This window comes from Mobilisporobacter senegalensis (assembly GCF_003752155.1).
GTDB classification, from domain to species: Bacteria; Bacillota; Clostridia; order Lachnospirales; family Lachnospiraceae; genus Mobilisporobacter; species Mobilisporobacter senegalensis.
Genome location: NZ_RJVG01000005.1, coordinates 115,344 through 173,014, shown reverse-complemented (window position 1 = coordinate 173,014; position 57,671 = coordinate 115,344). Strand labels below are relative to the sequence as shown.

Genomic DNA, 57,671 nt, shown 5'->3' with positions numbered 1-57,671 from the left:
AAATTGAAGCATTGAAGGAAACAAAAGAGGATATTCGAACACTCGATTTGGATCGGCTGGTAGAAAGACATAGACTTAAGTGGACAGAGAAATGGAGGGCTGCAGATATTGTTATTACTGGCGATAATCATGCCCAGCTAGCTATTCGAATGGCTATTTACCATTTAATAAGAGCAGATAATGAAGATGATCCCAGGGTAGCTATTTGTGCCAAGGGTCATGCTGGGGAAGGGTACTGTGGTAGATACTTCTGGGATACAGAGATTAACATATTACCATTTTTCATCCATACAAATCCCAAGGCAGCAAGAAATCTGGTGAAGTTCCGTTATATGACTCTTTCTGGTGCAAAGGAAAATGCAAAAAACTATGGTTACAAAGGTGCCAGGTATGCCTGGGAGTCTTCTGTAACAGGTATAGAGGAATGTGCTAACTGGCAGTATGCTGATCATGAAATTCACGTAACAGCGGATATTATATACGCTATGGAACATTATGTAAAGGCTACAAAAGATGTGGGTTTTATTGAAGAATGTGGTTTGGAAATGATGAAGGAAACAGCAGAGTACTGGGCTGAACGTGTGGATGAGATAGACGGGCAATACCAGCTTTTAGGGGTAATGGGACCGGATGAATATCTACCAATGACCAGAAACAATGCATTTACGAATCGAATGGTAAAGTTCTCTTTGGAAAAGACTGTTCAGTATTTAAGTGAGACTAATCAAGGCCAAAAAGATCAGCTTAAAAAGTGGGAAACAATTAAAGAGCGGCTAAGACTTCCTTATAAAGAAACAGATGAACTTATTATGCAGTCTGATGATTTTGCTTCTTATGCAGATGTAAATTTTGATGAAATTTGGAAAGATCGTTCTAGATACTTTGGAGAATTTATTTCTCAGGAAAAAAACTACCGCTCAAAGGCATTGAAACAGGCTGATGTACTAGAGATGATGTTGTTGTTTCCAGAGGAATTTACAGAGAAGCAGTTAATAGCAAATTATGATTATTATGAACCGATTACCACTCATGACTCGTCTCTTTCCGCAGCAGTTCATGGTATTCTGGCAGCTCGTATGGGGAGAGTGAAGGAAGCAGAAAGATTTCTAGATAAAGTAATAGACATTGATATGTGTCCAGACAAGTGTGGAGCTGAAGAGGGCATTCATATTGCAAATTGTGGTGGTCTATGGCAGTTAATTGTCTATGGTTTTGCAGGATTAAAAAGTGCTATGTGGGAAGATAATATAGTGCTTAATCCATGCTTACCAAGAGAATGGCAACAAGTGGAGATTCCTATTATGTGGCACGGAGAAAGAAAGAGGGTTGTAGTGACACATGAGGGATACAATATAAATTAAAGGAGAAAGGTATTTATGAGAAAAAAATTGTTGTTATTTATGCTAATGGTAGCAATGGTAATTACCACGCTACCTCCACAGGCAGCACAGGCAGAAGTGGCAAGTCAGTATCGTAATCCTCTTATGAGGGGTGCAGATCCGACAATCGCAAGAGATGCAGATGGTTTCTACTATTGCGGCTTTGCTACAGATAATGATATTTATCTGAAGAGAGCAGAGACGGTACTAGGCATATCTACTGCAAAGAGTAGACTTGTATGGAAGAAGCCGGAGAACTTTGGCTATGTATGGGGGCCATACATCTATCGCATGGAAGGTAAGTGGTATATCTATTTTGCATCTGGTCCGGAGACAGACTTCGGTTATGGTCATCCAAGTACATATGTATTAGAAAATGAATCACCGGATCCATTTGAAGGCACTTGGGAGCTAAAGGGCAGCTGGTCAAATAGGGATGAAAATGGGGAAGCTACAGAAAAGGCTGGCCTTATGAATGCAGAGGGCTATGGACTTCCTTGTGGTGTAGTCACCATTGGAGGAGAAAGATACTATTCCTATACCAAATATTTCTACTATGAGGATCAGTATTTGGGAGTAGCCAGTGGATCGGCTATTGATTATACCAGAACCAAATTTGATGAGTGCCCTACCATCGTAAAGATGTTGAATCCGTGGACTCTGGACAATGGAACAGTAGAAGGCTCTACAGGAACAGAATGTACCCTGGCAAGACCGATTTATGACTGGGAAAAGCATGGAGACAATATTGATGAGGGTTGTGCGGTAGTAGAAAAAGACGGCAAGGTGTACTTTGCTTACTCTGCAAGTAGCTTTATGAATGATAACTACTGTGTAGGTGTATCCTATGCAGACTTAAATTCAGATTTATTAGATCCAAATTCCTGGGAGAAACTTCCTGTACCACTGATGTCGAAGTCACCTGAGAACAGTGCCTTTGGACCAGGGTCACCTCTTTTTGTAAAGTCTGAAGACGGTACAGAGGATTGGCTGATTCATCATGCAGGCCCGGTTGGTGGGCAAACTGGAGCCAATCGTTGGGTCAGAGCAACTCCGGTTAGCTGGACCGATAATAGTTTTGTTAATGTAGGTGTACCTTCTAACCCGGGAACTGTTTTTGACAGACCTTCCGGTGAGGAAAAGAGTGAAGTACTGGAAGCAGAAGATGCTGCCTGTGTTGGTGTAGAGAAGAGAATTATCAGTAACAGTGCCAGAAGTTCAGGCTCCGGTAATGTGAAGTTTAATGAAGCCGGCGGATATGTTGAGTTTGACGTAGAAGCCGAAAGCGCTGGTATGTATTCTCTGGATTTCCGTTACAACAATGCCGTTACCGGTTCGGCGATTACCATGGAGTTATCTGTAAATGACAGTCAGCAAAGAATGTTGAGCTTTGTGTCGAATGGAGAATATACTGCAAATCTTGATGTTTTGAAGGTATATAATATTATTTTGCAGGAAGGAATTAATAAGATCCGCATGACTGCTCCGGCTTCCTGTGAACTTATTCTGGATGCCCTTACCATTAAGAAAACTACACTTTATGAGGCAGAAGAGGCAGCCTTGTCTGGTGGTGCTAAGACTAGTACAGAGCATACAGGATACAGTGGTAGTGGTTACGTAGATAATCTTTATACGAATGGAACCGGTGTTGCATTTACGGTAGATGCTCCTTATACAGGGAACTATTCCGTTGATCTTCGTTACTGCAATGGATTCTATGGTGAAAAAATCAATAAATCTCTTGCTATTTATGTGAATGGAGTAAGAGTAAAGACTGCTGATTGTTTCTATGGAACCAGCTGGTCAGATTGGCAGGATCGTTACGATAACTTAAATCTAAAGCAGGGCGTGAATACTATTGAATATAGGTATGACGATGCTTCTTTGGGCAATGTAAATATTGACTATATTACAGTAACAGAAGCAGTTACTATGACATACGAAGCAGAACAGGCAGAACTGTCCGGTGGTGCAAGTTTTGCACAGGATCATGCAGGATATACCGGTACTGGCTTTGTAGGTGGTCTGTGGCAGGATGGAGCATTAGAATTCCATATAGATGTGGAAACAGCTGCTATATATGATGTATCTATTAAGTATGCCCTTGGCTTTATCGGCGAAACAAGAAACATGAACCTGTATATCAATGGTGAGTCCAAAGGAACGATTAACTTTTCAGATAGTACCGGATGGGATAACTGGAGCGAAAAGGTCGTTGCAATGGAACTGACGGAAGGAATCAATACCATCAAACTGACCAGAGAAGGAGCCGGTCAAGGAGACATTAACTTGGACAACATTCATCTGCAGAGGAGAATTCCATGGGCATATCAGGCAGAAAATGCTACCATGTTAGGTGGAGCCCATAAATCCGAAGATCATCTTTGGTATGAAGGAACCGGATTTGCAGGTGGATTTGAAAGTGCCGACGGTACAGAGGGTATTGAATTTACAGTAAATGTACCATACACAGGTACCCATACAGCAACATTGAGATATTCCGGTGCACATGAAAACAATATTACCATGAGTTTGTATGTAAATGGAGTGAGAATCAAACAGATTGAACTCCCACCTACAAAGACCTGGGATGACTGGAATGAAGCAACCTATGATGTAGACTTGAAGGCAGGAGACAATACCATAAAGCTTGTGCGTGAGATTACTGACTCTGGATGTTTTAACATAGACAGCCTGACAATTGACAAGTATAGCAGCGCTAAGTCTTCTCTTAAAAATCCAGGTTTGGTATCAGGTACGGTATATGTAATGAAGTCAAAGACAAGTGGCAAGGCTGCGGATGTTGCAGGTTATTCCAGAGATGCTGGTGCCCTTGTAAATCAGTGGAACTATTTAGGTAATATTAATCAATTATGGGAACTGTTAGATCAGGGAAATGGATACTGGAAGCTTATGAGTTCCTATAGTGGGCACATGCTGGATGTTGCAGATACTTCGAACTACTTTACCTGCCAGCAGATAAATGATCCAAATTCTATTTCTCAACAATGGAAGATTGAGCAACTAGGAGATTTCTACAAGTTGACCAATCGACAGTATGATATGGTTCTGGAAGTAGTGGATGGTTTGACCAGTAATGGTACTATGATTCGTCTTGCAGCATATGAAGAAGGCGCAGATCGTCAGCTTTGGAACATTGCAGATGGATTTGATGCCACTGGTATTAAAGCAGAACAGCCAGGTGAAGAGGAAGAACCAGGAGGAGAAACACCAGGAGGAGAAACGCCAGGAGGAGAAACGCCAGGAGGAGAAACACCAGGAGGAAATACACCAGGAGGAAATACACCAGGAGGAAATACATCAGGTGGAGATACAAGCGGGGGAACATATAATCCAACTAAACCATCTGTTCCTGAACAACCGGATAAAGAAAAAGAACCTGAAGTAAAGCCTCAGACTGAAGTAACAGGTAAAATAAAAGTAGGCAAGACAAACAATGTACTATCTTGGGAAAAGGTAGAAGGAGCAACAAAATATATTGTTTACGCATGTAAGACAGGAAGCAGTAAGTATACTAAGATTGCTACAATTAATGCTGGGAAAAAACTTTCCTTTACCCATAAGAATGTAAAAGGAAAGAGCTATAAGTACTATATCCAGGCATATGGAAAGAATGATGCTGGTAAGACAGTAAAACTTATGCAATCAGATACAATGCAGACAATAAGCTCAAAGGATAAAAAGACTTTTTATATGACAACCAATATGAAAGTAGCCAAAATTAATAGCACTGGTGAAATTATTGTTGTAGGTTCTGGAGATTGTACAATATATGTTTATATGCCAAAAGGAAAGATCAAAAAAATTGATATTAACATTAAAAAATAATGATTAGAGAAAAGGCGGTTGCAAAATTAATTGCAACCGTTTTTTGATTCGCCCAGCATGGGTGAACTCTTGCGGGTGAAAGTCCCGAATGTGCCTTTGTAGTAGGAAACACATAACTGAGTGCAAGGGTGTCCATTGCGAGGTGGAAACAAACTGAAGTCCAAATGGTAAACGTAAACCAAAGTTGTAAATCGAGAAGTTGTGGAATGAAACGATCTATATATTTAGTTGCTTTATTTATTTTATTCAATATGATATTATGATTTAATAATTTACATAAAAATCTGAATTTGTGAGGAAAGCATTTATGGAAGATAATATTGTGATTGTAGAAACAGAGCGGTTGATTTTAAGAAGATATAAGAAAAGCGATATAACAGATTTGTATGAATATTTATCCGATTCAGATGTTGTTAAATATGAACCATATAAACCAATGACTATGAGTGAAGTAGAAAGCAATCTTGACTGGAGAATTTCAACAGATGAAATGATTGCTGTTGAATTAAAAAGCAATCATAAAATGATAGGAAATGTGTATTTAGGAAAAAGCGATTTTGAATCACTTGAAATGGGGTATGTATTCAATAAAGATTATTGGGGTAAAGGATATGCGAAAGAAAGCTGTGAGGAGTTAATGGCATTAGCATTTTCTGGTGGAATTCATAGAATTTTTGCAAATTGTGACCCACAAAATATTAATTCATGGAATTTATTGGAGAGACTAGGATTTGAGAAAGAGGCGCATTTGAAGAAAAACGTATACTTTTGGAAAGACGATGAAAATAAGCCTATTTGGAAAGATACATACATTTATGCAAAATTAAACTATTAAACTCCATTTTATAGCATAAATTCGAAATAATAACAGAATAACGAAGTAAGATTATTATTAAACGATACGAGGACAAAAAAATGATTTTTAAAGAAACAGAAAATAAAGAATTTCCAACAATAATTCTGTTACATGGGGGTGGACTATCTTGGTGGTCATTAAAACCTATTATTGAACTGCTGAAAAATAATTTTCATGTTGTAACTCCAATTATTGACGGACATGGGGAAGCTGCCAAGGAAACTTTTGTCAGCATTGAAAATTCCGCTCTTAAGTTGATAGAATATATTGATGATCAGTATAATGGGAAAGTTTTTGCGATTGGAGGACTATCTATAGGTGCACAAATTGTGACAGAAGTATTATCATTAAGAAACAATATTACGGAGAATGCAATAATCGAAAGTGCATTGGTTTATCCAATGAAAGGCGCGGCTTCTATGACTATTCCTACATACAAATTATTTTATGGATTGATTAAAAAGAGGTGGTTTTCAAAATTGCAATCGAAAACATTATGTGTCCCAGACAAGATGTTTGAGCAGTATTATGATGACAGTCTGAAAATAACCAAGGAATCACTCATAAACATTACATTAAGCAATGGGAATTATCATTTGAAAAACTCTATTTCTGATACAAAATCAAGAGTTTTGGTCATTGTAGGTGAAAAAGAACTTAGAATCATGAAAAAATCAGGTATAAGATTGCATGAAGCAATTGCTGATAGTGAATTGTATATTGCTCCCAATATGAGACATGGGGGGATTAGTCTGCTATACCCAGAACAGTATGTAACTTTAATCGCAAATTTCTTTAACAAGAAAAAATAATATAATGAGGATTACCTGGACATGGTTTGATAACAATGGTAAATATACCAAGGAATTTGCCATTAGCGAAAATTGGTGGAAATCATATAAAGCAATTGAAAACTTGTGTTTTCTTAAAAACTTTGGCTATATCGAGATATAAAACCTATTTATATATACACTGGAATTTCAATACAAATTATTAATAGCAGGCAGGTATATTTTATGAGGACTGAGAAAGAAATGTTTGATTTAATATTAAGTGTTGCAAAGAAAGATTCACGTATACGCGCAGTATACATGAATGGTTCCCGAACTAACCCAAACGCACCGAAGGATGTTTATCAGGATTATGATATTGTTTATGTGGTTGATGATTTTGAGACATTTACCGTTGACAACAGCTGGATAGATATTTTTGGTGATAGGCTTATATTACAAATGCCTGAAGCAATGCGGTATCCGAGTGGTGAAGGACATTTTAATTGGATGATGTTATTTACTGATGGTAATCGTCTTGATTTGACTCTTATTCCAATTCAAAAGCTTGAGCTTATTGGTAAGGATAGTTTGAGTATAGCTTTGCTGGATAAGGATGGTATTTTGCCATCATTTCCAACAGCATGCGATAAGGACTATCTCATAAAGCCGCCATCTAAACTGTTTTATTTGTCCTGTTGCAATAATTTTTGGTGGTGCTTACAAAATGTTGCAAAAGGTATTACTCGTAATGAATTACCTTATGCGATGTTGATGTATCACAATGTTGTACGGGAGGAATTACACGATATGATTTCGTGGTATATTGGCATTATCACTGATTTTAATGTTTCTGCCGGTAAAATGGGAAAATATTTCAAAAGGTATCTGCCACCAGAAATTTATGAACAATACTTATTAACTTATTCCGACAGCGATTGCAACAACATGTGGAAAGCGATAATGAATGCCTGTGATATTTTCAGCTCTCTTGCTATAGATGTTGCTGAACATTTTAGTTATAAATACAATAAGCAAGATGAGGAGAATATGAGAATATATATTAACAATGTTAAGAACAATGTTTACCAAAGAAATTAGTCATAATACAAAATCTAAAAATTTTAATTCATAGCCTCGGCTATAAGTTAATTTGTAGGTAGCTTTTAAAAATAGAATATGTGTGTTATCATGTGTACATAAATTAGAAGTGGATAAAATCCCTTTCTTTTCAACATTTGTAGAATAGGATTTGGTTCGAATACCGTCTGGTGCTCATAAAAACCCTTGATTTTCAAGGGTTTTTTGTTGTATATATATTGCACCATTTTTTCTTGCACTTTTTAGAATGTTATTCATAATATTCAAGTTCTATTGCTATGTATTCAGATTGTCAATATATCCAAGTTGTATATACGTTAAGATGGTGTACTCAATTTAAATGGAAATTTTAGTTTATTATCCATATTTCTTATGCTATAATAGTTTGAATTGGTAAATAATGTTGTTTTTTATTATAATTTATGTTTTATATACCCATGAGAGTAGGTTTACATTCTATGTCAAAACAAAGTAAAAAAACCAATTTTATAAAACAGGCAGGAATACTTGCCATAGCAGGTATTATTTGCAGAATCATTGGAATTATATACAGACGTCCATTAACTGAACTTCTTGGTACAGAAGGCCTTGGTTATTATAGTATTGCTTACAATATTTATGCAATCATTCTTTTGGTATCTTCTTATAGTATCCCATCGGCAATTTCAAAAGAGATGGCTAAAAAGTTGATTTTCAAAGAATATAAGAATGCTCAAAGAATTTTCCAGTGTGCTATCATTTACGTTTTTATAATAGGGGGACTAGCGAGTATCATTACCTTCTTTGGTGCAGGTTTGCTGGTAGAAAAGAATTCTGTTATTGTCCTTAAAGTCTGTGCCCCTACTATTTTTCTATCAGGTCTTTTAGGCGTATTTAGAGGATATTTTCAGGCACATAACACTATGCTTCAGACTTCTATCTCCCAGGTTTTTGAACAAATTTTCAATGCAGTAGTAAGCATATCAGCTGCATATCTTTTTATAAAGGCAGTTAAACAGTCAGACTCCACCTCTCAAGCAATATACGGTGCAATTGGAAGTGCAGTTGGAACTGGAGCAGGTGTACTGATTGCACTTTTATTTATGTTGATAATATATTTTCTTAATAAAGGTTTTATCCAAAAACGAATTCAAAAGGATTTAGATAATCAGACGGAATCATATAAAGAGGTTTTAAGAAGAATTTTTTACACAATAACCCCCATTATATTAAGTACATTTATTTATAATTTAAGTACTACTTTAAATCAAACAATTTATACAAAGATACTAATTTATTTAAAAGATTTTCAGGAAAAGGTGGTTGCATCTCAATATGGTATTTTTGCGGGAGAAGCCGTTGTTATTACTAATATTCCAATAGCTCTTGCATCTGCTATCTCAGCTTCAATGCTACCGAATATTTCAGGAACTTATTCCCTTGGAAATATAAAAGATACGAATCATAAAGTTGATGTGGCTATTCGAACAACAATGCTGATTTCTATACCTTCTGCAGTTGGTTTCGCCGTTCTCTCAAGACCAATAGTTCAAATCCTGTTTCCACAAAAGGATACGTTAATACAAGCATCTGAATTACTTCGCTTCCTTAGTATTACTGTTATTTTTTATTCGCTGTCTACAGTAACGAATACCGTTCTCCAAGGGATTGATAAAGTAAATCTCCCGGCTATAAATGCTCTGGTTTCACTTATAATTCAGACAGTTGTACTTGTTGTAATATTATTATTTACCGGTTGGAACTTATATGCCCTTATTATAGCCGCAATACTCTATTCATTTCTTATGTGTGTTCTTAATGGATTTTCAATACGAAAAAATTTAGGATACAGATTGAATATACGAAAAAATATTATTATACCCCTTGCAGCTTCAGCTATTATGGGAGTAATAGCGAGATTATCATATATATTTCTCTATGTCATATGTAAAAGCAATGCAATCTCGATTTTTTTAGCTATAATTGTTGCAATAATTCTTTATTGCATAATTGTTATAAAATTAGGTGGTATAAGCGAAAGTGAACTTATTATTTTACCAAAAGGAAGAATGATAGTAGGGTTTGCAAAAAAAATGAAATTATTATAATACATGAGAAATTCTGTAAAGAAAATGATAAAGAACTGATAGATGGGCTTACGGTTTTATACCAAAAAATAAAATGATAAAACTTGACATACATTGATAATTAAATATTGATAATTGGAATAATATGTATTAATATAGCAGAAGGAAATAATATAATGTAGGAGGAAAAATGAAAAATAAAAGGGTGGTTATATTTGTAACGATTATACTAATGATATCGGGTATGATTATTACTGACAGAGTAAGATTTAATAATAAAAAAACTCCGATATTTGCTGTAAGTATTATACGGGCTTACGATGTTGATATATATACTGGGTTTGGTTATTCTATTATATACGGACATAAAGGTGATGTACTGGTTTCTGAATGGAACTGGGGTTATTTATTTTAGCAACAATTTATGAATATATTTTTAGATTGGAAGAATACCATGTTGAAAAATGAGATTTATGATTTTTATAATGCAGGTGTAGAAATAGCTAGATTGGAGAAAGGGTTAGGGAAAATTGAATTCTTTCGAACGAAGGAAATTTTATCACAATATATACAAGGGAATAATGTAATATATGATATTGGAGGAGGAATCGGTACTTATTCAGCTTGGTTGGCAAAACAAGGAAATGACATCCATTTATTAGATCTGGCTGATACTGCGATAACTTACGCAAAAGAACATATGATGAATGATTGCCATTTTATAGCTGAAGTAGCAGATGCTAGACATGTTAATAGACCTGATAGAAGCGCAGATGTTGTATTATTGATGGGTCCTCTATATCATATGCAGGATATAAATGATAGAAAGCAGACATTGAAAGAAGTATATCGCGTGCTAAAAGATGGTGCCTTATTGATAGTGGCTGGAATATCAAAATTTAGTTCAACAACATGGGCATTGTCAACATATGGTGTTAATAATAACTTCATAGATGATGAGATTTTCTTTGAAATGCTAAAAGGAGAATTAACAACAGGAATTCATAACAGACCCAAGGAATATCCATCACCTAATCGCTGAATCTTTCTTTTCAACACCTAAATCTTTTGGAACCGAATTAAAAGAAGCAGGTTTCTCAATAGTTGATAAACATGCGGTGGAAGGATGTATTTGGTTTACCCCTTGTCTGGATGAAAAATGGAGTAATGATTCAAGTAGAAAACAACTTCTTGAAATCATACATATGACTGAGCATGAAGACGAAATTATAGGTATGAGTCCCCATTTTTTACTTATCGGAAAGAAATAATACTAACAAACAATTTATAGTGGATATTATTGAATTTTATGAGGTGACAGTAATGGAAAGCTTACGAAAAGCTACGCTTAATGACAAAGAACAAATATATGGATTACTTGTAGCGTTAGAGGAGACAAGCATTGATATCAAGCGATTCTCAGATATTTTTGATGCTAATATATCAAACCCTTCTGTTTTCTATTATGTTTATGAAAAAGAATATGTAATCTTAGGTTTTATTAGCATACATGTGCAAAAATTATTACATCATACTGCTAATATTGCTGAAATTCAAGAACTTATAGTTGATGAAACAGTAAGATATCAAGGAATTGGGAAACGCTTATTTCAAAAAGCAAAAGAAGTTGGTACAGATAATGATTGTAAGCAATTAGAAGTATGTTGTAATCAAAAAAGAGTATTCAGTCATAAATTCTATCAATCGCAAGGAATGACAAATAGCCACTACAAGTTTTGTTTAACTTTATAATTATTAAGGACAAATCCATGCAAGTTTTATCAAGAATTTTTCTAACTGATCGATTAATATATGGTTACAGGGAGGTGAGAATGTGGATTGGATTAAGATAACTCAAAATGCAATTGATGAAATCGAAAACAGAATTGGTGAAAATATTAATGCTGATATTTTAGCTGCAAGCCAATTTGTTTCATCTTTTTATTTCCAAAAGATGTTTTCAATATTATGTGACTGTACCGTGAGTGAATATATTAGAAACCGGCGTATGTCATTAGCTGGCTATGAAATTTCAAATACGAAAATTTCTGTATTGGATATAGCATTAAAATATGGCTATGACTCAAATGAAAGTTTTACAAAAGCATTTACAAGATTTCATGGTATAACGCCGTCCGTTGCCAGAAAAAACAAATCAAATTTGAAAGCATTCTCAAAAGTATCCCCTATATCAAATTTAACAGGAGGAAAAATTATTATGGGTAGTTTAGGAGAAAGAGGTTATATTGTAAAGGAAACAGGAGCAGTGTATTACACTGAAGATATGGACAAGACACTTAATTGGTTTAAAGATGTGCTTGGTTGGTATGGACAGATTGAAGAACGTGACGAAAATAACCTTGGGCTTTACGGGTGTGTAAATAACATTCCTACTGAAATTGAAGTATTGCATATTGCTCCATTTACTGGTATTCACATGTTTAAAGGTGAACCTATCAAAAGAATTATAGGATTTATGCTTGTTCAGGGTGTTGAGCAATTATACGGCTATGCTAAAAGCCGCGGATGGAATGATATTTCAGAAGTTGTTGAAGAACCTTGGGGAGGAAAGACATGTGAAATAACTACAATAGACGGAAGTATATTAAAGTTCTTTGAGTAACTACATAAGAATAACATAAAGCTAACCAAGGGGTGAGTCTTCTTCTTTGTCACATCTCAAAAATCATCCAGGCAATATTTGCATTCGTGTGATGGAAAACGATTGCCTGGATATGGTATGATATTGTGAATACGACTGGAAAGGGAAAACACTATATGAAGATAAAGAAAAGCCTGGTAGTTTGCCTTGCAATTATTTTAGTATTATTGATTGCTGTGGCATCATATATGTTGCAAGTCTGGAAAAATAATAAATATCGGATTGTGGCTGGTGATCATTTATATTTAACATCTCAGAACAAATCATTATTATGGTTTGACATTGTGCATTCTAATAATCCACATGACATCATGTTTAATGATATAGAAATAAAATTTGTAGAATTTTCTCCTGATTTAGTTTTGGTTGAAGGGGGATATAATAGTTTTGAGGGTAACAGGGATACTGCAATAGCAAACGGAGAATCCGCATTTGCTGCTTTTCTTGCAAAACAAAATGAAATAGCAGTCGATGATATAGAACCACCATTTTCAAAGCAAATAGAATATTTGCAGACCAAATACCCACCCGATGAAATTTTGGCAATGTATTTGATCCGACAAATTGGTTCAATGGAATTGATGGAAGAAGATATTGACTTTGACTTAGATACATTTTTATTGAATGAAACAAGGTTTTTCATAGAAAATGGTTTGAACTACTCTGCTACAGACTTGAACAGTATTCTTAAAACTGTGAACATGTATTTGCCGCAGAGAATTAGCAAAGATAATTGGAGGAATCTGAAAGTTTATAGGGTTTATGGGAAGGAGAATGGTATTCTTTATTCAGTCTATAATGACACTGTTAATTACCGAAATACATATTTGGTTGAATATATAAAGGAAAAAATGGAACAGTACGACAAAATATTTATTATTATGGGTGGGCAGCACTTACTTGATACGAAACAGCAATTAGAAGAACTATATTTTCAGTGATAATATAATAATTACCTTTTGATTTCAAGAAATAACTGCTTATTTACTTTTTAAATCCCTTGGCTTTTTAAGGAATTTTTTGTGTTGGTTATACACAAGTAAGGTGTATCATGTCTCTGAATTATTTAAACAAGGGTATGCCATAAAGTTTAAGTTGGTATAAAATGGTATAAATTTTCTATGAAGTATAGTATAATACCGTTATAAAAAGGGGCTGATTATTCGGAAGAGAAGCCAAAGGGAGGAAGTAAATTATGATACAAATATTAGGCGCTTTCTTGTTTGCAATAGTAGCTGTTATGACTGCTCTTGTATCTTGCGGCATGCCTTTAGGTGAATTCACAATGGGTGGGAGATATAAAGTTTTACCCAAACAGCTTAGAATTATGGGTGTAATTTCATTTGTCATTCAAATATTTGCAATCATTATTATTTTGCAGGCAGGAGGAATTTTCACTCTGTGGTTTTCTGAAAAAATTACAAAGTATATCTGTATATTTTTTGCAGTGTATTTGTCCTTAAATACAGTTATGAATTTTTTATCAAACAGCAGGAAGGAAAAATATTTTGCAACACCTCTTTCCATTGTAGCAGCAATATGCTTTTGGATTACCGTCTTCAATATGTAGATAAATCTTCTGTGGAGGTAATGAGATGTAAATCAAAGATAATTTGGATTATTTATATTTGGGGAAGGAGCACATTATGAAAAGGTCAATGATGCAAGCTTATGTGAAAGGCAGCAAAGAAGCAGTAGAGCTTTATTTGCAAGCTTTTGATGCTACGCTGGGTTTTAACGTAAAAGACACGGATAATACATTTTATCATGCAGAACTTGATATTTGTGGTCATATCTTAGCAGTATCTGAGGCGAAGGATGGCACAGATAAAAGAATTACAGGTAATACAATGCAGTTTTGCTTACATTATGGTGAAGGAAACGAGGATATGGTTAAAAACGCTTATGAGATTTTAAAAGAGGATAGTGAAATCCGCTTTCCATTAGGTCCATGTGATTTTAGTCCATTGTGTGCTGACTTTATTGATAAATTTGGGATTAGATGGTGTCTTTTTGTATAATGGTAATATGGATTAAATATAATGAAACAGCCATTCATCAGATAAAAATGTGAGGTTAGTAATGAAAATAGCAGTATTAAGCGATATACATAGTAATCATTTAGCACTTGAATCTTGCATCAGGTATATTGACGATAAGAATATTAGAAACATTCTATTTTTAGGTGACTATGTAAGCGACTGTGCATATCCACAAAAAACCATGAATATTATATATGATTTGAAAAAACGTAAGACATGTTGGTTTATAAAAGGGAATAGAGAAGAGTATTTATTAAAACATCTTCAAGGTGAAGCGGACGGATGGACATCCCCTTCAACAGCAAGTGGAAGTCTTTGTTATACTTACGAAAATCTAAGGGAAAAGGATTTTAACTTTTTTAAGGATTTAGATATAAAAGGACATATGATAATAGAGGGATATCCTGAGTTTGAATTTTGTCATGGTTCGTTAGTAAACGCCCGGGGAGATTTATTATTTGGTAGTGATGAGGCTAAAATGGCGTTATCAACAATAGCAACAGATTTGATAGTTTGTGGACATACTCATCAGCAAGGCGTTTTCGAATATGGAGGCAAGAAAATAGTAAATGCGGGTTCGGTAGGAATTCCCTGGGGACATGATGCAAAATCTCAATTTGCGATATTACATAGTAATGGCAGCGCTTGGGAAGAGGAATTCATACAATTAGATTATAATAGGGAAAAAGCAGTTACAGAATTATATGAAAGTGGCTTGAGTATTCAAGGGAATATATGGATAAAGCTGGTTGAGGAAACATTAAGAAAAGGAATTGACCGCTCCATAGATTGCGTAGATCTTGCAATAAAAATCAGTATGAGTAAATGTGGTAATGGAGATTGGAATAGTTTAGACGAAGAATATTGGGAAGAAGCAGCAAAGAAGATAGGGATTATATAACAAAGAGATATTAGGTGTTTACGATTTTAGTCCATTATGTGCAAATTTTATCTTTATATAAGCAGACGATATTAATAGAATAAATTATCAGAGATAGTTTTAAGATGGTACTTTAGGAACCGGAGGATTTAATTTATGGATAATGTTGTTATAAAAACTGCAAGAACGATTATGAAGTTTCCACTAGGACTTGTTTCGGCAGAAGAAATTATTAATGCCATTTCTGATAGAGAAACTCTAAGATATATGGATAGTGCACCATATGATTATACTATTGAAAGTGCTAATAATTTTATAGATTTTTTAGAGTATGCTCGTAGTTCAAAGAAGCATCTTGAACTTGGTGTTTTTGACAATAAGACGAATATATATATTGGAATGATGACATTGGGTGATATAAATTTAGAAAACAATACTTGTGAATTAGGTTATTGGATTAGTAAACCTTATACTGGAAAAGGTATTGCAACAGAATGTGCGAGCGAGTTGCTAAATTATGCGAATAATGTTTTGGGAATGAAAACTATAAATGCATATGTTATTACCGGTCACAGTAAATCTATTGCATTATTAGAAAAATTGGGATTCCAGAGAAAGGATTTATTAAAAAATAATACTAAAAATAAAGGAGTATTAGTAGATAGATATTGGTATATAAAAAATATGTGAATAAATCAGGAGTGGGGAAAATTCTTATTTAAGATTATTTTGAATAACAAATGCCAAGTTCTTAGATGATATATGAGAACTTGGCATTTACTAATTTATTAGTAAAGTGATATTAATTTATGGATTGCATATCTTGCAAGGCTCATACCCTTTTTTAATAAATTCCTGCCTTTTCTTAAGGATTATTTGATTTTTCTTATCAGGGAGACCGGAGCAGGAGGGAAGATGAAATTTGTGAGTTTTCGAATTTCCAATGTAATGATCACTGACTGTAATAGTATCTGTAATAGAAGATTCATTCTTTGTTTCAGATGTATTAGTAGAACCAGAAGACCAATTACTGGTAGGGTCAGTATTCCAAGTAATTTTTTTACCATCACTGCTTGCAATGATGGTTCCCTGAATGTCTGTGCGAAACAGTTTTATATCTCTTGTTTTTAATCTATCCAGAACCTCTTTGGCAGGATGCCCATAACTATTATTCCCCACACTAATAACAGCATAAGTAGGATTGACAGCTTTAAGGAGAGCAGCGGAACTGGAACTATCACTTCCATGATGACTGGTAAGATACACATCTGCAGAGATATCTTCTTTCACAGAAAGTATATCCGTTTCACTTTCAGATTCAGCATCGCCCAAAATCAGAAAGCTATTGGAACCATACTCAAGTTTTATTCCAATAGAATTATTGTTTGCTTCAAGATAATCGTAGTTAACAGGTGCTACAATTGTAAAAGAAGCATTTCCAAGATGATACGTATTACCTATAGCAGGGTGTTTCGCTTGATAGTCCTTTTTATCCATCGTATCCAGATAGGATTTATATACATTCGTATCTGCCACATAATCTGGGGATAGAATAGTCTTAACATCCAATACATTTAGTACACCGACAATACCATTTAAATGATCAGCATCGTAATGAGAGATGATAACGTAATCTAATTCTTTGACGCCTTGTTTCTTTAAATAGCTGACAACATAAGAAGAATATTCCCGGTCCCCACCGTCTATAAGCATATAATGTCCATCTGATTCAGCAAGCAGGGCGTTCCCCTGACCAACATCAAGGAAGTGAACCGACAGGGAGGAAGACTCTGCCCCGGGAATATCAGCATCAACTTCCTTACTTATATTGCTATGGGGGTTTACTTGATCATTATCATTAACATTAATAGTAGTGGAACAACCTAGGAGTAACATACTGCTTATGAATAAAAGCAGTAAAAGATTCTGATATTTTCTAAAAAATTTCATGTCATTATATCCTTATTCAGTCAAAATTTAACTTTCTATAATATATTAAGCTTATCACAGCCTTATCAACGGTAAAAAGATATTATATATCATGAACTAAAAAATAGAAAGATTTAGATTTTGGAAGATAAATGTAATTAATAATACAACATAATTTTATAGTAAAAAAGTGGTTACAGTTCAGCCATAAGCTCGATTTTGCTTTGCTGCATCTCGCTTAGGCAGAGCGCACTATAGAAAGTAATGTAGAAATTGCCCTTAGTGTGCAAGCACCCACGTGCATTTTTTATACTATTTTCTCCATGACTGAACTGTAATAAAAAATTGTGATCAAAATCACAAAAAGTTATTGACAAAGAACTGGGAAGCAATTATAATGTATAAAAATCATATAAAACATATAGGAATACTAAGAAATATCCTGTAAGAGGTGAGTATATGGAGGATAGGAAGAAAACCAATAGTAAAAAGAATGTTGTATACGAAAAAGACATTCAAAAAGTTATTGAATTCATTGAAACAATTCAGTTTGGTTCAATAACTCTTATAATACAGGATGGAAGAATCGTGCAGATCGAAAAGAATGAAAAAGTTAGAATGAAGTAAATGAAATCATTGGTGATCAGAAAACTGAAGCCGAACAGATGTAGATAAAAGTCTATGTCCGTTCGGCTTTTTTGCGTAAAGCATGTTTCTTCCGGTTGTATTTGAAAAGATAGGAGGCAGTATATGAATTCAACTTTTGTAGAACAAGAGAAAGAAAGGCTAGAATATATTTCTAACAGACATCCGTGCTTTGGTGGAGGCCCTAATATGAACAAAGGAAGAGTACATCTTCCGGTAAGTCCAACCTGTAATATTCAATGTGCCTTTTGCAAAAGGAGTATGAATAAGCTGGAACAAAGGCCTGGTGTTACTAATAAATTATTAGAGCCTGCCAAAGCAGCTGATATTGTAGACAAAGCATTAGAACTATGTCCTGAAATTACAGTGGCTGGGATCGCAGGGCCAGGAGATACACTGGCGACTCATCTGGCCATAGATACATTTGAGATTATTAATCAGAGGCATCCGGAGCTTATCAATTGTCTTAGTACCAATGGACTTTTACTGGAGAGATATGCGGAAGAACTTATATCGGTAGGAGTGGAAACCATAACGGTTACAGTAAATGCAACTGATCCTGAAATTTTAAAAGAAATCTGCCTTTATGTGATTTATGAAGGAAAGAAATATGAGGGTATTACAGGCTCCAGGATATTAATAGAGGCACAAAAAAGAGGTATTCGTAAGGCTGCTGAATTAGGTGCACTGATAAAAATCAATATTGTTTTAATTCCTGGAGTAAATGATGGACATATTGAAGAAATTGCCAGAACAGTAAAAGAATTAGGTGCTGCATTTATTAACATCATTCCCCTTATTCCACAACATATATTTGCAGATAAATGTATGCCTACCTGTGAGGAGTTACATAAGGCGAGGGAAATTGCCGAGCAGTATTTACCTGTTTTTAGACATTGTAAGAAGTGCAGGGCAGATGCCTGTGGCATTCCAGGGAAAAAAGATGTGGCGGATCTTCTTTATGATTACCGTGAAGTGGAGCAGACCTTTTCCCATGGTTGAAAAAATAGATTTAAGCGTTAAAGGTCATCAATAAACATCCATATTCATTTGAAATGTTTGGAATGACTTTAACCTGATATCTTAATAAGAATTGAAATGTCAGAAAGGAGAGAATGAAACATGGAATATTTAATTGGAATAGCTTCTACAGATGGTAAAGTTGTCAATCAGCATTTTGGTCGAACAAAGGAATTTATAATAGTTAGAGTGGAAGGAAACAGAGAATATCATTTTATCGGGAAACGTAAGGTCATAGCAGTATGCAATGGCGGAGAACATGATGAAAAAGCATTGGATACGTTGATAGAGGAACTTTCTGATTGTAAATATGTTTTATGCTCCCAAATTGGAAGAAATGCAGAAATAAGCTTAAGAAGCAAAGGCATTCTTTCTCTGGAAATCTCTCATTTTATTGATTATGCCATTAATAAAGTGATGAAATATGATGAAAAATTCAATAGGAATATATATGCTTTAAAAAGTTAAACAAAGGTTATGAATAGGAGATAGGAAAATGACTGAAAACAAGATAAGACAAATTGCTATTTATGGAAAAGGAGGAATTGGAAAATCCACTACGACTCAGAATTTAACGGCTGGCCTTGTGGAATCAGGGAAAAAGGTAATGGTAGTCGGGTGTGATCCGAAAGCAGATTCAACAAGGCTTTTATTAGGAGGATTACATCAAAGAACGGTTTTAGATACTTTAAGGGAAGAAGGAGAAAAAATAGAATTAAACGCTATTATGCGAACTGGTTTTCAGGGGACCAGATGTGTGGAATCAGGGGGACCTGAACCAGGGGTAGGATGTGCAGGGAGGGGGATCATTACATCTATTGGACTTTTAGAAAGGCTTGGAGCATATACAGAGGATTTAGATTATGTTTTCTATGATGTTTTAGGTGATGTTGTATGTGGTGGCTTTGCAATGCCGATCCGGGAAGGGAAAGCCAAAGAAATATATATTGTAGCTAGCGGCGAAATGATGGCTTTGTACGCAGCAAACAACATTGCAAAAGGAATTCAAAAGTATGCACTAAAAGGTGGTGTGAGATTAGGAGGAATTATATGTAACAGCAGAAATGTAGACAGAGAGTTTGATTTACTAAAAGCTTTTGCAAAAGAATTAGGAACACAGCTAATACATTTTATCCCAAGGGATAATATCGTACAGCATGCAGAAATAAGGAAGAAGACCGTGATCGAATATAATCCTAAATCAAGTCAGGCCAATGAATACAGAGAATTAGCAAAGGATATAGAAGAAAATGAAATGTTTGTAATACCCAAACCCATGACACAGGAGCGATTAGAAGAAATTCTATTTGAGTATGGATTAATGGATAATATCGAAGATGATTATAGAATTTAGGAGGAGTTAAGAAATGGCTAAATTAGCTAAGAAATTAACAGAGTTAGTGGGTAATACCCCCTTACTGCAGTTAACTGACTATAGCAAAGAGAAAGGAGTGGAAAGTAATTTAATTGCAAAGCTTGAGTATTTCAATCCGTTGGGATCTGTAAAAGATAGAATTGCTCTTGCCATGATTGAGGATGCAGAAGAGAAGGGACTTATTAATAAGGATACTGTCATCATTGAGCCTACAAGCGGCAATACAGGTGTTGGCCTTGCTTTTGTGGCCGCTTCAAAAGGATATAGGATAATACTCACAATGCCGGATACCATGTCTATAGAAAGAAGGAAATTATTATCTGCATTAAGGGCAGAATTAGTTTTAACTCCCGGGAAAGATGGTATGAAGGGAGCGATACGTAAAGCAGAAGAGCTCTCTGCCGCTTTTCCTGATTCATTTATTCCACAGCAATTTAATAATCCGGCAAATGTTTTGGTACATAAGAAGACCACTGCAGAAGAGATCTGGAGTGATTTGGACGGAAAAGTAGATATTTTTGTGGCAGGTGTGGGGACGGGAGGCACTGTTACCGGAGTTGGTACTGCTTTAAAAGAAAAGAATCCTGATATAAAAATTGTTGCTGTAGAACCATATTCTTCTCCGGTTTTATCTGGAGGGGCACCGGCGCCTCATAAAATTCAGGGAATTGGTGCAGGATTTGTACCTAAGATATTTGAGATAGATGTGGTGGATGAGATATTCAAAGTGCGTAATGAAGAGGCATTTGAAACATCTCAGGATCTATCCAGAACAGAAGGATTATTAGTTGGAATTTCATCCGGAGCAGCAGCTTTTGCAGCAACCCAAATCGCAAAACGTAAAGAAAATATATCCAAAAATGTGGTAGTGTTACTGCCGGATACGGGTGAGAGATATCTGTCAACTTCCTTATATGATTGGATTTATTAGGGGGATTATGAAAAAAGTAGAAAATTATTTTATAAATATAGTAAGGAGGCAAAAGCATGGGAAAGTATGTAGATAGACCCAGGTATGGCTGTGCATTAGGAGGAGCCCTGTCTTTGCTCAGGGCAATTCCAAGAGCTATCCCAATCATTCATTCTTCAACAGGGTGCGGTTACAATGTCTATAATGGAATCAATTCCGGCTCTGCTTATTTAGGAGGAGGATATTGCGGAGGCAGTGCATTGCCCAGCAGCAACATTATTGAAAGAAATGTGGTATTTGGAGGAGAAGACAGATTAAGAGAGCAAGTAGAAACTACACTGGAAATCATGGATGGAGATATCTATGTGATTGTTACTGGTTGTATGGTTGAAATGATTGGAGACGATATTCATTCTGTTGCCAATGAATTTGAGGAGAATGAAAAGCCCGTAATTGCAGTATCCACACCTAGCTTTCAAGGTAATTCCTATACTGGTTATGATATGGTATTCTCTGCACTGGCCAGGGAATATACCATATTTTCGGAAGATAAAAAAGAGAATAAGGTAAATATTCTTGGTATTGTCCCAGGAGAAGATGTTTTCTATAAAGGTAATCTGAAAGAAATTAAGAGAATTCTTAATTTAATAGGAATTGAAGCAAATACTTTTGTAGGAGAGGGAGAAACTTTAGATGACTTTAAGAATGCGGGAAATGGAAGTCTTAATATTATACTTTCCGATGTTTATGGAATAAATACGGCGAAGGTATTTCAGGAGAACCATAATATACCGTATATTATCACAGGGTTTCCTATCGGTTATTTACAAGTTGAAAAGTTCTTATATGAAATTGGAGAAGCATTAAATATAGACCGTGAAGTAATTGAATCTGTACTTAAGAAGGAGAGAGACATTTACTTTGATTATTTTGAAAGAATTACTGACATATACAATGATATTGATCTGCAGCGCTATGGAATTGTTGTAGCTGATGCAAATTATGCACCGGCAATTAGCAGATTTATATCGGATGAATTGGGCTGGCTGCCTCAACTAGCCATGATAACAGATTTTTTAACGGAAGAACAAAAGAAAAGAATTGAGTCAAGATTTGATAATTATGAATCTGGACTAAAACCTTATGTGGGATTTGATACCAATGCCTCATCTGTGAAAAAATATATAAGAAAGGTTTGGAAACCAGATGGAAATGAAAGATATTATGATACAATGGGCCCTGGTTTTGTGATAGGCAGTGTAATTGAACGGGATTTTGCGGAGGAATTTAATTATCCGCTTTTGTCTGTGACATTTCCCGTAACAAACCGGGTTATTTTTAATCGTTCCTATGTTGGATTAAATGGAGCTTTAACACTCACAGAAGACATATTTTCTATGTTAGTATCAGGCAGATAAGGAGGAGAAGGATGAGCTATCAAGTTGAAAACTCTGCACCAGCCAGAGAAGAACGTTTAAAAGCAGGAATTGCCTTTGGGGGAACGTGTAAAGAATTAAAATGCTGTATGAAGCAAGGTGGTTGTCTTAATGGGGCGAATCGCAGCTTCTCCCAGACTTATGGATGTCAATTTACCTTAAGCCTTGGAATACTTAATACGATACGAAATGCAGTCGTTATTATGCATGGACCCATTGGATGTGGATTTTGTTCGACAGCGACCATTGGTACCGGTAAGGCATTTAAACGATTAAGAGATCCTCAGGCAGATGGGACCATATGGTTAAGTACAAATCTGGATGAATCTGCTGTTATTGGCGGAGGAGAAGAAAATTTAAAAGAAACCATACTTTTCGCAGACAAAGAATATCGGCCGGAAACAATTCTGGTAGTAAGTTCTTGTGTTCCGGCGTTGATTGGAGATGATGTGGATAGTATTGTAGAGAATCTTCAAAGTGATGTTGCTGCGAAACTTGTGCCGGTAAATTGTGAAGGTTTTAAAACGAAAGTTATGGCAACTGCTTATGATGCTGCCTATAACGGCATCATGAAGAAATTAGTTGATCTTCCAGGAGAATGGAGAAAGCTGACGGAAACGGATAAAGAGAAGATTGACAGAGATTATAGAATTAGCAGAAAGGTAAATATCTTTAATGTTGGTTCTATGAGTCGGGCTGATGAACTTGAACTTGCAAGATTATTAAATGGGATTGGTCTGGAAGTTACATTTTTACCATGCTACTCAGAACCGGAAGATTTCTCTTTATCTCTTGAGGCGGTATTGAATGTAAGTATATGTGGAACACATGATGATTACTATCTTCAGTTTTTAAAAGAGAGATTTAATATCCCTTATATCATTGATACAATTCCAATCGGGCGTAAGAACACAGACAGATGGATTTTAAAAATTGCGGAATTCTTTCATCTGGAAGAGGAAGCAAAGCTTCTGATCAAGAAGGAGAATGAAATATTAAATGAGAGTCTGAATCCCTTCCGAAAATCTTTGAAGGGTAAGAAAGTTTTTGTAAGCGGCGGAGAAGTAAGAATTTTATCTACAGCAGAAGTCTTACAGGATCTAAGTATGGAAGTCGTTGGATTTAAGGGGCATCATATAGATAAGTTCGTGGAACCGATTTTTGAATCATTAGCAGATATTGATGATGTATCTATAAATATAGCAACTCAGCATCCATTTGAGCAGGCTAACATTGTTAGAAAATTAAATCCAGATGTTATTGTGATTCATACCGGTGGAAACAATATCACTGCAAAGCATGGTCTTCCAATTCTTCCACTTTTTGGACCGACTTATAATTATATGGGATACTCCGGCGTTTTTGAAATAGCAAGGCGACTGAACAGAGTGATCAAGAATTATCAGTTTAATAAGAATATGAAAAAATACAGAGTGTTGCCATTTAAAGAATCATGGTATGAGAAAGATCCTTATACCTATATCAAAGAAGGATAATCAAGTTGACCAAAAAGATTGGAGACTTAAATTGATATATATATTAATTTAAGTCTCCTTTTTTACAAGGAGGATGTATGACGGAAAAAAAGAATTCATTCAGGTTGGATCTTCGGGTGTTCATACCTATTGAAAGTATAAGCCTGGCATTAGTATTAAACAAACTCTTGCCGACCAATGGTAGTTATACACAAAAGGAGTATCCATACTTTACTTATTTCTTAATCTTATTATTAGCTATTTTTATTGTTATAGCAGTTATAACAGCCTTTAATAAATCTTTTCAAGATAAAATAGTTTACAAGAGCTGGTTTATAGGAGCCGCATTTTTCCTATTAAATATATATAATCTTGCAACCATAAAATTTATGGTGATTCCTAACATATATTTTCCCAGCCCGGAGATGATCTTAAAGGTATTTATTAAGGATTGGGCATTCTTATTAAAATGCCTTGGTTATTCCGGAAAACTTTTATTAACAGGTTATGGATCAGGAGCAGTCCTTGGAATTATAACAGGGATTTTAGTGGGATGGAGTAAAGGATGGAACTATTGGATTAATCCGGTGATTAAAGTAATCGGTCCAATCCCATCCACTGCCTGGGTACCTATTGCATTAGTTGCTTTTCCAACTTCGTTTACAGCCAGTGTATTCCTAATCGGGCTTGCAGTATGGTTTCCCACAACAGTTCTTACCAGTTCAGGAATCTCAAGCGTGAAACAGGCATATTTTGAGGTTTCCAGTACCTTAGGAGCTTCAACGATTCAAAATATATTTAAGGTTGCTGTACCTTCCGCAATGCCCAGTATATTTATCGGTATCTTTAATGGAACCTGTTCCTCCTTCTTAACGTTAATGACTGCAGAAATGTTAGGGGTAAAGTATGGAGTTGGATGGTATATTAACTGGCAGAAGGATATGTTGTCATATCCTAATGTATATGCAGGATTAATTACAATTGCGGTGACATTTTCCTTATTAATTACTTTACTTTTCAAAGTAAGGGATAAGATTTTAGGCTGGCAAAAGGGGGTTATAAAATGGTAAAAGATCTGAATGGCGAAATAGAAGCGATCCATATTTATAAACAATTTATCAATCCACAAGGGGAGAATATCGTTGCATTAAATGATGTAAATGTAGTTATAAGACCGGGAGAATTTATTTCTTTAATTGGACCATCCGGCTGTGGAAAAACAACTTTTCTAAGATTGGTGGCAGGTCTTGATAAAGCAAATTCTGGTAAGATTACTCTGGATGGAGAAACCATTACAAAAGCAAGTTATGAAAGAGGTCTTGTATTTCAAGATCCTACCTTATTCCCCTGGTTGGATGTAAAAGAAAATGTTGCATATGGATTAAAAACGAGAGGAGTATTTAAAGAGAAAAAGGATGAAGTGGGAGAATTCATTAAATTAGTAGGACTGGAAGGATTTGAAAAATCTTATCCCCACCAATTATCCGGAGGTATGGCTCAAAGAGCAGCACTTGCAAGAGCTTTAGTAAACCATCCCAAAGTATTGCTTCTGGATGAGCCCTTTGGAGCATTAGATGCATTTACAAGAATGAGTATGCAGGATGAATTAATTAAGATATGGAAAGACAGAGGAACTACCATGATAATGGTAACCCACGATGTGGATGAGGCAATCTACTTAAGTGATAGAATCGTTGTGATGTCAGCCAGGCCCGCAAAGATTGAGAACATCATCAATGTTAATATCAGCCGGCCCCGAGGGAGAGATATGCCTGAATTCTTAAATTTGAGGGCTAAAATATTGCAGATATTAGATTTTGCAGGAAAACGTATAGAACCCGAATATATCATATAATTCAGTTTGATGGAACAAATAAATATCAGTGAGAAGAAAGAATGAAAAAAAGATGAAAGAAAAATCAAAGGAAAGGCTTGGTACAAATTATGAGAACAAAGATAGTATCATTATTATTAATTATTATTTTATCAATGACTGCAGTGATTGGATGTGGTAAGAAAAATCAAAGCACTGATGAGGATTCAGCGCAAGTTGCCGTAGAAGAGACCACGGAAGATTCTAATGGAGAGACTGTAATAGATGGGGATAAAACTACGGATGACTATACGATTAAAGTGGGTTATGGTGGAAGTTTATGTGAAGCACCAATTCATATTGCATATGAAAAAGGATACTTTAAGGAGCAGGGAATTAATGTGGAATTAATTAAATTGAATCCCGGAACTGGTTTTGATGCAATTACAACCGGTAAAGTAGATGTAAATTTTGCATTATTAGCAAGTCTTGTAGATCCTTTATCCAATGGGCTGCCAGCTAAGATCACGACCGGAGTACATACAGGTTGTGACAAAGTGCTGGTAAAGGCCGATTCTTCCATTAAAACAGCGAAAGACTTTGTAGGCAAGAAAGTGGGTGTGGCAAGTTATACAGCCAGTCCATATGTATTTTTAAGAAGAGTATTGGCAGATAATGGTGTTGGTGTCACTGTGGAAAATTCAGAGGTAGAATTTGTAGTATATGGAGCAGCAGATCTTCCGTTAGCTTTAGAAAATGGAGCAGTTGATGCAATTGCTATGAATGATCCTTCTGCATATATTGCAGCAAATGAATATGGATTTACTACCTTGTTTAATTCAGCAACTGATAAACCATATGATGAACAATATTGCTGCTCAATATATATGAGAAATGAATTCATAGAAGCACATCCTGAGCTGGCAGAAAAATATACGATCGCAATTCAAAAGGCAAGTGCCTGGGTTCAAGAAAATCAAGAAGAAACAGCTAAGATTCAGGTGGAAAATGAATGGGTAGCAGGGGATGCTGTAGGAAATGCAGAAGTCTTAAAGACCTTTAACTATATCCCATCGGCAAAGGGAGCATATGAAGCTTTTGAAATCGTTGCAAATCAAATGCAGGAAATAGGCATGGTTAATGAAGATGTAGATATTGATAAACTGGTAACAAATAGTTTTAAACTATTTGAGGGACTTCCGGAAGAATTTAAATAAAAGAAGAAATATTTAAAGGGTTGGATGTTTATTCATCCAACCCCATTACTGTTATATAAGCTTTTTCTTCATGATCATTCTGGCTGTTGATCAGATAGAAGTTTGACTCATATTTTTCTATTGCTCTGGTCATGGCACTAGTGATATTCCAATTTTCTTCATAATTATCTATATCATAGGAATTCAAATCATCCTCCAGTGTTCTTATTGGAGCAGGATGTTCAAATGGGAATTTACCAGTGAATACATGACTTTTTCCAATGGAAATACGATATTCCACTTCATGTTCACTCATTTGATTTCTTGATTCTTTCGATCTATTCATTTCCTGTTCCATATCATTTGGTTCTACCATATTTAAGATCAGTGGATTCTCTCCAGTATGGATCAACTTTTCTCGAATAACCCGTCCACTATAGGACATATACTCGGATAAAAAATATTCAAAATTTTTTCCCATATCCAGATTAAAATTAATTTTTTCATTGGTATAATCAAATTTATCTATATGTTTTTCTAATCGGTGTAATAAGTTTCCATCACCATCCGCTATTTTAATATCGATATCTATAATCATTTTATCACCCTGAGTTTTTCTATTTACAAAGAAGATATCGGACAAAAGTAAGGATATGATAACCTTTTGGGTCGTATATATTCTGGTATATTATGAAGGGTATGGCTGGACTGTAGCAATCCAATGGATAAAATTGGTATAAAATAGTAAAAGTTTTTGGTATAATGTTAATATGAAAAGGGGTTGGTTATTTGGAAGGAAAAGCAAGCAAAAAAAAGAAATATATCATTGGAGTTATAGTGATCATAAGTATTTTAGCTTTTTCTATAATGTATATGGAAAGACAGAAGGCTAAATTACCAAAAAGATTAATGGATAAAGAATTTTTGTTGGATAGTAATATTAGAATTGATAATCTTAGTAATATTCAGGAAGAAAATCTTTATACATTAGCCAAAGTATGGGGGTTTGTAAAATACCGTCATCCATCCATTACCAGTGGTGATGTAAATTGGGATATGGAATTATTCCGAGTAATGCCAAAGGTAATTAAGGCGAAATCGAAAGAGGAAGCACAGAGATGTATGTTAGAATGGCTGAATCAGTTTCCTTTTGAGATTCCGGAGGTGAATGAAGAAGATCAGCAGGAACTTTTAGAAATAGAGAAACAAAAAATATTGGGGACGAATCTATCATGGATCGAGGATCAGTCTTTTCTTGGAGCAGATTTAAGCAGTTACCTTAAAAAGCTAAAAGAGGTTATTGTTCTAGACACTTTAAAAGCTTATGCAGTTTTTTCTGATAATGGATTGGTCAATCTAGAGACCGAATCCAGATATCAAAGTATGAAACCAGAGGATAGTGGGATGCGAATTTTATCTCTATTTCGTTATTGGAATATTGTCGAATATTATTATCCTTATAAAGATATAACAGGGGAGGACTGGAACAAGATATTGCGCAGGATGATTCCTGTATTTCTTCAGGGAGAGGACCGGCTCTCTTATGTACTTGCAGTTTCAGAGCTGACTACCTTTATCCATGATTCACATGCTTTTGTCAGCGATAATCAGTACGTATTGGAGGATTATTTGGGGCGTTATATGCCACCGGTGGAATTTTTAAATATCAATGGAGATATTGTAATCTTCAAGGTGACAAATGAGAATAGTGGTGAGAAAATACCTCTTCAACCAGGTGATATTATTCTTTCTATGGATGGAATCAGTATAGAAGACAGAATTGAAAATTGTAGAAAGTATCGATCTTTATCCGATAAAAACCGGTTTGTAAATGCATTCCGTTCTAGTCTTCTTGGAACAAAAAAACAGGAAGCCCAGATAGAAGTTTTAAGGGAAGATGAGAAAATAACATTTACAGTACCATGTACAAATAAAATGTCATCTCTTTCCGGGAATGAGAAATCAGGACTTATAGAAGATGGAAGAATTGGTTATATCAACCCGGGAACACTGAAAAAAAATCAGATAGACAAGCTCATGAAAGAATTCCAGGATACAAAAGGTCTGATTATAGATCTGAGAAATTATCCATCAGATATTATTATTATATACTGCCTTTCAGAATATCTGATTCCAGAAATTACTCCGTTTGCCCAGTTTGGTTTCTGTAATCCTTTGATACCAGGTAATTTTTATACTGTGGAATCACAGTCATCAGGGAGAGGCTTTATGAAAACTATAGATACAACTCCTGTGGATAGGCCTTTATATAAAGGAAAGGTAATCATCCTTATGGATGAAAGAACTCAGAGCCAGGCAGAATTTACAGTCATGTCCTTAAGAAATGCTCCAGAGGCGGTAGTGATCGGAAACTCTTCGGTTGGAGCGGATGGTAATGTTGTATATTTTGAGTTGCCAGGAAATATTACTACAAGTATGACAGGACTTTCTGTATTTTATCCAGATGGAAGACAGACTCAAAGGGTTGGGTTGGAACCGGACATTTACCTAATGCCTACGGTGGAAGGGGTAAAGGAAGGCCGTGATGAACTGATGGAGAAAGCAATTTCAATGATATTAGTTACAGTTTAGTCATGGAGAAAGCAGCTTACAAATTGTATGTGATGCTTGCACGCTAAATAGGATTTATAAGCAGCTTTCTATATGGCGCTCTTCCAAAGGGTGATATATTTAATGCAATCAATTTATAATAATTCATTTCAATACATTGTAAAAATATTCGTGACAAATATATCATTCATGCTATAATACTATAAAAGCATTTTAGAAATATGGTACAATACATATGAACATTAAAATAGCATAGATGAAAAACAGGAGGATCAAAGTATGGATAAATATAGAATCTTAGTTAAGGGCATCGTAGAGTACAATGATAAATATTTAATTGTAGAGAAATGGTACGATGACCGTATTATGAATCCATATCAATGGGGATTTATCGATGGCAGCATAGAATTTGGAGAAGCACCGGACAAGGCTGTGATCCGGATCATTAATGAAAATACAGGGATTAATGCTGAGATAAGTAAAATATTATATACCTGGTCCTTCATGGTTGGCGAAGTATGTAATATCGGTATCAGTTATCTGTGCCTATGTTCAATGGATGAGGTACTTTTATCAGAAGAATTGCATAACTATAAGTGGATCAGTAAGGAAGAATTTAAAGATTATATAGATAATAAAGACATTATTGACGATATTGAAAGAGCGGAACTTTAAATATAAGCAGCGAATAATCTTTGAATGAAAGGCAGGATAAACGTGAAACTTCTTATTAAACATGGACATGTACTGGATCCGTCGACGGGGATTGATGGAATCTATGATTTACTTATTGAAAATGGAATGATAAAAGCTGTGGAGAAACATATTGAGGGTGAGGCAGATGAAGTAGTGGATGCCAGTGACAGATATGTTATGCCAGGATTTATTGACCTTCACGTTCATCTAAGAGAGCCTGGATTTGAATATAAGGAAACCATTAAAACTGGTTCTATGGCAGCAGCCAGAGGAGGGTTTACGTCCATTTGTGCAATGCCTAATACGAATCCTGCTGCGGATAGTGTGGAGAGCATTGAATTTATCTTAAAGAAAGCAAAGAAAGATGCCCTTGTAAATATATTACCTGTGGGAGCAATTACAAAAGGCCAGTCAGGTTTAGAACTGACAGATATATCCGGGATGGTTAAAGCCGGAGCAATTGCCATTAGTGAAGATGGAAAATCTGTAATGGATACAAGCATTTATTTAGAGAGTATGAAGATCGCCGGTAAAGTTGGAATTCCAATACTGGCTCATTGTGAAGACAAAAGCCTGGTGGGCATTGGGGTAATGAATGAAGGAGCGAAATCAAGAGAATTAGGTCTTCCTGGAATTAGTAATGCAGTGGAAGATGTGATTGCAGCCAGAGATATCATTTTAGCCAAGGAAGCAGGAGCAAAACTTCATTTATGTCACTGTTCTACGAAAGACAGTGTCACATTTGTTAAGATGGCAAAAGAAGATCATTTGCCGGTAACAGCAGAAGTATGCCCTCATCACTTTACAATGTCCGATGATGAGATAGCTTCAGATCATGGTAATTATAAAATGAATCCACCCCTTAGAAGCAAAGAAGATGTACAAGCCCTGAAAGAGGGATTAAGAGATAATATTCTTGATGTAATTGCAACAGATCATGCGCCCCATGGTGCAGAAGAGAACAATCAATCCATGGCTGCAGCTCCATTTGGAATTGTTGGACTTGAAACGGCATTTTCATTAACTATGACAGAATTAGTAAAGGAAGGATATCTTAGTCCCATGCAGATGGTAGAAAAATTAAGCTATAATCCTGCTAAGGTAATAGGAATCGACAAAGGTAGTCTGGCCGTAGGAAAAATAGCAGATGTGGTGATTGGGGATCCCAATGCAAGGTATAAGATAGATGTAAATGAATTTGTATCCAAGGGAAGGAATACCCCTTTTGATGGAAAAGAAGTATACGGAAGAATTGAAACAACAATAGTTGCAGGAAAAGTTGTTTATAATATAACTAGGAGTGAAGAGATATGATGACCCGAAAAATCAGTACTACAATAACCAGAATTGATAAATTGGCGCAGGATGTATATAGTATGTGGCTAAAAGCGGATTCAATCGTTAAGGAAGCAAGGTCCGGACAATTTGTATCTCTTTATTGCAAGGATGGCAGCAGGCTTTTACCCAGGCCAATCAGTATCTGTGAGCTCGATAGAATGAATGGAACACTGCGTTTAGTCTACCGGATTTTAGGGGAAGGAACCAAAGAGTTTTCTACATTAAAGGAAGGGGACACGATTGAGATAATGGGGCCTCTTGGGAATGGTTTTACCTTAGAAGGAAAGAAAGCTCTGTTAATCGGTGGAGGCATAGGTATTCCTCCAATGCTTGAACTTGCCAAAGAACTTTCCTGTGAAAAGCAGATAGTACTTGGATATCGTGATGAATTATTCTTAAATAATGAACTGGAACAATACGGTAAGGTTTATATCTCAACAGAGGATGGAAGTGTTGGGACAAAAGGAAATGTAATTGATGCAATCAGGGAGAATAACCTTGATGCCGATATGATATTTGCATGTGGTCCAACACCAATGTTAAAAGGGATCAAGGCTTATGCCAGGGAATATGGCATCAAAGCCCAGCTTTCCCTGGAAGAAAGAATGGCTTGTGGAATTGGAGCATGCCTTGCATGTGTATGCAGATCAAAAGAAGTGGATTCCCATACTCATGTTCATAATAAAAGGATTTGTAAAGAAGGTCCGGTATTCTACGCCCAGGAGGTTGAACTATAATGAATTTGAAAGTAAACTTAGCAGGAGTAGGATTAAAGAATCCGGTGATGACTGCATCAGGAACTTTTGGCTCTGGAGCAGAGTATAGTGATTTTGTAGATTTAAATCAACTGGGAGCAGTAGTCACCAAAGGAGTAGCGAATATTCCCTGGGAGGGGAATCCAACCCCAAGAATTGCTGAAACCTATGGTGGAATGCTTAATGCAGTTGGATTACAAAATCCTGGTATGGATGTATTTGCAAAGAGAGACATACCATTTTTAAAACAATATGACACGAGGATTATTGTAAATGTTGTTGGTAAAACTACAGAAGATTACATTGAAGCAGTAGAAAGACTTAGTAATGAAGCTGTTGATATGCTTGAGATTAATATATCCTGCCCTAATGTAAAAGAGGGTGGAATTGCTTTTGGTCAAAATGCAAAAGCAGTAGAAGATATAACAAAAGCAATCAAGAAGGTGGCAAAGCAGCCAATTATCATGAAATTGAGTCCCAATGTTACCGATATTGTAGAGATGGCAAAAGCAGCTGAGGCAGGAGGCGCAGATGTTTTATCTCTAATTAATACGTTAACAGGGATGAAGATAGATATTCATAAGAGAAAACATGTATTAGCCAATAAGACAGGTGGATTATCCGGTCCGGCAATTAAACCGGTAGCAGTTAGAATGGTATATCAGGTATCCCGGGGGGTAAATATTCCAATTATTGGAATGGGAGGAATTATGACTGCAGAAGATGCAATCGAATTCATTTTAGCAGGAGCAACTGGAGTAGCTGTTGGAACAGCTAATTTTGTTAATCCATGTGCAACGATGGATATCATTCACGGAATAGAAGAATATATGAAGAAATATCATATATCTGACATAAAAGAATTGATTGGTTCAGTGGAATAATTGAATACGGGAGGAAGAACAATGGAACAGTATAAGAAAGAATTTATAGAATTTATGGTTGACTGTAAAGTATTGAAATTTGGTGACTTTACTACAAAGAGTGGGCGCAGGACTCCTTTCTTTGTGAATACCGGTTTTTATCGAACAGGAATGCAGTTAAGAAAATTAGGTGAGTATTATGCAAAGGCAATCCAGAATAAATTTGGTTTGGATTTTGATGTTTTATTTGGGCCGGCATATAAGGGAATACCCCTTAGCGTGGCAACAACTATGGCGATCAGTGAATTTTATGATAAAGAGATACGTTATTGTTCTAACCGTAAAGAAGTGAAAGACCACGGGGATACAGGAATCTTACTTGGAAGCCCGATTACAGATAAGGATAAGGTCATCATCATTGAAGATGTTACAACTGCAGGAACTTCTATTGGAGAAACAATGCCAATTTTAAAAACTCAGGGAAATGTAGATGTTCTGGGGCTTGTTGTATCTGTAGACAGAATGGAGCGCGGACAGGGAAGTAAAAGTGCATTGGCAGAAATTGAGGAGACATATGGTCTTAGGACAACTGCTATTGTGACAATGGAAGAAGTTGTGGAACATCTTTATAATAAACCATATAATGGGGAAATAATAATAGATGATGGATTAAAATCTGCAATCGACTCATATTATGAACAATATGGAGTAAAATAATTATTAATTAATTTGGTAATTTGCATATGCTCAACGGATCTATGTTATATGTAAATTACCATTCAAAATTAGAGAAAATTAAAATGAAGGAGACAGATATGGTGGAAAAAGTATATAAAACAATGAAATCCGTGGGAATTGGAAATCTGGTACTTGGGATTTGCATGATCGTATTAGGAGTAGGTGTTGGTGTGGCTATTATTGTAAATGGTGCAAGACTGCTCCATAAAAAATCAGATTTATTATTTTAATTTAATCATACGTATAATAAGGGTGAATAAATGCAGGGTGGCAGTTCCTTTTTAAGGATGACTGCCCTTTTTAAATGGGACTGTACTGAGGTGACTTAAATGAAATGATTCAGAAAATATTATAAAAGTTAAATTTGTATAAAATAAAAAATATCAATAAAATTTGTAAAAAACTCTTTACAAATTGTCATATCTATACTATTATTGACTTATCTAAGATATATATCTAATTTTCAATTAAATTCTTAAGATCTTTCCATGGAAAAAATCACAAATAATCCAAGTAGAAATTTTACAATGAATTAATTTAAATAGAAAGGAGAAAATTACTGTAAAGATATTGTTTCTATTTCTTTTGATCCAATTTATTTTACAGTGATGAAAAGTAATGATTGAAAAATAAAAAAATTTATGGTTTTTTTGGCACACCATCTTATGATCTTATTATTTATCTTGCCAGTATACTGAATAATCTGGGAGCACATGTTCTGGTAATAGACTATTCCCAAAAACAGGATGTAATGTCTTGTTATGTAGAGCCTGATGATAGGATTGAATTTTTTCAATATAAAGATGTGGACTACGCATCTAATTTGAAATTATCGTCTATAGAATCATTAGAATATCAGTATATTTTTGTGTATCAGGATGAGCCGGTAAGAGAAAGGGTTCCTTATGATGGGCTCTTTGTGATATCTGATCTTGGGAAATCCAGTCTTAAAAGAGCAGGGGATTTTATAAGAGAATACGATGGTAAAGTTCAATTTATTATACGGGATTTTTGCAGTGATAAATTAAATAAGCAATATATTTTAAGAGAATACTTAGAGGTTGATACAAATATTCTGGATTATAATATAATTGAACTTGACTATTATGATTATTCATATCGAATTGCAATGACACATGAATATTATCAGGGATTTCGTCATATATCCAAAAAGTACAAGTGGTGCTTATTAAGGATGGTTGAATGGATGGCGAGTCCTTCAGGAAAGTCATTATACAGGGCTTATCGGTGGGCCGAAAGGGGGAAATGTATTGGAAGTAGCGTTTTGGAGTAATATTGGGGGAAAAAATGGTGTAACAAGTAACCTTGCAGGTATTAGTATTATGCTTACTTTAGAGAAAAGATGCCCGTCAGTATTATTTGAAAATCATTGTCATATGATGAATTTAGAACGGATGCTTATTAGAAAAAGACCGTCTGGATTGCTAAAAGAAGAGGAAAATTACTTTTATGATCACATGGGAATAGATTCTCTGATAAAGAGGATACATTCCAATCAATATTCAAAAGAAACTGTTCTTAAGTCAAGTCTGAATTTTCTAAATAGTGGAATCTATTATATCCCTCAAAGTAAACTTATGAATAAAGAATTATTTGAATATGAATTAAATCAGGTAATTCATCCTTTCTTAGAACAGCTGAATGATATTTCACCCATTACTTTTATAGATACTGCAGGAAGCAGCAATTTAAGTACGAAAGTGATACTGTCCAAAGCTGATCTGGTAGTAGTGAATTTAAGCCAGGATTTACAAATTATTGATCATTTCTTTGAAAATTATTCATCTTTAACATCTAAAGCTGTATATCTCTTAGGTAATTACAATCACAATTCTAAATTCAATCTATTAAATATTCGCAGAAAATATCACATTAGCAAAGAGCAGATCGCAGTAGTACCTTATAATATAGCATTTCGAGATTCTTTAATTAGTGGAGATACCATATCTTTTCTGTTGCACAATCAAAAATGTGAACGAAAGGATGAAAATTATTATTTTATCAGAGAATTAAAGAAAGCTGCAAATATGATTTATAAAAGGCTGGGAGAGTTAAATCCTTCTCCTGATCAAAAAGCCCTGAGGGCTTAAGGAGGTGCGGATGTTTCAAAATCACTATCAGAGTAAAGATACAGTAATAAATGAATATAATTTTGAACCCTTATTATTGGGAATCATGGAAACCTTTAATCAGATATTAAGAATGAATGTATATGAAGCTGGTTTTACGAAAGAAGAAATTGATGAAAGAATGAAGAATAAGAAGCAGCTGCGTAAAGCTTTACGGAACTGCGCTTATGGAGATAAATCATCAAAAATATATGTGAAGGATCATATCAAAGACATCCTTGTCCGAAAGTATAAGATCAATCCTGTCAATATAGATTCTGTTATACCGTTTTCTAATATAGTTAAGTTAAATGCCATGGATCAATTTGATATTATGCTATACCAATTGACAAAGAAACATAGGTATCATGCATTAGATATTTTTATACAGGAAAATGATCTGGCAGAGCCCAAGAAAGATTCTCAGGGAAACAGATATTATGAGATATCAGAGGAAGATATTAAAAATGTATTTGAACGTTGCTTTTATATGAATTTAACTTTTATAGATAAAATAAATATTTTGACCCAAAGAATATATCAAAGGTATAAGGGCAATGGGGTTATCGATGAGATTCGAGATATGAAGATAGACGGGGTAAGCGCAGGCGTTTCCGGAATCCCGGAAGGACTTGATATGAGTGACTGGAATCAGGTCAAGACAACATCAGCCTATGAAAGTGTATGGATATTTTATAAAGGAAAGTCGATTCATTTATCTTTCCTGGGGTTTCATAGCAATAAAGAACTTATCCGGGTATGTAAAAATATCTATCGTTATAATAGCCAGGGACAGTTATCTGAGAGTTCCGGATATATCGTAAATGAAATGATGGATGGTTCGAGAGTAGCTGTCGCCAGACCGCCATTTGCAGAAAACTGGGTTTTCTTTGTCCGAAAATTTGACAGTGTCCTGCAGGCAGATATTAACGAACTGCTTACAGATAAGAATAAAGAATTACCAATCAAACTAATCCAGTGGTTGATCAAAGGCTGTCAGATCACAGGGATTACAGGGGAACAGGGGGCAGGGAAGACAACATTGCTAATATCCATGATTAATTTTATAAACCCTACTTACAATCTTAGGATTCAGGAACTATCTTATGAATTACATTTACGGAAAGTCTATCCAAATCGTAATATAGTCTCATTTCGTGAGACAGCATCTACAAGCGGCCAGGAAGGGCTGGATTTTCAAAAGAAAACAGATGGGACTGTTAATATTCTGGGAGAAGTTGCATCTGCTCCAGTGGCCAACTGGCTGGTTCAAATGTCTTTGGTTGCATCTTTATTCACTCTTTTCACACATCATGCAAAAACCACAGAAGATTTAGTTGTATCGCTTCGTAATTCATTATTATTAGAAGGTGGTTTTCATAATGAGAGGGTAGCAACGGAACAGGTGGCAGATACGATTAATTTTGATATCCATATGAAGAAAACAGAGGATGGACACCGATTTATTGAAAGGATCACAGAAATAATCCCAAGAAAAAACAATCTGTTCATGCAGATATATGGGAAAACTGCAAATGATTTAACAGGGGAGTTATTTGCTGCAAATGACATAATTGTATTTGACGGATCTCAATATGTCATGAAATCTTCTTTAAGTGAAAAGGCTATTCAGAAGATTAAAAGTCATCTGGTAAGAGAGGATATAGAAAGTTTTGAGAAGGATTTGGCAGAATGGAGGCAATTACTTAAGTGAAAGAGAAAACGAATAAATATTTATACCTGGGGTATAGAATATTTCATAACTGCTTTCTTACCAGAAAATATGTAGAAAAATTGCGTCATAGCTATGAATTGGTGAAACCAACGGATGAATATACCATTGGTATCCACACAATGAGACTTCTGATAAAATCTTTTCTTATTACATTATTACTTCTAGGGTATTCTTTCAGTCAGAATAACCTATCAATCTATACTTACGGTATGATCCTGACTTTAAGTTACCTATTAGGGAACCATATTGTAATGAATGGTATTGAGAAAGAAGAATTCAAATTATTAAAGCAATTGGAGAAATATTTAGGGGAGGCAAGGCATTATTACCATGCAAATGGAACAGTTGAAGAAGCAATTTATGATTCTCTTGAGGAAGCAGAATATGAAATCTCATTACACATTAATCATATATACGAATTGCTAATGAATGAAGACGAGTTTGAAATAAGTAATTATAAAGAGATTGCTCCCAATAAGTTTCTTGTTACTTTCATGGCCCTTTGCCAGACTACAATTATTTATGGAGATACAGTGAAATCAGGCAAATCTTTATTCCTGACAAATCTTATCCATTTAAAGAATGAAATCAATGTAGAGATATTAAAAAGGGAAAAGACAAAGCATATATTCTCTGGATTAATTTTTATCTCAATTTTTCCTGTTTTCTTTCTAAAGACAATAGAAAGGTGGGGTGTTTCTAACCTGCCCCGTTTAGAAGAATATTATAATGGAGTTTATGGCATTGTGGTCTCTATCTTAATTTTTATCATTACGATCATTTCTTATCAAATTATCTTTTACCTAAAAACGAATCTTAATCTTAGGCAAAAGGATTATCTTTTTCTTGAAAATTTTAGCCGGACTAAGGTAGTAGACCAATATATAGCAGAATGGTGCAATTATAATCCAATAAAGGCAAAGAAACTAAATGAACTTGTAAGAAAAAACGGAGATGGTATGACACTTAGACAGTATCTGGCACAGAAAGTCATCATTGGAGTCGGGTCTTTTCTCCTTATTCATATGATTATATTCAACATAATAGTAGTTTCCAGATGGAATACAGTCCATTATGTTGGGAATTACAGCGGGATAAGTTTTGCTGATGAGAAGAAAGAAATCCAATTATATCAGGAGATTATTGAGAATAATACAGACATATACAAAGATCATCCAGGGATCAGGAAAGGATTGTTTCCTTCTAAAAAGGATGTATCACGACAATATGTTAAACTGGCAGATTTAATAGAAGAAGGAATACGGAAAGATAATTTTAAGATAAATACATACACCACAGATATTCTGGTAGATGAAATTATTAATAGAATTAAGGAATATCAAAGTTATGGGTACTATTGGTACTTTATATTACTGGCTTTTGGATTATCTTTTATTTTATCTCATATTCCATATTTTTTGTTACAGTCTAAGAAGTTATTTCAGAATATGGATATGGAGAATGAAGTAATACAATTTCATTCTATAATTATCATGTTAATGTATTTACCAAGAATGAATGTATCCATTATTTTAGAATGGTTAGAAAATTTCAGTGAAATATTTCGATATTCCATTATGGAGTGTGTAGATAATTTTAGTTATGATGAGGAGTTGGCCTTTCACAAATTGAAAGAAGCAGAACCTTTTCTTCCATTTACAAGAATCATACAAAATTTAGAAGCATGTGATAAGGTGGGAGTTGAAAAAGCATTTGACGAGTTGGCGGGTCAACGGGATTATTACATAGAGAAGAGGAAACAGGATAATGAAATCCAGCTTACCAATAAAGGAGTACTGGGGAAAGTGCTTGCATATATACCTTTATTTCTTACAATTGGACTGTATCTGATTATACCATTTGTATTAGAAAGCGTAAGGATGTTTCTAAGTTATATAACACAGATCAATGGAATGTAGAATAATTGCAATGGAAAAAGAATTCAGTATTAAATAATAAAAAGGAAGGAATTATATATGGATAACAGTTTAAAAGGACTTATTTTAGCAGCAGGAACTATCATAACCTGCATAGTGATCGGGTTGGGGTTTTATATTGCCAGAGAAGCCAGGGATACAGCAGCAGGGGGAGCGGGGCAGATTAGTAAATTAAATGCTGAGTTTAATGAAAGTGATAAAGTGATGTATGATGCACTGGAGGTGTCAGGAAGTGAAGTAGTGAATGTAGTCAATAAATTTAAGAATGCTGATATTGGAATAAAGGTGACTACAATGAAAAAGGTTACCTATTATATTAATAATCTTGAGAATAATGATACTACTCTTGGTGATTTATCAAGTGCGTCAATTAAAGATGCCCAAAAATCTTCCAGCAGTTCTTTTATTAATCCCAATGCTCAATTTCTTGGAGAGATTCTTCGGGATGTGAATGAGACCATTATTGGTATTTCATTTAAACAATTAAGTTAGGAGGCCGGTATGGAGAGTGTACTAGATTTGATATATCAGACATTTATAGTAGTAATTTTCTGCTTCGCACTTTCTTTACTTCTCTTATTATATAATAGCTGTAATCAAACAATAGATGAAACTAAGAATGTCTTATATAGACAACATGGGATCATGGAGAATTAAAAGACTGGAGAAAGCATGGAATCATTTGGAAGAGTACTTGAGATATTAATTACTATAATTTTGATTTTCTTAATTCCTATACAATACTTTGCTATAAAGCAGGATATGATTAGTCAGACTTATGTTATGACCCAGACTTCTTATTTCGTTGATTCAGTCAGAAATCTTGGTTATATAAATAAAGAGATGTATGAATCTTATCTTAGGAAACTTTATGGAACAAATAATATATATGAGATTAAGATGACACATTATCAGTTCGTATACGAAGCAGAAGAAACGGATTATAGGAAACATTACTATTGCTTTTATGAAGGGGATATCTTAGAGCAGGTTTATAATGAGGCAGGGGAGGAACGTTATGATTTTCACCAGGGAGATTATCTTATGCTGAAAGTGCAGAATAAGAGTAAAACATTGGGTACTTTTATTGTAGAACAATTAATAGGAACCACTCCCTCTTTAGACCAGATCCAGGTGGTGTATGGAGGTGCCATACGGGATGAAGGCTTCTAATATGGGACTGATCTTCGCTTTTGTATTCATATGTGCTGCTGCAATCATAGATACAAAATTTAATACTCTCTCAGCAATATCAAATCTTCAGATCCAATATAATCATGGAGTGGATAATGCCATTGAAGCAGCAATGGATCGATTGGTTGAAGTGGATGATGGTCTGGAGAAAAAAATAAATAAAGATGAGGCTATAAAATGTTTTTATGATAGTCTATCAATCAATTTTGGTGTTATGGATAATAGGGACCTTAAAAATAAACTTGCAGGCTATGTACCAGTGGTTGCTGTTATTCTGGATGATGGTTTCTACGTATATCATGATAAAGAAAAGGTAGTAAATAATGAGAAAATCGTGGTTAAAGAATTTAGTAAAAAATATCCTTATCAATATTTTGACCAGAATATTACATATTATTTTACACTTATGGATTATGTCAGGCTAATTGACAACACCAGTGAGGAATTTTATGAGGGGGATTATCATGACTTGGCTAAATTGTTTCCACAGGGCATTATGAATGACGAAAGAGAATATGACAGAATTCGTAGAACATGTATCATTAATACTCTTACAGATACTATAGAGATGTATATTAATGAACATAATAAGATTGCTTATCATTACGGAATCCAATATCATTTTGCACTTCCTTATATTGAAAGAGAAGACTGGTATCGTACAATTGATGATATTAGCATGATAGCATTTTTTCAAGGATATCCATATGGTAATAAAATATTGGGTACATATAATCGATTTGCTTTAGCCGGAGCAAGGATTCGTAAAGGGGAGAATTTAGAGCAGAAGTAAATGTATGATAAAATAAGTAAATGGGTGATTTAATGTAGTTGTGATGATATTTGTAATTCTAAACTATAGAAATAAAAAAATAATCACCCACCCGCAAAGTATGTGATTATTTTTTATAATTATAGACTTAAGCGACCAATCATTTGGTACTGATTGCCTTTTCTTATCTTTACCATAACATTATTTTCCAATTTATCAATTTATATCCCAAAAAGTTTACATATTTTAGGATATATAGTATTATATAACCAATTCTAAAAAATTTTAGAATAATTTTTATATGGGGGAGAAATTAGAAGATGAATAAAAAAATGAAAAAGTTATTGTTAATAATAATATTGCTTATTATTATACCTGACTATTCAGTGGCAGCTTCAACAATTAGTGAGAAAATCAGTATAGAAGATTATATTAAATTAATGGCAGAATCCATTAATTTAACGATTGATGCTACGGATAAGCATCCATATATTACTGCCGCTATGAAGGAAGGATTGGTAAATGAGGGGGAGCTTGCTACATATACTTCGAATATCACAAAGGAAGATGCAGCAGTTATTGCTAACAGGGCAGATGAATTGCTTCATGGGACAGGCCATAATACAGATTTATATGATCAGATTAAAACCAAGAAAAGACTATCCGATCTGAGTAATATTACAAATAGTAAACAAGATGCCGTTATTAAGATTTTCTCAAAAGGTATTATGATTGGTTCATCCAATGGATTATATACTCATAGCAGGAAGTTTAATGGAAAAGAGGCAGTAACAGTATCAGAAGCTAAGATAATTGTTACCAGAGTAAAAACTTCATCAAAAAGGAGGAAATTAAGCCCAGATGGGCAGCTGATTCGTATGACTAATTTGCCGAAGAATTATAAGTCATATGAATATATACTAGAGTCTTTTCCAAATGCCTTTTATGAGAAAAAGTTTAAGTATCAGCTTACCAAATATCATTATAAGCCAGTTGAATTAGTAGATTACGCAAGCCCTGTTAGACTAAAGAAAAAAAAATTTAATGATTATAAAATGCAAGAGGTATTAGATGCTTATCTTGATTCTTGGGCTAAGAAAGTACAAACAAACTTAAATACAAGATTAAATGTAGACTATCGAACTATTGATAATGAATGGATTAATACACTAAGAAAGACATATTATATTTATGGTGATTCGGCTTCTGATAAACCTCGTACTAATGATATCAAAGAGTATGTTGCTAAAGTAAAGAAAAATAAAGTAATTATCAAAGGAACTGTATCTGTAGAGCCATCAACCATTTATTACAAAAAGGGCTATTATATTAGAACTTATATAAAGTTTAAAATTGATGATGCAACAAATATGAATGTTCAGGAAGAAGATTTGATTTATGGAAGAACTGTATACTTGCCAAATTTAAAGAAAGATAATTGGGTCACAATGTATGTGGATATTGAATTAGGTTCTGCAAATGGTCTTAGCAATGGTAAGGATTTAGCTATATTTGATGATTCAATCTATTAAGGACGTGTAAAATGAAGAAAAATATATCAAAAAAACTTCTTGCTTTCATTCTTTTGTTTTGTTATCTTTTTACATCATTTGATATTTCTGCGTTGGCTGCAAATGTTGCAGATGTTAAGTCAGAAGCCGGTATGATAATTTTTAAAACAACCGATACAAAAGCAACAACGGGTATAAGATGGAAAACCGTAGGATTTACAATAACAAGAGAAAGGTGCATGTCAGGACAATATAATAACGGCGGTGATCCAATAAAGTTAAATCATGCAACCATTAATCTGAAGCCAGAGTGGATGGAAGAAGATCCTAAAGGTGATGAAATAGAAGTAACTTTTACAATTCCCAAAGTTATAGTTTCTAAAGCTTTACTAAATGCAGGCTTTGGTGAAGTCAGAAATAATGATATACTCTATCTTCACGGAATTCATCAAGTTACTCATGATGGTAAAAATTACGGCGGTAAGAAATATACTTATAGTAGTATTTGCAATGCAGAAGAGTGGGCGAATAAAGATGATTTTAAAGACCGATTTGACATTAAGGTTGAATATGAAGGTGATAAAGAACCAGTTCAAATAGAATATAAAACTTCCACAGGAGAGATTATGGCAACTTTGGATCGTGCTGCACAATACCCGGGGACAGATCTTAATGTTAGATTAGATACTGATCGAATCAATCCTAACGATGGAAAATTATATTACCTCTACAAAAGTTATATTGATTATCTGACCATTGACAAACCTATTCCGAATACAGGAAGGAATATCTTAAACGGTGATCCGTTTGCAGAGGTTCAAGAAAGAGCAGAAAAGCAGAGAGTTGGCGGCGTACGTTTTGTTGCAATTATGAGGTTAAAGAAACCAATCCCGGAAGAAGAGACAGAGCCAGAAAATAGTGAACGAATTGTTAATGAGATGATAGAACCATCTCCTCATGGTGTAATCGGGGCAGATTACCGTAATAATGAGCAATTTGATGCTGCAGATGGTATACCTACAACAGAAGATCTCTATGTAAATGCTTTTTCCAGTAACTATTTACTTGGATATAAACTGGCGAAAACCACAGGAACTAAAAAATATCCCGTCAATGTAAGTAAAACATGGAGCCTTACATGGAGTACATCAAACCCTCCAGATGCAGATGGCAGCCCCACCCCTCCGACACATCATAGTGCTACAGAGACAGTGAATAAAACAGTATATGTTGAACGGTCTTATTCTTATTGGCAGATTGGTACCCTTGATTATTATGGAATCAACAATGCTAAAATAAATAATTATGCCCTTCCTGGTGGCAGTATAACCCTTATACCAAAAGGCTATGCACCTCCAGGCATTACCCAGGTACATAGACCAGACCTGACAGACCATATAAAAGATCCTGTGTATAACACAAGTTTATCTTTATCAGGCTCAATCAGCGGCGGTTCCTCAAAACCTTCTGTCCCGAATGAGTCTTTCGCCTCTCAGGCAGATGGAGTTGTCCCTCAAATCAAGGTAAGAAATGATAAATTCATTTTTGATGGGAAAAATATAATGACGGACCAATATGTTGATACAAAAGCACCATCCCCTGTAAAATTTGAAATTGATACAGAAGAAGTAAATGAAAATGTATTATATGAATCAGCTTTAACAATTGACAGAGATAAAACAAATGGTGAATATGAGACGACTGGAACAATGACCTATAGCAGAATAACCTCTGTCAATCCTGAATTTGATGAAGAATTAACCTATGAGATAACAGGACTGAATAATGTTGTAATTCATACCCCAACGGTCTGTGATGCATATATCTTACCAAGTAAGGAATATAACCAAATGCTATTTCCGGATAAATCAGCAGCTCCTCTGGTATTGGATAGATATTTTAACATTAATCTTCCGACAGAAGGGGAACATCGTTATATCAGGGGTTATGAATACGGGGATTATGGTAAATATATTAATCGCCGCCAGGTAAAAATTCCATTTGATGTTTACCAGGGAAATAACTATATTAGAGCTGGAACATGGCATACCTTAACTTCTGATATTACAACATTTTATATACCAATTTGGGTTGATGAAGGAAATTATACAATTGATTTAAGAAGTATAAGTATCAATGCAGATGGAAATAACGCAATTGAAGAAACAGAAAATCTGGCTAATCTTACATTATCTAATTATGTTGCCACAGATACTATTAATGTTCAGGTATCTGGCAGAATCTATGGACTTAATCTATATGATATCTCTGATTATCCAATCTGGAAAAATGCTTTCAGACAGCCATACTCTACGATTCACACAGGTTTTTATTATCCGGTAGGTATGAAGGATCACAATGGAAACAATAGGGACATCAATTCTAAATTCACTCTTCCATTAGTCAATGGAAATCATCCAACCATAAATAATGCGGGTGTATTAAAAACAGGATATATCACCAGATTCTCATTAATTACTATTGGAAACATGTATGATACAAATGACTACATAAAAATCAGCCCCAAGTTTTATTATATAGACCAGAATGGAAACAACAGGCAGGAAGTAGACATCTACTACTCAGAAACTTTCCTTGATAAGAAACATAGTCTGATAAAAATGGGAAGTGAAAAGGATCAGCTTAATAAAAAAGCATTAAAACTTGGAGAGGTATATCGGAGTGTACCATCTGCAGAAATTGCTACGACTGCCAGAATAAAAGGAGTAACAGAAAAGGTCCTTAAGGGGATAAAGAGAAATGTATTTACCTTTATGAATATTATAATTCCTGAAAATATGAGAACATATATAGGGACAAATTATTCGCCTACAGGTATCATACCCACAGGAGTAGATCCCGATAAAGTTATAAAATCTAAGCAAAGATGGTATGGTGAGTATTATATCCCAAGTGAAGTACATATAGTACCCAAAGGGTTTGATGTGTTTCGGTACGCAAAAGAATATGGCTCAATTGATTATTTTGAAGAGATATGGTTAAAGGATGGGTATATAATAGTCAATTTTGACATTGAGACTATTAATGATGATACAAGATATTTAAGCTATATCAATCCTATAAATTCCATACAGGGTTATTGCAACATGTGGAACAGGGAGGGATTTCAATATTTGAAAACTGATGAGAAAGGAAGGCTATTTCAATTTTTAGATGGGGATTATATTCTTTATGATACGAATCAGTCAGCTGCAATTGATTATATTTCAAGAGGAACTCATTAAGGTATAAATTTCCATGAATCAATATATTAAATAGATAACCTTTTTACGATATTATGACGATATAAAAATATAAGTATAAATGGAAAGGGTGAGAAAATATGGATTTACTAAATCTTCTAAAAGTACAAAAGTGTGATACCATAACTAACTCCCATCCTTTTGCATATGCTGATGCTTCTTTTAAATATATATACTGCTTTGGACTTGGAGTACTTGCTCTTGGCCACATGAAAGCAATTGCAGAAACAAAGAAAAGTTTTGATGAATTACTTGAGAATATAAGGCTTCATCCAAATCAACAGGATAGGATCATTATAGATATTAACAACAATTTTGATTATAAGATAACAGAAGTATTTAAAGTGATGGATACGAAAGAGAAACAATATGCTTTCGCAGGTGATTTAATTCAACTATCAAATAATACTCTATGGGCCCAAATCTATTGTGAGAATGTAACGAATCATTATATGAGTGTTTTCCATTTTACCAAGATGGAAAGACAGTTTCTTATAGATTTCATATCGCTGACCCATAAGAACAACATGAAAGAAGCAATAAAATTATATCGAAAGTTTGTAAAGGGTGGATATCATATCAGCTATGAATTGCTTCGATATCTAAGCGGTGGTTTTTTAATAGAGGAGTCCTTTGAGAATCTCATATTAGATCAGGGGGAAACTTTAGTAATAGATAAACCAACTTATATTCATGGACATGTAATTATAAGAAATGGCGCGAGCCTTATTCTTAACGGAGCTGAGGTAAATATAAATGGCAGCATTTATGTAGAGTCAGGAAAAATTAGTATTCAATATTCTAATATATCAGTGGAAGATACCAATGAAAAATATTTAATACGAATTCTAAATTGCGCAGTAGTTAAAATAGAAGATTCAGAAATTAATTGTAATTTTAAATGTGGAATGATACAGCAGGAAAAGGGTTTCCTGATTGTAAATAATTCTAAAATACTACATACAAAATCGGAAAGAGCAATTCATTTTGATGGAGCGAATTTAACCATGAATGGGACAATGATAGAAGATGCCATGAATGGAGGAGTTCAAATATTGAACCGGTCATCAGCGAATATCGATGACTGCAGTTTCTACCACTGTGAATCGGAACACGGGGCAGCCGTTTACTGTGATTCACTGTCTGATACAAGAATAAGCAATTGCAGATTTCGCAGCTGTAATGCAAAATACATTGGCGGTGCAGTATATTTTGCATACAAAAAATATGGACAGGAAATCTATAGTTGTGAATATATAAAATGTAATCCCCAAGATAGTATTGTATTTAATGATTTTACCCAGGAGGAATAATTAGTTAATAAAAAATACAAGAAATTTTGGAGTCTTTCGGATTTTAAAATCTTTAAAAATAATAAGACTGTAAATGGAGTGATAAGGATGAAACTTGATACATTAACAAAGCTGAATCATAAAAAGAAATCGTTTATAACTCCAAAGCATCCTCTTTTCTTTGAACACTTAGAATTTAAGAGTACCTATAGTGCTGGATTATTTATGCAGGCTGGACTGGGTAAAATAATTAGTCCGCTAAACAACTTTGAATTAGAGCGTACTATATTAAAAGGTTTGGGTCTGTCAAGTAAAGATGCAGCAGGAGTCATTAAGAAAGCAAAAGAAGGAAATCGAATCATTGATGATCTAATTACCATTTTAGATTCCCCTGTGAAAAAGTATTTATTTATATTAGATATGATGAATGTAAGTATGGCAGATGATTCAATATCAGAGGAAGAGCATAAATCAATCCGGATATTTACCCAGCTATTAGAGATTGATCGAAGTGAAGAAAAACTGCTTTTTGAGTTTATTACGAATTCGTATCTAACAGATACGGATAAATGTCTGAAAACATATGAAAAGATGATGAATAAAAAGATGCCGGTTACCATGTCTGAATTAAAATTCTATATTCCGGAGATTGAATATGTGGCTTCTATATATGGGAAGGTAATCATGTCAAATGAAGTATTGCGTTTGGTGGATAACTGTAAACTGCTGGAACCAATGATTGTACCACAAGGAGCAACCTTAGTCATTGATAATGCTAAGATTGAGATATATGGAAATATACAGGTGGATGGCGGGCATTTAATCATTAAAGATAGTATATTAGAGAATAATCTTAATTCATATAATACTCTGATCCAAGTTAAGAATTTTTCAGAAGTTGAGATCTATAATTCCAATATCGATTGCAGATCCTTTGGAAGTGCTATTAATCAGGAGAATGGAAATCTAATAATCGAAAATACGATAATTCGTAATACAACTAATTTTAGCGGAATTAAGTTCTGGGGAAATCAGATCACAATTAAAGATACAATTTTTAAAGGATGTTTTTCTGTAAATGAAGGAGGAGCACTTCATATTAGAAATGGAAGAGGCATGATAAAGGATTGCAGGTTTGAAGACTGTGAAGCTAAAATTGGTGGAGCAATTTATTCCACCAATGAAATCATGATCATTGGGTGTAAATTTAAATTTTGTAAAGTAACAGAATATGGTTCAGCTATATTTTATAAAGGTGAAGTAAAATCAAATATTTCAGAATGTGATTACTACGACTGTTATCCGGAGGGAGAAGAACTCCTTCAGTATATAGGGGATCTGTCTGAGAAAATCATTACAAAAGAATATACAATAAAAGTACCTACAATTTTGGACATACCAATCAGAGTGAAGGAATTGGGAATTATAAATATTTTGGATTGTGTCGTATATATGAAGCAGAATATAATATGTGAAGGTCTGTTAAATATAAAGAATTCGAAGATCGTTGCTCTTAATAATAAGAGTGAATATCTATTTGTATTGGATAGATCAAGGAACTGCATCATTGATCACAGCAAATTTGATGGGAATGGCGAAACGGGGCTGTTATGGACCAGAGGTACAAAAACATATGTTAATAAATCAATATTTTTAAATTCAGTGAAAGGGAGAGCTATCTATGATTCATATGAACCGGAAATCAAACATTGTATCTTTTCCAATTGTATGAATGGAGCATTAAGTACGAATGCAGGAAAGATTAACAACTGTAGCTTTATAAACTGCAGAGATAAAAGTGGTGCTGGTATTCTGATATATGGAAAAAGAGGGGAAATAAACAGTTGCCAATTTATACGCTGTATCTCTGAATACAGTGGCGGAGCGATTGATCAATCTGGATATCATAGAATCACGGATTGCACTTTTGAAGAATGTACTCCAAATAATATAAATTAAAGGAGATGTTGAGAAATACAGTTTAGGGATATGTAGCCGGTCTGTTTTGGTTAGGTGAAAAAATGAACGAACTATGAACAAAAGGTTAATTTTATTTTAATTCGACAATTTCATATTAATTTATATTGAAAATCATTCTTATTTAGAGTAAAATAAATTAGGAGTATAGCACTAGGTTTTATTTAACTCTTATTTTTGGAATTTAGTCAATCATTGGAGGATGACATGAGAAAAAAGTCGCACATTTCCCTTGCGAAATATATTATTAACAACATGCACACGGAAGAGCTTAGGATACATAAAAAAGCCTTTTATATAGGTAGTATTTTACCAGATTGTGTACCATCATTTATTACAAGAAAGCATTCAATCGATGAAACTTTTCATATATTAAGAGAAGAAATAAGAAAAGTTACAGAAGATTATGATGTGGAAAAAGGTATGAATGGTTATTATTGCAGGCATCTTGGTGTAATAACCCATTATATTGCAGATTATTTTACATTTCCTCATAACAGAATTTTTACCGGTACTTTAAAAGAACATTGCAATTATGAAAGTGATTTAAAGAAAGAATTTAAGGAATATGTAGGTTGTGTTCAGGTACGTAAAGAAAGAGATTCCCAAAAAGTATTTCACAATGTGGATGATATCTGTGACTTTATTTTAAAAATGCATGAAGAATATCTAAATGCTATCAAAGTAGTAAAAGTTGATTGTCTGTATATCGTAGATCTTTGCCACAGAGTAATAGATGCTATTCTTTTATTCTTTGAAACAATGTTGGTCAAAGGGAATGACCATACCCCGGTAATCGCTTAATAGATTATGATAATATATAAATAAAAAGGCTTTTGCAAAATATATTTTTCTGGAATTTAGAAAAATCTTATATTTTTGCAAAAGCCTCTTATTTTATCTTTAAGAAAAATTATCATGATTCCATCTTTCTTTTCCAATATAGTGAGCTATAATAAATATCACTAGTTAAAATAAATGAAATATTTTATATAAGAAGGACTCCATAAAATTGAAGGTTACAATATCCTGATCTGAATTTTGAAATCGAATGAAATATACTACTATAAATAGTAATGCGATTATAATCCAGAAAAATTTATTCCATTTGGGATTTATTTTATCTTCAAATAACCATATAATACCCATAATAGGAACAAGGAAATATAATGGATGAAAATAAAAGGCATCTGCAAAATGAAGATGCAGAACCTGAACCCATGCTCTTGTCATTCCACAGCCGGGACAGGAGAGACCAAGGAAAAATCGAAATGGACATCCATAGCCGGTGAAATAAATAATAAGAATATATAATAATAAACAACCAATAATAATAATTTTTTGTTTTAATGCCGTTTTCATGTTCTGCCCTCCAGATAAAGGAAATCAAGCCAGTCTGAATTTACTTATGTAAGTAAATTCTAGCCTGGATTAAATTATAACTTGAATTCTTAGAATGGTCAATAAAATGGGTTTTTTTATAAAACTATTGCAAAATATTGAATATACGATAAAATAGATATGACTGCGAACGAACAAAAAAGAGAGAATAGAAAGGTATTAACAATGATTCAAGCATGTAATGTAACTTTAAGACTCGGTAAAAGAGCTTTATTCGAAGAGGTAAACATTAAATTTACCGAAGGCAATTGCTACGGTTTGATCGGAGCAAATGGTGCAGGTAAATCAACATTTCTTAAAATATTATCAGGTCAATTAGAGCCAACAAATGGAGATATTGTAATTACACCTGGTCAAAGACTTTCCTTTTTACAACAGGATCACTTTAAATACGATGAATTTGATGTACTTAATACAGTGATCATGGGCAATTTAAGACTTTATGAAATTATGAAAGAAAAAGATGCGATCTACGCAAAAGAAGATTTCACAGAAGAAGATGGTCTGAAAGCCAGTGAATTAGAAGGGGAATTTGCAACATTAAATGGTTGGGAAGCAGAATCAGATGCTGCATCTTTATTAAATGGTCTGGGAATTGAAACAGACCTCCACTATAAATTAATGAGTGAATTAAATGGCAGCCAGAAGGTAAAGGTCTTACTTGCTCAGGCTTTGTTTGGCAACCCGGATATTCTTCTTCTGGATGAGCCTACAAACCATCTTGATCTTGACGCAATACGTTGGCTTGAAGAATTCTTAATTAATTTTGAGAATACAGTGATTGTGGTATCCCATGATAGATATTTCCTGAATAAAGTATGTACCCATACTGCAGATATTGATTATGCAAAGATTCAATTATATGCCGGTAACTATGATTTCTGGTATGAATCAAGTCAGTTAATGGTGAAACAGATGAAGGAAGCCAATAAAAAGAAGGAAGAAAAGATTAAAGAATTACAAGAATTCATCCAACGTTTTAGTGCAAATGCTTCTAAATCAAAACAGGCAACATCCAGAAAGAAAGCATTAGAAAAGATTGAATTAGATGATATCAGACCTTCCAGCCGTAAATATCCATATATTGATTTTAGACCCAGCCGTGCAATTGGCAACGAAGTTTTAACAGTAACAAATCTTTCTAAGACAATTGATGGTGTTAAGGTCCTTGATAATATTTCATTCATCATTGGACATGATGATAAAGTTGCGTTTGTTGGACCTAATACACTTGCAACAACTACTTTATTTAGAATTTTGTCGGGAGAAATAGAGCCAGACGAAGGTGAATATAAATGGGGCGTAACAACTTCAAGTTCTTATTTCCCTAAAGATAATACGAAGGATTTTGATTGTGACGATACAATTGTTGACTGGCTGATGCAGTTCTCACCAGAGAAGGATGTTACTTATGTACGTCAATTCCTTGGAAGAATGTTATTTGCAGGAGAAGAAGGAATTAAAAAAGTCAGAGTATTATCCGGTGGTGAAAAGGTACGTGTTATGCTATCCAAAATGATGATTTTAGCTTCCAATGTTCTTCTTATGGATGAACCTACAAACCATTTAGATATGGAATCTATTACTGCATTAAATAACGGTTTGATTAAATTTAGCGGGGTAGTATTATTTACTTCACAGGATCATCAATTTGTTCAAACCATTGCCAATCGTATTATGGAGATTACTCCAACTGGATTGATTGATAAAATTACTACTTATGATGAATACCTTGATAGTGATGAAATGGCTCGAAAGAGACAGATTATGAACATTCAAAGTGATGATGTAGAAGACTAATAGGAATCATTTATTAATGCCCGGGAATTTTATCTCGGGCGTTTTAAATTGGGCGGTAAAATACTTCCTGCTATATTGAGTGATACTCAATATAGCAGGATTTTTGCGTAGTTGCCTTACGTTTTCAGTTGTATAAAAATAATATAAAGTATATAATATTTCTAATGATGATTCTTTAAATTATTATATTATAAATATTTTTCACAGTAGACTTAAATAGAAAAACAGAGGTATATAATGAATTTATTAACGATTGAAAAAATGACAAAAAGTTATACAGATAGAATACTTTTTAATAATGTTACATTTGGGATTAATGAAGGAGATAAGATAGGTGTCATTGGTGTTAATGGTACAGGTAAATCCACCCTTCTTAAAATAATATCAGGACTGGAAGAACCTGACAGTGGAACAGTAACGAAAGGAAATAATATAAAGATTACGTATCTTGCACAAAATCCTATTTTTGATGAAAAGCTGACTATATTACAAAATGTATTGGAAGGTGTTGTTAATGATACAGAACATTGGAATATGGAAGGCGAAGCAAAATCCATGCTAAACAAGCTGGGGATAATGGACTATGATGGGACAGTTGCTATATTGTCCGGTGGCCAGAAAAAGAGGGTAGCTCTCGTCCGGGCTCTTTTACATCCGGCAGATATCTTAGTTCTTGATGAACCCACCAATCATTTAGATAATGAGATGGCAGAATGGTTAGAAGACTATCTGAACAGATACCGTGGTGCATTAATTATGGTAACTCATGACAGATATTTTCTTGATAAAGTAACCAACAAGATTATTGAGATTGATAAAGGGAATATCTACAGTTATATTGCTAACTATTCTAAATTCCTTGAAATGAAAGCGGAGCGGGAGGAGATGGAATTAGCAACAGAACGTAAGAAGCAAAGTCTATACCGTATGGATCTGGAATGGATGATGCGTGGGGCAAGAGCCCGTTCTACCAAGCAAAAAGCCCATATCCAAAGATTCGAAGAGCTAAGGGATAGAGATAAAATTGTTGAAACAGCAAATGTAGAATTGAATTCATTATCGTCCCGCCTGGGTAAGAAAACGATTGAGATTCATGATATATCCAAATCCTATGGAGATACGGTACTATTCAAAGATTTTACTTATATTTTTTTAAAAGATGACAGAATTGGAATTGTGGGTAAGAATGGCTGTGGAAAATCAACATTGCTCAAGATTATTAATGGTATTGTAGAGCCGGATGCTGGTGAGATTGAAATAGGGCAGACAGTCAAGATAGGCTATTTTTCACAAGAGAATGAGTATATGGATGAAAGCCTTAAAGTGATCGACTATATCCGTGAAGTAGCAGAATATATTCAGACCAGTGATGGAAGTGCAAGTGCCGCCCAGATGCTTGAAAGATTTTTATTTACAGGAGCAATGCAGTATTCTTATATTTCTAAATTATCTGGAGGAGAAAAGCGTAGATTGTACCTTCTTCGAATACTGATGGATGCTCCGAATATATTAATATTAGATGAGCCTACCAATGATTTAGATATTCAGACCCTTTCTATACTGGAAGATTATCTGGATAGTTTTAATGGAATTGTCATTACCGTATCCCATGACAGATATTTTCTTGACCGGGTGGTGGAAAGGATATTTGCTTTTGAAGGAAATGGAACCATCAAACAGTATGAGGGAGGATTTACCGATTACAAATTAGCTCACGATAGAATCCAATCGCAAGAAGAGCCATACAGTACTAAAGAAAATAGAGAAAAACCAGCGAATGGTAAGGTAAAGGAAACAAAATTAAAATTCTCTTATCAAGAGAAAAGAGAATACGAAACCATTGATGATGATATCTCAAAACTTGAAGAAAAAATAGAGCAGATAGAAGAAGAGATCCTTGCAAGTGCAAGTAATTACTCGAAACTGAATGAGTTAATGGCTAAGAAAGAAGAACTTGAACAAGAGTTAGAAGGTAAGATGGACAGATGGGTGTATCTCAATGATTTAGCTGAACAGATAGAGAATGAGAAAAGCCAGTAATATAAAAATAATAAAATTTACTAATCTTTTGGAGGAGTAAGATGGCTAAAGTTAAATCTAAAAGTACCAGGGGTGTATATGAAAAAGAATCATATTTTAAGATCAGAGAAGGGACGCCTTTGCCGTTAGGAGTCCGACTTGTAGATAAGAGCGTATATTTTTCAGTTTCCGTACCCAATGGAGAAGAATGCAAACTGAATATCTATGGGAAAGATTCCAAAGAACTGATAGAGTCCATTCGTTTAGAACAGAAAATGGGAAATCTATTTTATTTAGCAATTGATAATTTGGATTACCATCTTTATGAGTATATGTATGAAGTGGAAGGGAAGGAATTCATTGATCCTTATGCCAGGATAATTTCGGGGAAAGAGCATTGGGGAAAGGCGATAGACTTAGCAGAGCAAAAACAGATCCGGGGAGGGTTTTATTTCTCTGAATATCAGTGGGAAGAAGACCGTCCATTAAGAACGAATTATGAAGACCTTATCATATACCGGATTCATACAAGAGGATTTACAAAAGATACTTCATCTAAAGTAAAGAATAAAGGAACTTTTAGAGGGATCATTGAAAAAATCCCGTATCTGACGGATCTTGGAATTACTGCAATTGAACTTTTACCATCCTATGAATTTGATGAAATTATAAAAGAGATTATCAATCCTCATGGAGCTTTGGATCATCAAAAGATAAATTATTGGGGGTATACAGGCCAGAGTAATTATTTTGTGCCAAAAAGCTCTTACGCCGCAAATACAGCAAATCCTATAGATGAATTTAAAGATCTGGTAAAAGCATTGCACAAGGCCGGTATTGAGATAATTATGGAGTTTTATTTTGAGCCTGGTATCAATGAACAGTTTATCATTGACTGCCTGCGCCATTGGGTCATGGAATTTCATATTGATGGTATCAAGATAAACCAAAATGCTATTTCTCCAAAGTTAATAGCTACAGATCCCTTCCTTAGTGAAACAAAAATCTTTGGACTTAGCTGGAATACGGATGAGATCTATCCAAAAGAATTTGTTCCCAAATTTAAGAATTTGGCGGAATATAATGATGGTTTTCTTACCGATGGGAGACGTTTTTTAAAAAGTGATGAAGAACAGGTGAGTAAAGTGGCTGATTGCTTTAAAAGAAATCCCCAGAAGGCTGCATCCATTAATTATATTACCAATACCAATGGTTTTACTTTAATGGATTTATACTCATATGATGTAAAACATAATGAGGATAACGGCGAAAAAGGACGGGATGGAACAGATTATAACTATGGCTGGAATTGTGGAGTAGAAGGAAATACAAGGAAGAAAAAAGTATTAGAACTTCGTATGAAACAAATTAAAAATGCCTTCCTTCTCCTTATCCTAAGCCAGGGAGTTCCGCTGATCCTTGGAGGAGATGAATTTGGAAATTCTCAAAAAGGAAATAATAATGCATATTGTCAGGATAACAGTATTTCATGGCTGAATTGGAAATTAGTTGATACCAATAAAGAAATTCATGATTTTGTTAAACTTTTGATCCAGATTCGAAAGGATCATCCTATCTTACACTGGAAAGAAGAATTAAAAAATATGGATTATGCTTCTTGTGGATTTCCAGATCTATCATTCCACGGAACAAAAGCCTGGTATCCAGACTATACCAATTATAGCAGAATGTTAGGCATTATGCTCTGCGGCAGATATGCCATGATAGACAGAGTACATCATGATGATGATTTCTACTTGGCTTTTAATATGCATTGGGAGGATCACGAGTTTGATCTGCCAAAACTTTCAAAAGGGGCAAACTGGTATATGTTTCTTAATACATCAGATAATGAAATATTCAATTATGATATTACAGAAAAGTCCCAAAATATATTAAAGGATCAAAGAAAATATATGGTGAAAGCCCGTTCTGCAGTTTTATTGATCGGGAAATAATATTAAATGTGGAGAGAGGGGATTCCCATGAATAGTTTTACATTAAAAATGATCGCGATTATTACGATGCTCATTGACCATACAGCACATGTGCTGATACCACCTGATGAACCTATATATTACGTTATGAGAGCAATTGGCCGGCTCGCTTTCCCAATCTTTTGTTTCTTGATCGTGGAGGGTCTGTTTCATACGAGAAATGTGAATAAATATATGTTACGTTTAGGTATTTTTGCTTTGATATCAGAGATCCCTTTTGACTTAGCCATAAAAGGAGAACCATTTTATGAGTATTATCAAAGTGTTTATTTTACTTTA

At 34.5% G+C, this 57,671-nt stretch carries 52 protein-coding genes (2 of these 52 cut by a window edge); 49 read left to right on the top strand and 3 right to left on the bottom strand.

Annotated features, from left to right (window positions below; translation table 11 throughout):
- The 15 genes from EDD66_RS09865 to EDD66_RS09795 form a co-directional block, all read left to right on the top strand.
- Positions 1–1,361, top strand: the 3' portion of a protein-coding gene (locus EDD66_RS09865) for a glycosyl hydrolase family 65 protein (protein ID WP_123609407.1). Its footprint begins 742 nt before the window's first position; the window shows 1,361 of its 2,103 coding nt (coding positions 743–2,103); the start codon falls outside the window, past its left edge; it ends in the stop codon at positions 1,359–1,361.
- Between the two features lie 15 nt (positions 1,362–1,376).
- Positions 1,377–5,228, top strand: a complete 3,852-nt coding sequence (locus EDD66_RS09860; RefSeq protein WP_207667773.1) for a CBM35 domain-containing protein — start codon at positions 1,377–1,379, stop codon at positions 5,226–5,228.
- 307 nt (positions 5,229–5,535) lie between these two features.
- Positions 5,536–6,063, top strand: coding sequence for a GNAT family N-acetyltransferase (locus EDD66_RS09855; protein WP_123609406.1), 528 nt, complete (start codon positions 5,536–5,538; stop codon positions 6,061–6,063).
- Positions 6,064–6,143: 80 nt separating this feature from the next.
- Entirely contained in the window at positions 6,144–6,896 is a 753-nt protein-coding gene (locus EDD66_RS09850) for an alpha/beta fold hydrolase (protein WP_123609405.1), read from the top strand.
- 204 nt (positions 6,897–7,100) lie between these two features.
- Positions 7,101–7,955, top strand: a complete 855-nt coding sequence (locus EDD66_RS09845) for an aminoglycoside 6-adenylyltransferase (RefSeq protein ID WP_123609404.1) — start codon at positions 7,101–7,103, stop codon at positions 7,953–7,955.
- A gap of 458 nt (positions 7,956–8,413) precedes the next feature.
- Positions 8,414–10,042, top strand: a complete 1,629-nt coding sequence (locus EDD66_RS09840) for a putative polysaccharide biosynthesis protein (RefSeq protein WP_123609403.1) — start codon at positions 8,414–8,416, stop codon at positions 10,040–10,042.
- Between the two features lie 169 nt (positions 10,043–10,211).
- The gene (locus EDD66_RS09835; protein ID WP_123609402.1) at positions 10,212–10,436 is read left to right on the top strand and encodes a hypothetical protein; all 225 of its coding nucleotides are present in this window, start codon (positions 10,212–10,214) and stop codon (positions 10,434–10,436) included.
- Positions 10,437–10,475: 39 nt separating this feature from the next.
- Positions 10,476–11,063 carry a class I SAM-dependent methyltransferase gene (locus EDD66_RS09830; protein WP_170164313.1) on the top strand — a complete coding sequence of 196 codons (588 nt, stop codon included), beginning with the start codon at positions 10,476–10,478 and terminating at the stop codon, positions 11,061–11,063.
- Between the two features lie 281 nt (positions 11,064–11,344).
- The gene (locus EDD66_RS09825) at positions 11,345–11,773 is read left to right on the top strand and encodes a GNAT family N-acetyltransferase (protein WP_123609400.1); all 429 of its coding nucleotides are present in this window, start codon (positions 11,345–11,347) and stop codon (positions 11,771–11,773) included.
- A gap of 82 nt (positions 11,774–11,855) precedes the next feature.
- The gene (locus tag EDD66_RS09820; protein ID WP_123609399.1) at positions 11,856–12,644 is read left to right on the top strand and encodes a helix-turn-helix domain-containing protein; all 789 of its coding nucleotides are present in this window, start codon (positions 11,856–11,858) and stop codon (positions 12,642–12,644) included.
- 155 nt (positions 12,645–12,799) lie between these two features.
- Complete coding sequence (locus tag EDD66_RS09815) at positions 12,800–13,624, top strand: hypothetical protein (protein ID WP_123609398.1); 825 nt, start codon at positions 12,800–12,802, stop codon at positions 13,622–13,624.
- A 254-nt stretch (positions 13,625–13,878) separates the two neighbouring features.
- Positions 13,879–14,253, top strand: a complete 375-nt coding sequence (locus tag EDD66_RS09810) for a hypothetical protein (RefSeq protein ID WP_123609397.1) — start codon at positions 13,879–13,881, stop codon at positions 14,251–14,253.
- A 76-nt stretch (positions 14,254–14,329) separates the two neighbouring features.
- Positions 14,330–14,704 (top strand): VOC family protein, encoded by a 375-nt coding sequence (locus tag EDD66_RS09805; RefSeq protein WP_123609396.1) that lies wholly within the window; start codon positions 14,330–14,332, stop codon positions 14,702–14,704.
- Positions 14,705–14,765: 61 nt separating this feature from the next.
- Positions 14,766–15,626, top strand: a complete 861-nt coding sequence (locus tag EDD66_RS09800; protein ID WP_123609395.1) for a metallophosphoesterase family protein — start codon at positions 14,766–14,768, stop codon at positions 15,624–15,626.
- Positions 15,627–15,761: 135 nt separating this feature from the next.
- Positions 15,762–16,295, top strand: a complete 534-nt coding sequence (locus EDD66_RS09795) for a GNAT family N-acetyltransferase (protein WP_123609394.1) — start codon at positions 15,762–15,764, stop codon at positions 16,293–16,295.
- 117 nt (positions 16,296–16,412) lie between these two features.
- Here the strand turns inward: EDD66_RS09795 and EDD66_RS09790 are convergent, their stop codons facing one another.
- Positions 16,413–17,555, bottom strand: coding sequence for a ComEC/Rec2 family competence protein (locus EDD66_RS09790; protein ID WP_123609393.1), 1,143 nt, complete (start codon positions 17,553–17,555; stop codon positions 16,413–16,415).
- Positions 17,556–17,993: 438 nt separating this feature from the next.
- Here EDD66_RS09790 and EDD66_RS09785 point away from each other — a divergent pair, with 438 nt between their 5' ends.
- The 10 genes from EDD66_RS09785 (at position 17,994) to EDD66_RS09740 (ending at position 27,425) form a co-directional block, all read left to right on the top strand.
- Positions 17,994–18,161 carry a YezD family protein gene (locus EDD66_RS09785; RefSeq protein ID WP_123609392.1) on the top strand — a complete coding sequence of 56 codons (168 nt, stop codon included), beginning with the start codon at positions 17,994–17,996 and terminating at the stop codon, positions 18,159–18,161.
- A 123-nt stretch (positions 18,162–18,284) separates the two neighbouring features.
- Positions 18,285–19,181, top strand: a complete 897-nt coding sequence (locus EDD66_RS09780; RefSeq protein ID WP_123609391.1) for a radical SAM protein — start codon at positions 18,285–18,287, stop codon at positions 19,179–19,181.
- A gap of 120 nt (positions 19,182–19,301) precedes the next feature.
- Positions 19,302–19,667 (top strand): NifB/NifX family molybdenum-iron cluster-binding protein, encoded by a 366-nt coding sequence (locus EDD66_RS09775; protein WP_123609390.1) that lies wholly within the window; start codon positions 19,302–19,304, stop codon positions 19,665–19,667.
- Positions 19,668–19,695: 28 nt separating this feature from the next.
- Positions 19,696–20,553 (top strand): nitrogenase iron protein, encoded by an 858-nt coding sequence (nifH, locus tag EDD66_RS09770; protein ID WP_123609389.1) that lies wholly within the window; start codon positions 19,696–19,698, stop codon positions 20,551–20,553.
- Positions 20,554–20,566: 13 nt separating this feature from the next.
- Positions 20,567–21,505, top strand: a complete 939-nt coding sequence (cysK, locus tag EDD66_RS09765) for a cysteine synthase A (RefSeq protein ID WP_123609388.1) — start codon at positions 20,567–20,569, stop codon at positions 21,503–21,505.
- A gap of 56 nt (positions 21,506–21,561) precedes the next feature.
- Complete coding sequence (locus EDD66_RS09760; protein ID WP_123609387.1) at positions 21,562–22,902, top strand: nitrogenase component 1; 1,341 nt, start codon at positions 21,562–21,564, stop codon at positions 22,900–22,902.
- An 11-nt stretch (positions 22,903–22,913) separates the two neighbouring features.
- Positions 22,914–24,416: a nitrogenase component 1 gene (locus EDD66_RS09755; protein WP_123609386.1), complete on the top strand. Its 1,503-nt coding sequence runs from the start codon at positions 22,914–22,916 to the stop codon at positions 24,414–24,416.
- Positions 24,417–24,493: 77 nt separating this feature from the next.
- The gene (locus EDD66_RS09750; RefSeq protein WP_123609385.1) at positions 24,494–25,465 is read left to right on the top strand and encodes an ABC transporter permease; all 972 of its coding nucleotides are present in this window, start codon (positions 24,494–24,496) and stop codon (positions 25,463–25,465) included.
- A complete protein-coding gene (locus EDD66_RS09745; protein ID WP_123609384.1) occupies positions 25,459–26,250 on the top strand; it encodes an ABC transporter ATP-binding protein in 792 nt (263 codons plus the stop codon). Before EDD66_RS09750 ends, EDD66_RS09745 begins: the two co-directional genes overlap by 7 nt.
- 89 nt (positions 26,251–26,339) lie before the next feature.
- Positions 26,340–27,425: an ABC transporter substrate-binding protein gene (locus EDD66_RS09740; protein WP_123609383.1), complete on the top strand. Its 1,086-nt coding sequence runs from the start codon at positions 26,340–26,342 to the stop codon at positions 27,423–27,425.
- A 28-nt stretch (positions 27,426–27,453) separates the two neighbouring features.
- On the opposite strand, the gene EDD66_RS09735 is transcribed toward EDD66_RS09740, so the two are convergent.
- A complete protein-coding gene (locus EDD66_RS09735) occupies positions 27,454–28,002 on the bottom strand; it encodes a hypothetical protein (protein WP_123609382.1) in 549 nt (182 codons plus the stop codon).
- A gap of 191 nt (positions 28,003–28,193) precedes the next feature.
- Here EDD66_RS09735 and EDD66_RS09730 point away from each other — a divergent pair, with 191 nt between their 5' ends.
- The 20 genes from EDD66_RS09730 (at position 28,194) to EDD66_RS09645 (ending at position 50,979) form a co-directional block, all read left to right on the top strand.
- Positions 28,194–29,996 carry a S41 family peptidase gene (locus EDD66_RS09730; protein ID WP_123609381.1) on the top strand — a complete coding sequence of 601 codons (1,803 nt, stop codon included), beginning with the start codon at positions 28,194–28,196 and terminating at the stop codon, positions 29,994–29,996.
- A 258-nt stretch (positions 29,997–30,254) separates the two neighbouring features.
- Complete coding sequence (locus EDD66_RS09725) at positions 30,255–30,650, top strand: NUDIX domain-containing protein (RefSeq protein ID WP_123609380.1); 396 nt, start codon at positions 30,255–30,257, stop codon at positions 30,648–30,650.
- 42 nt (positions 30,651–30,692) lie between these two features.
- Entirely contained in the window at positions 30,693–31,985 is a 1,293-nt protein-coding gene (locus EDD66_RS09720; RefSeq protein WP_123609379.1) for a dihydroorotase, read from the top strand.
- Positions 31,982–32,746 carry a dihydroorotate dehydrogenase electron transfer subunit gene (locus tag EDD66_RS09715; RefSeq protein WP_123609378.1) on the top strand — a complete coding sequence of 255 codons (765 nt, stop codon included), beginning with the start codon at positions 31,982–31,984 and terminating at the stop codon, positions 32,744–32,746. Before EDD66_RS09720 ends, EDD66_RS09715 begins: the two co-directional genes overlap by 4 nt.
- A complete protein-coding gene (locus tag EDD66_RS09710; RefSeq protein ID WP_123609377.1) occupies positions 32,746–33,648 on the top strand; it encodes a dihydroorotate dehydrogenase in 903 nt (300 codons plus the stop codon). The genes EDD66_RS09715 and EDD66_RS09710 overlap by 1 nt, the downstream gene beginning before the upstream one ends.
- Positions 33,649–33,669: 21 nt before the next feature.
- Complete coding sequence (gene pyrE, locus EDD66_RS09705; RefSeq protein ID WP_123609376.1) at positions 33,670–34,344, top strand: orotate phosphoribosyltransferase; 675 nt, start codon at positions 33,670–33,672, stop codon at positions 34,342–34,344.
- A gap of 98 nt (positions 34,345–34,442) precedes the next feature.
- On the top strand, positions 34,443–34,595 hold the full coding sequence (locus tag EDD66_RS18440; protein WP_170164312.1) for a hypothetical protein: 153 nt from the start codon (positions 34,443–34,445) through the stop codon (positions 34,593–34,595).
- Positions 34,596–34,987: 392 nt separating this feature from the next.
- Positions 34,988–35,659 carry a hypothetical protein gene (locus tag EDD66_RS09700; RefSeq protein ID WP_123609375.1) on the top strand — a complete coding sequence of 224 codons (672 nt, stop codon included), beginning with the start codon at positions 34,988–34,990 and terminating at the stop codon, positions 35,657–35,659.
- Positions 35,637–36,476, top strand: coding sequence for a hypothetical protein (locus EDD66_RS09695; protein ID WP_123609374.1), 840 nt, complete (start codon positions 35,637–35,639; stop codon positions 36,474–36,476). The genes EDD66_RS09700 and EDD66_RS09695 overlap by 23 nt, the downstream gene beginning before the upstream one ends.
- Positions 36,477–36,486: 10 nt before the next feature.
- The gene (locus EDD66_RS09690) at positions 36,487–38,208 is read left to right on the top strand and encodes an ATPase, T2SS/T4P/T4SS family (RefSeq protein ID WP_123609373.1); all 1,722 of its coding nucleotides are present in this window, start codon (positions 36,487–36,489) and stop codon (positions 38,206–38,208) included.
- The gene (locus EDD66_RS09685) at positions 38,205–40,148 is read left to right on the top strand and encodes a hypothetical protein (RefSeq protein WP_123609372.1); all 1,944 of its coding nucleotides are present in this window, start codon (positions 38,205–38,207) and stop codon (positions 40,146–40,148) included. The genes EDD66_RS09690 and EDD66_RS09685 overlap by 4 nt, the downstream gene beginning before the upstream one ends.
- A 57-nt stretch (positions 40,149–40,205) precedes the next feature.
- The gene (locus tag EDD66_RS09680; protein ID WP_123609371.1) at positions 40,206–40,658 is read left to right on the top strand and encodes a hypothetical protein; all 453 of its coding nucleotides are present in this window, start codon (positions 40,206–40,208) and stop codon (positions 40,656–40,658) included.
- Positions 40,659–40,667: 9 nt separating this feature from the next.
- On the top strand, positions 40,668–40,823 hold the full coding sequence (locus tag EDD66_RS18435; RefSeq protein WP_170164311.1) for a hypothetical protein: 156 nt from the start codon (positions 40,668–40,670) through the stop codon (positions 40,821–40,823).
- 15 nt (positions 40,824–40,838) lie between these two features.
- Positions 40,839–41,339 carry a hypothetical protein gene (locus EDD66_RS09675; protein ID WP_123609370.1) on the top strand — a complete coding sequence of 167 codons (501 nt, stop codon included), beginning with the start codon at positions 40,839–40,841 and terminating at the stop codon, positions 41,337–41,339.
- Entirely contained in the window at positions 41,326–42,153 is an 828-nt protein-coding gene (locus tag EDD66_RS09670; protein ID WP_123609369.1) for a hypothetical protein, read from the top strand. Before EDD66_RS09675 ends, EDD66_RS09670 begins: the two co-directional genes overlap by 14 nt.
- A gap of 299 nt (positions 42,154–42,452) precedes the next feature.
- Complete coding sequence (locus tag EDD66_RS09665) at positions 42,453–43,664, top strand: hypothetical protein (RefSeq protein WP_123609368.1); 1,212 nt, start codon at positions 42,453–42,455, stop codon at positions 43,662–43,664.
- An 11-nt stretch (positions 43,665–43,675) separates the two neighbouring features.
- Entirely contained in the window at positions 43,676–46,888 is a 3,213-nt protein-coding gene (locus EDD66_RS09660) for a DUF5704 domain-containing protein (protein WP_123609367.1), read from the top strand.
- A 98-nt stretch (positions 46,889–46,986) separates the two neighbouring features.
- The gene (locus tag EDD66_RS09655; protein ID WP_123609366.1) at positions 46,987–48,219 is read left to right on the top strand and encodes a right-handed parallel beta-helix repeat-containing protein; all 1,233 of its coding nucleotides are present in this window, start codon (positions 46,987–46,989) and stop codon (positions 48,217–48,219) included.
- An 87-nt stretch (positions 48,220–48,306) separates the two neighbouring features.
- Positions 48,307–50,157, top strand: coding sequence for a right-handed parallel beta-helix repeat-containing protein (locus EDD66_RS09650; RefSeq protein WP_123609365.1), 1,851 nt, complete (start codon positions 48,307–48,309; stop codon positions 50,155–50,157).
- A gap of 225 nt (positions 50,158–50,382) precedes the next feature.
- Positions 50,383–50,979, top strand: a complete 597-nt coding sequence (locus EDD66_RS09645) for a zinc dependent phospholipase C family protein (RefSeq protein ID WP_123609364.1) — start codon at positions 50,383–50,385, stop codon at positions 50,977–50,979.
- A 165-nt stretch (positions 50,980–51,144) separates the two neighbouring features.
- On the opposite strand, the gene EDD66_RS09640 is transcribed toward EDD66_RS09645, so the two are convergent.
- Entirely contained in the window at positions 51,145–51,537 is a 393-nt protein-coding gene (locus EDD66_RS09640; protein WP_123609363.1) for a DUF2752 domain-containing protein, read from the bottom strand.
- A 204-nt stretch (positions 51,538–51,741) separates the two neighbouring features.
- On the opposite strand from EDD66_RS09640, the gene EDD66_RS09635 reads away from it, so the two are divergent.
- The 4 genes from EDD66_RS09635 to EDD66_RS09620 form a co-directional block, all read left to right on the top strand.
- On the top strand, positions 51,742–53,376 hold the full coding sequence (locus EDD66_RS09635) for an ABC-F family ATP-binding cassette domain-containing protein (protein WP_123609362.1): 1,635 nt from the start codon (positions 51,742–51,744) through the stop codon (positions 53,374–53,376).
- Between the two features lie 237 nt (positions 53,377–53,613).
- Positions 53,614–55,416, top strand: a complete 1,803-nt coding sequence (locus tag EDD66_RS09630; protein WP_123609361.1) for an ABC-F family ATP-binding cassette domain-containing protein — start codon at positions 53,614–53,616, stop codon at positions 55,414–55,416.
- A gap of 41 nt (positions 55,417–55,457) precedes the next feature.
- On the top strand, positions 55,458–57,353 hold the full coding sequence (locus EDD66_RS09625) for an alpha-amylase family glycosyl hydrolase (protein ID WP_123609360.1): 1,896 nt from the start codon (positions 55,458–55,460) through the stop codon (positions 57,351–57,353).
- 27 nt (positions 57,354–57,380) lie between these two features.
- A protein-coding gene (locus EDD66_RS09620) for a TraX family protein (protein ID WP_243115335.1) crosses the window boundary here: on the top strand, positions 57,381–57,671 show its start. 381 nt of this gene lie beyond the right edge of the window; 291 of the gene's 672 nt are visible here — the first part of the coding sequence; the start codon lies at positions 57,381–57,383; the stop codon falls past the right edge of the window.

Coding starts and splice junctions, on each gene's coding strand:
- EDD66_RS18435 (WP_170164311.1), top strand. CDS start 40,668: ATGGAGAGTGTACTAGATTTGATATATCAGACATTTATAGTAGTAATT.
- EDD66_RS09735 (WP_123609382.1), bottom strand. CDS start 28,002: ATGATTATAGATATCGATATTAAAATAGCGGATGGTGATGGAAACTTA.
- EDD66_RS09635 (WP_123609362.1), top strand. CDS start 51,742: ATGATTCAAGCATGTAATGTAACTTTAAGACTCGGTAAAAGAGCTTTA.
- EDD66_RS09780 (WP_123609391.1), top strand. CDS start 18,285: ATGAATTCAACTTTTGTAGAACAAGAGAAAGAAAGGCTAGAATATATT.
- EDD66_RS09835 (WP_123609402.1), top strand. CDS start 10,212: ATGAAAAATAAAAGGGTGGTTATATTTGTAACGATTATACTAATGATA.
- EDD66_RS09650 (WP_123609365.1), top strand. CDS start 48,307: ATGAAACTTGATACATTAACAAAGCTGAATCATAAAAAGAAATCGTTT.
- EDD66_RS09760 (WP_123609387.1), top strand. CDS start 21,562: ATGGGAAAGTATGTAGATAGACCCAGGTATGGCTGTGCATTAGGAGGA.
- EDD66_RS09845 (WP_123609404.1), top strand. CDS start 7,101: ATGAGGACTGAGAAAGAAATGTTTGATTTAATATTAAGTGTTGCAAAG.
- nifH (WP_123609389.1), top strand. CDS start 19,696: ATGACTGAAAACAAGATAAGACAAATTGCTATTTATGGAAAAGGAGGA.
- EDD66_RS09825 (WP_123609400.1), top strand. CDS start 11,345: ATGGAAAGCTTACGAAAAGCTACGCTTAATGACAAAGAACAAATATAT.
- EDD66_RS09725 (WP_123609380.1), top strand. CDS start 30,255: ATGGATAAATATAGAATCTTAGTTAAGGGCATCGTAGAGTACAATGAT.
- EDD66_RS09690 (WP_123609373.1), top strand. CDS start 36,487: ATGTTTCAAAATCACTATCAGAGTAAAGATACAGTAATAAATGAATAT.
- EDD66_RS09840 (WP_123609403.1), top strand. CDS start 8,414: ATGTCAAAACAAAGTAAAAAAACCAATTTTATAAAACAGGCAGGAATA.
- EDD66_RS18440 (WP_170164312.1), top strand. CDS start 34,443: ATGGTGGAAAAAGTATATAAAACAATGAAATCCGTGGGAATTGGAAAT.
- EDD66_RS09795 (WP_123609394.1), top strand. CDS start 15,762: ATGGATAATGTTGTTATAAAAACTGCAAGAACGATTATGAAGTTTCCA.
- EDD66_RS09655 (WP_123609366.1), top strand. CDS start 46,987: ATGGATTTACTAAATCTTCTAAAAGTACAAAAGTGTGATACCATAACT.
- EDD66_RS09775 (WP_123609390.1), top strand. CDS start 19,302: ATGGAATATTTAATTGGAATAGCTTCTACAGATGGTAAAGTTGTCAAT.
- EDD66_RS09630 (WP_123609361.1), top strand. CDS start 53,614: ATGAATTTATTAACGATTGAAAAAATGACAAAAAGTTATACAGATAGA.
- EDD66_RS09715 (WP_123609378.1), top strand. CDS start 31,982: ATGATGACCCGAAAAATCAGTACTACAATAACCAGAATTGATAAATTG.
- EDD66_RS09810 (WP_123609397.1), top strand. CDS start 13,879: ATGATACAAATATTAGGCGCTTTCTTGTTTGCAATAGTAGCTGTTATG.
- EDD66_RS09790 (WP_123609393.1), bottom strand. CDS start 17,555: ATGAAATTTTTTAGAAAATATCAGAATCTTTTACTGCTTTTATTCATA.
- EDD66_RS09785 (WP_123609392.1), top strand. CDS start 17,994: ATGGAGGATAGGAAGAAAACCAATAGTAAAAAGAATGTTGTATACGAA.
- EDD66_RS09675 (WP_123609370.1), top strand. CDS start 40,839: ATGGAATCATTTGGAAGAGTACTTGAGATATTAATTACTATAATTTTG.
- EDD66_RS09665 (WP_123609368.1), top strand. CDS start 42,453: ATGAATAAAAAAATGAAAAAGTTATTGTTAATAATAATATTGCTTATT.
- EDD66_RS09740 (WP_123609383.1), top strand. CDS start 26,340: ATGAGAACAAAGATAGTATCATTATTATTAATTATTATTTTATCAATG.
- EDD66_RS09640 (WP_123609363.1), bottom strand. CDS start 51,537: ATGAAAACGGCATTAAAACAAAAAATTATTATTATTGGTTGTTTATTA.
- EDD66_RS09750 (WP_123609385.1), top strand. CDS start 24,494: ATGACGGAAAAAAAGAATTCATTCAGGTTGGATCTTCGGGTGTTCATA.
- EDD66_RS09815 (WP_123609398.1), top strand. CDS start 12,800: ATGAAGATAAAGAAAAGCCTGGTAGTTTGCCTTGCAATTATTTTAGTA.
- EDD66_RS09660 (WP_123609367.1), top strand. CDS start 43,676: ATGAAGAAAAATATATCAAAAAAACTTCTTGCTTTCATTCTTTTGTTT.
- EDD66_RS09670 (WP_123609369.1), top strand. CDS start 41,326: ATGAAGGCTTCTAATATGGGACTGATCTTCGCTTTTGTATTCATATGT.
- EDD66_RS09680 (WP_123609371.1), top strand. CDS start 40,206: ATGGATAACAGTTTAAAAGGACTTATTTTAGCAGCAGGAACTATCATA.
- EDD66_RS09800 (WP_123609395.1), top strand. CDS start 14,766: ATGAAAATAGCAGTATTAAGCGATATACATAGTAATCATTTAGCACTT.
- EDD66_RS09625 (WP_123609360.1), top strand. CDS start 55,458: ATGGCTAAAGTTAAATCTAAAAGTACCAGGGGTGTATATGAAAAAGAA.
- pyrE (WP_123609376.1), top strand. CDS start 33,670: ATGGAACAGTATAAGAAAGAATTTATAGAATTTATGGTTGACTGTAAA.
- EDD66_RS09850 (WP_123609405.1), top strand. CDS start 6,144: ATGATTTTTAAAGAAACAGAAAATAAAGAATTTCCAACAATAATTCTG.
- EDD66_RS09830 (WP_170164313.1), top strand. CDS start 10,476: ATGTTGAAAAATGAGATTTATGATTTTTATAATGCAGGTGTAGAAATA.
- EDD66_RS09855 (WP_123609406.1), top strand. CDS start 5,536: ATGGAAGATAATATTGTGATTGTAGAAACAGAGCGGTTGATTTTAAGA.
- EDD66_RS09805 (WP_123609396.1), top strand. CDS start 14,330: ATGAAAAGGTCAATGATGCAAGCTTATGTGAAAGGCAGCAAAGAAGCA.
- EDD66_RS09645 (WP_123609364.1), top strand. CDS start 50,383: ATGAGAAAAAAGTCGCACATTTCCCTTGCGAAATATATTATTAACAAC.
- EDD66_RS09860 (WP_207667773.1), top strand. CDS start 1,377: ATGAGAAAAAAATTGTTGTTATTTATGCTAATGGTAGCAATGGTAATT.
- EDD66_RS09745 (WP_123609384.1), top strand. CDS start 25,459: ATGGTAAAAGATCTGAATGGCGAAATAGAAGCGATCCATATTTATAAA.
- EDD66_RS09710 (WP_123609377.1), top strand. CDS start 32,746: ATGAATTTGAAAGTAAACTTAGCAGGAGTAGGATTAAAGAATCCGGTG.
- EDD66_RS09755 (WP_123609386.1), top strand. CDS start 22,914: ATGAGCTATCAAGTTGAAAACTCTGCACCAGCCAGAGAAGAACGTTTA.
- cysK (WP_123609388.1), top strand. CDS start 20,567: ATGGCTAAATTAGCTAAGAAATTAACAGAGTTAGTGGGTAATACCCCC.